This is a genomic window from Microbacterium sp. Se63.02b, assembly GCF_014171575.1.
Lineage (GTDB): Bacteria > Actinomycetota > Actinomycetes > Actinomycetales > Microbacteriaceae > Microbacterium.
Window position 1 is genome coordinate 3,956,544 of the sequence record NZ_CP050453.1, and the last position, 55,133, is coordinate 4,011,676.

Here is a 55,133-nt window from a genome sequence, read left to right on the forward strand (position 1 = left end):
GGCGGGCGAGAGGGCCAAGATGGAGAGGTGGCCGTCCCCTCTCCGACCTGAACCGCATGCCCGACCCGCAGCACGTGTACGCGGCCGACGGCACCCGCCTCGCGACATACACCTGGGGCGAACTCGACGCGCCCGTCGTGGTGATCGTGCACGGCTTCGCATCCAACGCGCGTGACAACTGGGTCCTGACCGGCTGGGTGCGCGAGCTGCTTCGCGCCGGGTACCGCGTGCTGGCGCTCGACCAGCGCGGGCACGGGATGAGCGAGAAGCCGCACGACCCGGCCGGCTACCGCATCCGGACGCTCGTGACCGATGTCGAGACCGTCATGGACACGTACCTCGTGGATGACGCGGTCTACGTCGGGTACTCACTCGGTGCGCGTGTGGGCTGGGAGGTCGTGCGTGAACTCCCGCACCGTATCGGACGCGCGGTGCTCGGCGGCGTGCCCGACGGCATCCCGCTCGCCCGGCTCGATCTCGACCAGGTGCGCGCCTACATCGCCGACGGCACCCCGGTCGCCGACCCGACGACGCAGAACTACATCGCCCTGACGGAGCGGGTGCCGGGGAACGACCTGCAGGCGTTGGTCGCCCTCGCGGAGGGCATGCGATCGTCGGGGATGATCGACCCCGATCCCGCGGATGCGCCGGTCCGACCGATCCTCTTCGCCACCGGTTCGAAGGATGCGATCATCGAGGGCTCGCGCGCGTTGGCGGACGCGGCCCCCGACGGTCGCTTCTTCGAGATCCCGAACCGGAATCACTTCAACGCTCCGGGCTCGCGGGACTTCAAGGAGGCCGCGGTGGCCTTCCTGTCCGAGGGGTAGCGGTCGCCTGGCGTCAGACGACGGCTTCGTCGCGCTTCGGCAGCACCCATCCCGCACGCGGGAAGTGGCAGGTGTAGCCGTTGGGGTACTTGATCAGGTAGTCCTGGTGCTCTTCCTCGGCCCGCCAGAACGGGCCGGCCGGCTCGATCGTGGTGACGGCCTTGCCCGGCCACAGACCCGAAGCGTCGACGTCGGCGATCGTGTCGCGGGCGACCGTCTCCTGCTCGGGGCTGAGCGGGAAGATCGCCGAGCGGTAGCTCGAGCCGATGTCGTTGCCCTGACGGTCCTTCGTCGACGGGTCGTGGATCTGGAAGAAGAACGCGAGGATGTCGCGGTACGTCGTCTTGGTCGGGTCGAACACGATCTCCACGGCCTCGGCGTGACCGGGGTGGTTGCGGTAGGTCGCGTGGTCGTTCGAGCCGCCGGTGTAGCCGACGCGGGTGTCGAGCACGCCGGGCTGGCGGCGGATCAGGTCTTCCATGCCCCAGAAACAGCCGCCGGCGAGAACGGCGGTCTCGGTCCCTGGTGTGCGGGTGATGGTTCCGGTGTCGGTCATGACTGCTCCTCGGAGGTGTCGGTGGTCGCGGCGTCTGGTGTCTGTGCGAAGAGGGGGCTGTAGCGACCGTACCCCTCCTGCTCGAGGTTCTCCGCCGGGACGAAGCGGAGCGCGGCGGAGTTCATGCAGTAGCGCAGTCCTCCCTCGGCGCGGGGGCCGTCGTCGAAGACGTGCCCGAGGTGGCTGTCGGCGACCGCGGAGCGCGCCTCGGTGCGCTTCATCCACAGCGAGCGGTCGGTCCGCGTGGTCACGGCATCCGCGTCGATCGGCTTGGTGAAGCTCGGCCACCCGGTGCCGCTGTCGAACTTGTCGGTCGACGAGAACAGCGGCTCGCCGGAGACGACGTCGACGTAGATGCCGTCGTCATGGTTGTTCCAGTAGGCGTTGCGGAACGGCGGTTCGGTCGCGTCCTGCTGCGTCACCTCGTACTGCAGCGCGGTGAGGCCGCTGACGGCCTCGGGGGTCTTGCCGTAGTCGTTCGACATGATCTGACTCCTTATCCGACGTCGCTGGCTGCGGCGTCACAGAAGGAGAACCGCGGACGGCGCTGTTTTGGTCCCTCAGGGCTGGGAGCGCGCTGTGAGTTTCTGCCGAGTCGATAGAGTTGCCTCCGCACCGCACACCGCCCGGGGGGAACCGCTCATGTCCGTAGGACTGCTCGCCGTCGTCGACGACATCCTGAGCGCCGCGATGAAGGCCTCGGCCAAGGCGGCGGGCGTCGTGATCGACGACGCCGCGGTCACTCCGCAGTACGTGCAGGGCATCACCCCGGCGCGCGAGCTGCCGGTGGTCGGCAAGATCGCGCTCGGCTCGCTCGCGAACAAGTTCCTCATCATCATCCCGGCGGCGCTGCTGCTGACCGCGTTCGCGCCGTGGGTGCTCCCTTATCTGCTGATCCTCGGCGGAGCGTACCTGTGCTTCGAGGGCGCCGAGAAGGTGCTGGAGTGGTTCGGTGTGCAGCACGGCCATGCCGATGAGGGCGCCCGCGACGAGAAGAAGCTGGTCCTGGGCGCGGTGCGGACCGACCTGATCCTGTCGACCGAGATCATGCTCATCTCGCTGGCGAGCCTCGAGAAGGGGCTCGATGTGTGGGCGACCCTCGCCATCCTCGCCGTGATCGCGCTCCTGATGACGGGCGTGGTCTACGGCGCCGTGGCGCTGCTGGTGAAGATCGACGACATCGGGCTGAAGATGGCGAAGAACCCGGTGCGACGGGTGCGCCATACCGGCACCAGGATCGTGCGCTCCATGCCCGCGGTGTTCCGCTTCATCAGTGTGCTCGGCACGGTCGCGATGCTCTGGGTCGGCGGCCACCTCGTGCTCGTGAACCTGGGCGAGGTCGGCTGGCACTTCCCGGTCGATGTGCTGCACGCGGTGGAGCACGCGCTCCACGGCCTCGGCCCCGTCGTCGTCTGGGTCGTCGACACGATCATCTCCGCGATCGCCGGTCTCATCCTGGGGCTGCTCATCGTCGGGATCGTGCTGGGTATCGCGAAGCTGTTCGGCAAGGAGCCGAACTTCCACGAGGGCGAGGAATCGCCCACCGACGTACACGTCTGAACCGGGCGCGCGCTCACGCCCAAGCCCACGCGCACACGCACACGCACACGCACGCGCTGACGCTCACGCGCAAGCTCACGCTCACGCCGCGATGTCGTAGCGCGCCCTGCCCCGAGCCTCGGTCTGCGGTCGGGGTCGACGTTCGGCGGCGGGATCAGCCACACCCGCGCGGCGAACCCGCATCCCTCGATCCTGATCTCCCAGTCGTTGTCGTGGATGCGGTGGTGACAGCTCTCGCAGAGCAGCACACCGTTGCCGAGGTCGGTCGGTCCGGCGTCGCGCTGCCACCAACGCAGATGATGTGCCCTGGTCATCTGCGGAGGCAGTCCGCACATCACGCACCCGCCGTCGCGCTCCACGAGCGCCAGCCGCTGGGCTCGGGTGAACAGGCGCTTCTCGCGGCCCCACTCGAGGATCTCGCCGCCACCGCCGAGGACAGCCGGGATGATGCCCCCGCCGGCCGCCATCCGACGACACGCGGAGATGCTGACCGGCTCATCGACACCGTCGACCGTCGCGAAGCCGGTGCCGGCGGTCAGGTCGTCGAGCCCGACGCGCACCACGACGGTCGCGCCGGACACCGGAAGCCCGCCGTTGTCGCATCCGCTCACGTGCGCGCAGATCTCGGCGAGCGCATCGGCCTGCAGCATCGCGACCGTGCGCCGGTCGGCATCCGGCGCCTCGGGATCGAGCACGTGCGATCGCGCCTGGAACGTCGCACTGACGTACGCCTGGATCGCGGCCTTCACGGGTGCGCCGGAGGCGACATCGGTCTGCAACGTCAGATGCAGCGATCCGTCGCGCTCGAACATCGTCAGAGACCGCCGGGACCGCGCCTCGTCTTCACGCGGGGCCACACCGTCGGGGTCGAGCCAGGCCTCTGCGTGCACGACAAGCTTGCGCACGTCGTCGAGCGACAGGCCCGCCGCCCTGTCGACCAGGAGGCGCTCGGCCTCCCGATCCGCTCGATGTCGACCTTCAGCCGCGCACGGTCGAGCAGGGTGACGATCAATGCCGCCGCTGCCGCGCTGAGCGCCCCCCTCGCCGATCGCGCGCTGCACCTCGGGATACCGTGGCGGCAGCGCCTCGCCGATGAGGTTCGCCCGCGGCGCCGTCGCCTCACCCACCTTCACCAGTCGGGCCGCATCACCCGTGGATCCGCCCGTCGTCGCGGCGATCATGGTGGCCGGGCTGCGGAAGCCCTGTTCCTTCGCCAGGCTCGCCGCCCCCAGCTCGGGCCGGGATTCCCGCGCGATGCTCGCTGCCAGCTCGGCGTGGATGCCGTCGAGCCGACGCTGCACCAGTCCCATCGCGCTGTGGGCCTCGAGCAGTTGCGCCCGGGAGAACTCGGCCGCGTTCCCGGCATCGGCCCATGCGCTCTCGAGGCGCTCCACAGCCTCGAGAAGCGGGGTCAGATGCGGGTTCGCCATGCTCCCAGTTTAGAACATATCTTCGATATTCTGGAGGGTGCGGAACCCGAGGTTCCGGCATCCTGCTAGCGTCGGCGATGCGCACCCGAAGCGCGGCAGCACGATGCGCACCCCGTGCAGCAGAAGAGAGACCACCCGCCGATGACAGACGTCCGAATCAGGGATGCCGAGACCGCCGACCTCGACACGATCACCGCGATCCACAACCACGCCGTGCTGCACACCACCGCGATCTGGAACGAGGATGCGGTCGACCTCGCCGACCGCATCGCCTGGCTCGCCGACCGCACCTCCCGCGGCTACCCGGTGATCGTCGCGACCGACGATTCGGGCGTGCTGGGCTACGCGTCATACGCGCAGTGGCGTCCGCACAGCGGCTACCGGCACGGTCGAGCACTCCGTGTACGTCCTCGACGGCCAGCAGGGCCGCGGCATCGGCACCGCGCTGATGGCCGCACTCGTCGAGCGCGCCCGCGCCGCCGGGATGCACGTCATGATCGCCGGCATCGAGAGCGGGAACGCCGCCTCGATCGCCCTCCACGAACGCCTGGGCTTCGTCGAGGTCGGGCGGATGCCGCAGGTCGGTGCCAAGTTCGGGCGCTGGCTCGACCTGAGCATGCTGCAGCTCGTGCTCGACGACCGCCCTTCGCCCGACCCCGCAGCCTGACCCGATGGACCTGGTGCAGTGGTTCGTCGAGGCCTTCACCTCGCAGTGGGTGCTTCCCGGCGGACAGACCCTCCTCGTCCGTGAGGTCGTCGGCAACGCCTTCGGTCTCGCGAGCGCTCTCGGGGGCATGCGGCGCAAGGTCTGGGCCTGGCCGGTCGGCATCGTCGGCAACGTCCTGCTGCTCACCGTCTTCCTGGGCTCCGCGCTGAGTCCCGATCCTCCCTGCCGCATCTGCTCGGGCAAGCCGGCCGGCAGGTCATGTTCATCGCCGTCGCGATCTACGGATGGGTGCGCTGGCGCAACGCGGAGGGCGGACGGGTCGTACCGAGGTGGGCGCCGACCCGGGCCCGCATCGGCCTCGTGGTGGTGATGATCGCCGGCACGATCGCTCTGACACCGCTCTTCCGGGCGCTCGGATCATGGGAGCCGGTGTGGGCCGACGCCTGGACCTTCGTCGGGTCGTTGCTCGCCACGTACGGCATGGCCAAGGGGTGGACCGAGTTCTGGCTCATCTGGATCGCCGTCGACGTGGTCGGGGTGCCCCTCCTGTTCAGCTCGGGCTACTACGCCACGGGCCTCATGTACGTCTTCTACGGCGGCTTCACCGCGACCGGGTTCTTCATCTGGTGGCGCGCGCAGCGGAGGGCCGCGCAGCCGATCGAGATCCTGCCGCCCGATCCGAGTCCCCGCCGACCCGACGAGGGAACCACGAGCTGACGGCGCCCGCGCAGGATGTGGGGCCCGGAATGTGTCCGTGCGTGTCGGGGAGGCTCGACCCCGCGATGCGACCTGTCGTTTCATGGACCCCATGACCCGTCAGATCCGTTTCAACGCCTTCGACATGAACTGCGTCGCCCACCAGTCGTCCGGCCTGTGGCGTCACCCCGACGACCGTTCCCGTCAGTACAACACGATCTCGTACTGGACCGACCTGGCGAAGCTGCTGGAGAGCGCGACCTTCGACGGCATCTTCATCGCCGACGTGCTCGGCACCTACGACGTGTACGGCGGCACGAACGAGGCCGCGATCCGCAACGGCGCCCAGGTGCCCGTGAACGACCCGATCCTGCTGGTGAGCGCGATGGCCGCCGTGACCGAGAACCTCGGCTTCGGCATCACCGCGGGCACCGCGTTCGAGCACCCCTACCCGTTCGCGCGCCGGTTGAGCACGCTCGACCACCTGACACAGGGCCGGATCGGCTGGAACGTCGTGACCGGATACCTGCCCAGCGCCGCGCGAAACATGGGTCAGGAGGACCAGCTCGCGCACGACGACCGCTACGACCACGCGGACGAGTACGTCGAGGTGCTCTACAAGCTCTGGGAGGGCTCGTGGGAGGACGACGCCGTGGTCGAGGACCGCGAACGCGGCATCTTCACCGACCCCGCCAAGGTGCACCCCATCGGGCATGAGGGCAAGCACTTCAGCGTTCCCGGCATCCACATCTCCGAGCCCTCACCGCAGCGCACCCCCGTCATCTACCAGGCCGGGGCGAGCCCGCGCGGCGTGAAGTTCGCGGCCGAGAACGCCGAGGCCATCTTCGTCGCGGCCCCGTCGAAGGAGGTGCTCGCCGGCACCGTGAAGCGCATCCGCGATGCCCTCGAGGCTGCGGGCCGTGACCGATACGACGCGCGCATCTACACCCTGCTCACCGTGATCACCGCCGCCACCAGCGAAGAGGCGACCGCCAAGCACGCCGAGTACCTCTCGTACGCGAGCCCGGAGGGGGCGCTCACCTTCATGTCGGGGTGGATGGGCGTGGACCTGTCGCAGTACGCCGAGGACGAGCCGGTGGGGAACGTCGAGTCGAACGCGATCCAGTCGGTGCTGCAGCACCTGAAGGAGGAGGCCGATCTCGGTCGCGAGTGGACCGTCGGCGACTTCGGCCGCCACAACGCGATCGGCGGCCTCGGCCCCACCATCGTCGGGTCCGGTGTCGAGATCGCCGACGAGCTGCAGTCGTGGGTCGACGAGACCGACATCGACGGTTTCAACCTCGCCTACGCGGTCACGCCCGGCACGTGGCAGGACATCATCGAGCACGTGATCCCGGTGCTGCGGGAACGGGGAGCGTACCCGGAGGAGTATGCACCGGGCACGCTCCGCAACAAGCTCCACGGTCGCGGCGACCGCGTGCAGGACTCGCACCGCGCCGCGAAGTACCGCGTCGGGGCCTTCGCTCGGGCGTGAGCGGCCGCTCTCGATCGCGCACCCGGTCGCCTCGGGCGTCGTTCCCCGCAGTCTGCGCGATCGGAAGGCCCCGCGAGGTCACACGAGGGCGCGAGGGGCCAGTGCGGAGAGCAGCGCGAGCTTCTCGTGACTGGGTGACCCCGGCGCCGCGGTGTACACGAGCAAGAAGTGCGACTGCTCGGGGTCGATGAGACTCTGACACGCCAGCTCGAGCGGCCCGACGCTCGGATGCACGAAGCGCTTCGCGTCACGGGGCGCAACCCGACCTCGTGACGGTCCCAGATCTCGCGGAACTCGGCGCTGTGCTCCTGCAGCGAATCGGCCATCCGGGCAGCCCGCGACGACGGACCCCGCCGCGCGATGACCTCGCGCAGACCCGACACCCACAGCCGTGACAGGAACTCGTGCTCGCCCGGGTCGTACAGGTCCCTGGTCGACGGGTCGCGGAACCAGCGATAGCCGAGGCTCCGCTCCATGCCGGTGAGGTGGGCCGTGTCACCCGTGAGCGCCACACCCAGGGGCGTCTGGCGCAGGGTCTCTCCGAGCTCGCTCACGATCTCGGCCGGAGTGTCCTGCAGCCGGTCGAGGATCCGCAGCATTCCCGGTCCGATGTGGTCGCTGCCCCCTCCCCGTGCGGGCGGCTGGTGTCCGGCGAGGCGGAACAGATGGTCGCGCTCGTCGATCGTGAGATGCAGTCCCTGGGCGATCGCGGCGAGCATCTGCTCCGAGGGCAGCGGCCCGTCTGCTCGTTCGAGTCGCGCGTAGTAGTCGGCCGACATGTGGCTGAGCGCGGCCACCTCTTCGCGACGGAGTCCTTCCGTGCGGCGTCGCGTGCCCGCGCCAACCCCACGTCCTCCGGTTGCAGATCGTCTCGTCGCAACCGCAGGAACCCTGCGAGCGCCGTCCTGTCGATGGCCACGTCCGGCCCTCCTCCCGACGTCCCGATCCTCGCATCCGGCCGCTGCGTGTATCCACTGCATGAGGAGTCCTGGTTGCGGCGACGCACAGCACGCACGCTGGGAGAGACCCGAAGGAGCACCTCATGAATCCGCGCATCCCCGACATCCGCATCCCCTCACTCGCCGGCCGCCGGGCGGTGGTGACGGGCGGGAGCGACGGCATCGGCCTGCACATCGCCACCCGTCTCGCCCGCGCCGGTGCCGAGATCGTGCTGCCGGTGCGCAATCCGCGAAAGGGGATGCCGCCGCCGCGACCATCAGGGCGGCCGCGCCGGATGCGCAGGTGCAGACGTCGTCACTCGACCTCTCGTCACTCGACTCCGTGGCGGCGTTCGGCGAGGCGATGCGGCGGGACGGCAGCCCGGTGCATCTGCTCATCAACAACGCGGGTGTGATGAACCCTCCGGCCCGGCAGACGACGGTCGACGGTTTCGAGGTGCAGTACGGCACGAACCATCTCGGGCACTTCGCCCTGGTCGCACACCTCCTGCCCCTGCTCCGCGCAGGGCAGGCGCGCGTGACGTCCCAGGTGAGCGTGGCCGCCGCCCGCGGATCGATCGACTGGCAGGACCCGAACGGGAGCAGTCCTATGACGGGATGCGGGCCTACCGGCAGTCGAAGATCGCGTTCGGCCTGTTCGGGCTCGAACTCGATCGACGCAGCCGGGAGCTCGAGTGGGGCCTCACGTCGAACCTGTCCCACCCCGGGGTCGCCCCCACGAGCCTGCTCGCCGCCCGCCCGGAGCTCGGACGCGCGGACGACACGGTCGAGGTGAGGGTGATCCGGTGGGCCTCGCAGCGCGGGCTGATCGTCGGCACGGCCGAGCGCCGCGCTGCCCGCCCTATGCGGCGGCCTCTCCCTCGGCGCTTCCCGGCCGCATGTACGGACCGCGCGGTCCGGGCCGCATGGGCGGGGCTCCGGCCGAGCAGAGTCTGTACCGCCCGCTCCGAAGTGCGGTCGATGCCGCGCGCAGCTGGGATCTCTCGGAGCAGATGAGCGGCGTCACGTACCCGCGGTGAGCGGCCGCTTTCAGTCGTCGCTGCGGCTGAAGATCCCGCGGAGGATGAGGAAGACCACCACGGCCACCACCGCGACGATCGCGAGCTTGAAGATGAAGGCGAGCACCGAGAACAGCGCGCTCACGATCCACCACGCGATCACGACGGCGAGGATGACGCCGAGGATGGTCCAGATGTTCTTGGTCATGCCTCCAGCCTACGGAGTCGCAGCGGTGGGGATCTCCTCCGGGGACCAGTAGACCGGCAGCCCGAGTTCCTGCGCGATCTCGACGTCCTTGTCCGCACCCGAGGATTCTCCGGGGAGGCGCAGGACGGCGTCGCAGTGCTGCAGCAGTCGGCGCGCCGTCTCGTACATCACGTCGCCGTCTCCGGCTTCGGTGGCATCGAGGGTCCGCAGCACCGGCAGCGCGACCCATTCGCCGATCATCGGCACGTGGCCCCGGCGGAAGATCGGACCGGATGCCTCTTCGAGGCGGGCCAGGTTCTGCGCGATGAGGTCGGGATCGCCGTCGGTTCCGGAGCGGTAGGGGCCGGCGATCAGGATCAGGAGTGGTTTTGTCATGAGGGACACTGTAATCTGAATCATGCATAAACGTGCAACTTCGTGAGGAAACATATGCTTGCCGCTCAGCGCAAAGATCACCTGCTCGCCCTGCTCGCCCGAGACGGCCGCGTGGTGGCGAAGACCGTCGCCGACGAGCTGGGCGTCTCGGAGGATGCGATCCGCCGCGACCTCCGCGACCTCGCGGAGGAGGGGAAGCTCCTGCGGGTCTACGGAGGCGCTCTGCCGGCCCCCGCCGTCGAACGACCCGTGAGCGAACGTCGGGATGTCGCCACCGAGAGCAAGGAGCGCGTCGCCCGCCGAGCGGTCGAGCACATCCGCCCCGGTGCCACCATCGTGCTCGACGCCGGGACGACGACTCTCGCGATGGCGCGATCCCTGCCGTCCGGCCAGGGCCTCACCGTCATCACGGCCAGTCCTGCCGTGGCGCTCGCGGTCGCGGAGCACTCCGACGCCAGGGTGATCATGATCGGTGGAGAGCTCTCCCGCCATTCGATGGTCGCGGGGGTGCGCTCGCCATGGAGGCGCTCCAGCACCTCGCGGCGGATGTGTTCTTCCTCGGCGTGACCGGCGTCGACCCGGAGCACGGCCTGACCACCGGCGAGATCGACGACGCCGTGGCGAAGCGGGCGATCGCGTCGCGCTGCACCGAGACGGTGGTGCTCGCCAGCGAGGAGAAGATCGGTGTCGCCCCGCGGTACCCGGTCCTGCCGCTCGACGCGGTATCCGCGATCGTCACCGATCCGCTCGACGCGAATCCTCTCGCCGCCGAACTCGAGGCGCGCTACGACTTCCCTCGGCCGTGACCCGAGCCGACCTTCTCCCCATCTTTCCGGGGAGGGTCGGTCCTGTCGATCCGCCAGAGGACGAACGCGACGACGCCGAGCAGGATGACGAAGAGCACCTCGCTGGAGATCTCGAACACGGTCGCGGAACCCGCGACTCCTGCGACGGAATTCACATCATCCTCCGGCTTGCCTCATCATTCGCGTCGCGATCCGCCACGGGCTCGTTATCGATCCGTTACATATGTAGCAGCGGCCGAAGCGTGGGGACAAGGGCGGGGAGAGTGCGCATATCGATATGCCGAGGTGAACGCAGCGAGAGCACCGCGACCGTCACCTCGCACGCAGGAGCTGACCGTCGGGGTCGGCGGTGACGAGCAGTGCGTGCAGGTGTCCGGCCGCCGCGAGGAGTGCGACGCTGCGCCGAGTCAGGGCCGCGAGCCGCTCCGCGAGGATGCGTTGCACCTCGCCGGTCTGGGCGTGCGCGCGCACCTCGACGAGGATGCGGGAGATCGCAGGGATCGTGTAGCCCCCGGCCCGAAGCGCCGCGACGATCCGCGCCTCGGTGATCGCCGCAGAGCCATACGACCGCACGGACGACGCGCTGCGAAGCGGATGCACCACCCCTCACGCTCCCAATGCCGCAGGGCCGACGGCCGCACGCCGAGCGCCTGAGCGAGCTCGCCGATCGTCATCGCATCGCCCTCATCGAACGCGTCGTCGGCTTCGTCCACGGCGACATCGAGTCCGCGCAGAGCCTCCGTGACGCGAGAGCGCTCGGCCGCGATCTCGGCGTGCAGCACGTCGATCCGCTCCGCCGCCCTGTCGACCGGCGCCACGACCAGCTCCGGCATCAGGCGCCGCGCCGGCACGGGGCCGATCGCCGTCGCCATCGCGCGGTACGCCCGCAACGCCGACTCGTGTCGATGCTCATAGCGGCGATAGCCGTTCGAAGCACGCTCGGCGGGCGGGAGGACGCCGAGCCGTTCCAGGTCACGCACCTGCTGCGTCGAGTAGCCCGCGACGGCACCGAGAGTCGCCGTGGTGAACTCCACTTGAGGGTTTCGCATCGTCATCCCCACTCTCGCCGCGTGCAAGTCCACATAAGCACTTCACCCTCACTCTTGAGGCATGGAAATGCAGGAGATCATCGAAACGGTCCGTGGCTTCGACGGCGCCCTCGTCGTCAGCCCACAGGAAGGCGACGCGTTCCCCGCGCTGTCCTGGGGCGACGCCTACTTCTACCACGCCCCCGACGGACAGATGCCCGAGCGCACCCAGCCGTACGGGACCATCATCACGAAGGACTACCCCGACGACACGTCGTCCGCGCTCGACACCCCCGGACGGTTCCGGGTCAACATCCACGTCGGACGCGCGCAGGCCGACGCCCTCTGCCCGACCGAACCGGAGCCGACCGCGGTCGACGCGTTCCGCCGGCATCCGCTGTACGGCACGTCGGGATGGGTGTGCGTGATCGACCCGGCGGAACGGACGGGCGCTGTCGTGCTCTCCTGCTCCGTGACGCCCACGCTGCCGCACGGGCGCGCACCCAGCGCCGCGAGGACCGCGCATGACCACGGCGCAGGGCATGAGCGAGATCGACCGGCGGACCGTCGCCGCGTGGGCCGCCGACTGCGCCGAACGGGTCCTGCCCCTGTTCGAGAGCGAGGCGCCGGACGACGGTCGTGCCCGCGACGCCATCGCCAGGGCTCGGGCGTTCGCACGAGGTGAGCTCTCCGCCGCCGGCGAGATCCGCCGACGTTTCGTCGCTGGCCGCGCGGCGCGCAGCGCGACCTCCCGCGCAGGTGCCGCCGCCGCGCGCTCCGCAGCCCAGGCCGCCGGCGTCGCGCACATGGGAGCTCACGCCCTCGGTGCGGCCGCCTACGCCGCTGTGGCGGTCGAACTCGCGCACCCCCCCAGGACGCGAGCGCCCGCAGGAACGAGGGGGCGTGGCAGCTCGAAGCGCTCCCGCCGGACGCCGCAGCCGCGCTGAGGCGCCTGCCGCTCGTGGGGGAGGATGCCGCGGGCCCCCTCGGTCCCGGGCTTCTGGCGTCGGGCACGCTCGGGGCGGTGATCCGCGAGATCCAGGCGCATCTCGGCACCTGACCCGTGACCAGCGCTTCAGCCTCGGTTCAGCGTTCACCGGCCACACTGGAGGTATGCGGATCCTGGTGGTGGACGACGAGGTGCGCCTCGCCGAGGGGTGCGCCGTGGGCTCGAGGCCGAGGGCTTCGCCGTCGATGTCGCCCACAACGGCGTCGACGGGCTGTGGCGAGCGCGGGAGACACGGTACGACGCCATCGTGCTCGACCTGATGATGCCGGGCATGAGCGGGTGGAAGGTGTGCGAGGCGCTGCGCGCGGAGGAGAACTGGACGCCCGTGCTGATGCTCACCGCGAAGGACGGCGAGTGGGACCAGGTCGAGGCGCTCGAGACCGGGGCAGACGACTACGTCACCAAGCCGTTCTCGTTCGCCATCCTCGTCGCACGGCTGCGAGCACTCGTCCGACGCGGGGCGGTCGCACGCCCGGCGATCCTCGAGGCCGGCGATCTGCGACTCGATCCGGCCGCGCACCGCGTGTGGCGCGGCGACACTCCGGTGTCGTTGACGGCGCGGGAGTTCTCGGTGCTCGAGCACCTCATGCGCCACCGCGGTCAGGTGCTGTCGAAGCGGGCCCTGATCGAGGGCGTCTGGGACGACGACTTCGACGGCGACCCGAACATCGTCGAGGTCTACGTCGGCCATCTCCGCCGCAAGCTCGACAAGCCGTTCGGGCGCGAGGCGATCGAGACCATCCGCGGGGCGGGCTACCGACTGGCGGCCGACGGTGGCTAGCCGGGGCTGGCGCTCGGTACGTGCCCGGACCACCCTCGGGGCGACGGCCGTCGTCGCGGTGGCACTGCTCGTCGGCGCCCTCTCGTTCTACGGCGTGCTCAGCGCGAGCATGCACAGCAGCACCGAACGCGCCGCCGAACAGCGGCTCGAAGAGCTCGCGGAGCGTGCGGGAGGCCCCGGCGGAAAGGGCATCGACGCGCTCGACGACGAGATCATCCAGATCATCGGGCCCGACGGCGCCGTGCGCGCGGCGAGCGAGGACGCGCGGGACGCCCTCGGCTCGACGCCCCTCCCCTCGACGACGATCCGCAGACGATGACCGTCGACGGCGACCGCGTGCTCGTCGTCTCGGAAGACATCGAGGGAGACCGGACCCTCGTGCTCGCCGTGTCGATGGACGACGATGCGGAGACCCTCGCCACGGTCGCCACCCTGCTGGCCGTCGCCGTGCCCGTCCTGCTGCTGCTCGTGGCCGTGACCACCTGGCTGGTGGTCGGCCGTGCCCTCCGCCCGGTCGAGCGCATCCGCGAGGAGGTCGACGGCATCACGGCGGACCGCCTGCATCAGCGCGTCCCGGTGCCCGACACGGCGGACGAGATCGCCGCGCTCGCCACCACCATGAACGGCATGCTCGACCGACTCGATGCGGCGGCCACCGCGCAGCGCCGTTTCGTGTCGGATGCCTCGCACGAGCTGCGGTCTCCGCTCGCGACCATCCGTCAGCATGCAGAGCTCGCCCACGCGCACCCCGAGGTCACGAGCATCGCCGAGCTCGCGGAGGTCGTCTCGGAAGAAGGCCTCCGCCTGCAGGGGATCGTCGAGTCGCTGCTGCTGCTCGCCCGCCTCGACGAGGGCGCCGGCACGAACGCCGAGGCGGTGGACCTCGACGACATCGCGCTGGGCGAGGTGCGCCGGATGCGGGCTGCCGGACTCGACGTGGACGGCTCGGGGATCCATGCCGCGAGGGTGCACGGCGACCCGCGCCTGCTCGGCCAGCTGGTGCGCAACCTGGCCGACAACGCCGTGCGGCACAGCCGGGGTCGCGTCGCGATCGGCGTGACCCCCGCGGGTGACCACGTGTTCCTCACGGTCGAGGACGACGGCGCCGGTGTCCCCTCCGCGGAGCGCGACCGCATCTTCGAACGCTTCGTGCGCCTCGACGAGGCACGCAGCCGCGACGCCGGAGGCAGCGGTCTCGGCCTCGCGATCGCACAGGGCATCGCGACCTCCGCCGGCGGGCACCTCACTGTCGACGACTCCCGATGGGGCGGCGCCCGGTTCGTCCTCACCCTGCCCCTCACCGCCTGAAGGGGCGGATCCTCGGATCCTGAAGAGGTCTTCAGGACGTTTCAGGGAGGCTTCAGCGCCCGCGGGAGACCATCGTGACATGGACGACAAGACACCCACTCCCGACCAGACGCCCGAGCCCGCTCCCGAGAGCACCCCGGATGCGCAGACCGTCCCCGTGACCTCGGCTCCGGAGGCCGCGTCGCCCGCGACAGGGTCAGGGCAGCACCCGGCATCCCCACGGCCGCGCCCGACGCCACGGACGCCGCGGCCCCCGCAGACGGCCCGGCCACAGCGAAGCCCGGGCGCACGCGTGCCCTGCTCATCGGCGGTGGCATCGCCGCAGCCGTGATCCTCGCGGGGGCGGCGTCGCCGTCGGCGCGGCGATCGGAGACGAGTTCGGCGGCGACGACGACCGTCCGTCGATGTCCGACGGACCCCGCCACGATGACGACCGACACGACGACCGCCCCGGCGGCGACCGTCGGGATGACGACCGCCCCGGCGACCCCGGCTCCTCGGACGGCCGCGGACCCGTCACCGGGATCGGCACCGCGTCCGCCGACGACCTGATCGAGATTGCCGATGCCGCACGTGGCGCCGCCGACGGGGAGGTGACCTCGATCGATGCGAAGCGCGACGGCACGTGGGAGGTGGAGCTCACGAACGCCTCGGGCGACGAGGCCGAGGTCAGGGTCGAGGAGGACCTCTCCGCATCCGTCATCTCCACCGACAAGGGCGACGGCGACGACACCGGGCCCGTGCTCACCCTCGACGACGAGACGATCCGTGCTCTCGTCGCGGCTGCTCTCGCCGAAGCGGACGGGATGATCACCGACCTCGATGTCGACGCCGATGACGTGAGCCCCTACGACGCCTCGGTCCTCACCTCGGACAACCGCTCCATCGACATCGATTTCGACGCCGAGTTCGCGGTCGTCGGAACCGACATCGACGACTGAGTCGCGTTAGCATTCAGAGATGACCTCCCCCGATCGGATCGACGACATCTCCATCGGCGGGGAGGTGATCCGGCTCGGGCAGTTCCTCAAGTTCGCCGGTCTCCTCGACTCGGGCGGAGACGCCAAAGAGGTCATCATCGACGGCTATGTGACGGTCAACGGCGAGGTCGATCGCCGTCGCGGACGCCAGCTCCGCGACGGCGACCTCGTCTCTTTCGAAGGCCGCACCGTCCGCGTCCGGCCCTGACCGCGCTGGCCGCGGCGGGAGGCCCGGCCGGTCGCCGACGACGGTGACGGTCAGCCGCGGTTCCAGTGCCGGAGTTTCTCGGGATTGCTGACCACCCACGCCCGCGTCAGCCGTGCGCCGCGCGTCTCGGCGGTCACTGCGGCGAACACCACGCCACTGCGGGAGAGGACGAATCCCGGAGCGCCGTTGATCGACACCGCCCTGGCCGAGCAGTCTGCCGACGCCACCTCCGCCGAGGCCACCTCCGCCAGAGCGGACGCCGCGGCGCGATCCCCTTCGACGGGACGCGTCACCGCATCGACGACCCGACCGCTGTCGACGATGACGACCGCGTCAGGACGGAGCAGCGCACGGATCCCTTCCGTGTCCGCCGCCGCCATCCGCTGGGCGAGCTGTTCCATCGTGACCGGGTCTGCGACGTCACGACGATCCGGCGTCCGCCCCCGACGGCGCTCCGCGGTCATACGTCGACCGCGGTGACGTGGCCGAGCTTCTGAGGGCTCATCACCCAGAGGAGCTGCAGGATGCCGTCGGCCGACGTCGTCACGGTGACGATCGTGGTGACGACGCCGTTCTCGATGAGTGTCGCCGCCGGCTGCCCGTTGACGTGCACCCAACCGATCGACTTGCCGATCCAGAAGTGGTGCGCGAACGCTGCGACGAACTTCGCCACCCTTCCCCGCCCGATCACCGGGATGCGTGCCGCGAGCTTCACGCCGTTGCCGTCCGTGTAGCTGACGACGTCTTCGGCGAAGAGCTTCTCCAGCGCCTGCGCGTCTCCCTTCTGCGCCGCGGTGAGGAAAGCCTCCAACAGGCGCCGCTGGTCCGATGCGGCGACCGTCGACTGCCGCGCGGACGCCAGGTGTCCGCGCGCGCGGCTCACGAGCTGTCTGGCGCTCACCACACTCGTCGAGATGACCTCCGCGATCCGGGGATAGGGATAGTCGAAGGCCTCGCGCAGGATGTAGGCGGCACGCTCGGTGGGCGTCAGCTTCTCGAGGGTCAGCAGGATCGCGAACTGCAGGGCCTCCGCGCGCTCGGCGCCGAGCGCAGGGTCGTCATCCGTGTTCACCGGCTCGGGAAGCCACGGTCCGATGTAGGTCTCGCGGCGCGAGTGCGCGGACTGCAGCACGTTGATCGAGAGTCGCGTCGCGATCGTCGCCAGGAACGCCGCCGGCTCGGCCACCCGCCCACGGTCGGTGTTCTGCCACCGGATCCAGGTGTCCTGCACGATGTCTTCCGCATCGGCGACCGTGCCGAGCATGCGGTAGGCGATGCCGAACAGGCGTCGTCGCTGCTGCGCGAACACCTCCACCGCGTCGTCGAGGTCGCCGCGCTGCGGGCTGCGGTGGTCTTCCGTCGAGTCCACGGGCCGGACCTCCCTCTCCTCCGCGGGCATCGGCGCGGAGCCGGCGCTCACCACCGGGTATCCCCTTCGGATTCGTCGCATCCCGTCCGCCCATTCTGGCCCCTGCCTGCGTGCAGAGCGCCGTCGACAGCACTGACCGCCCAGCCGCCGGTTCTGTGACACGCGCTCCCGTCACAAGCGGGTCGCCCACCCGGTCTCTTGGGTATCCGTGGGATTCCGCGGGGAATCGGACATCGGAGGAAGACATGAGAATCACGGTCATCGGAGGCACGGGCCTCATCGGGGCACGCGTGGTGCGGCGGCTGGGCGACGCGGGACATGAGGTCGTCGCCGCGGCGCGTGCGACGGGCGTCAACTCGTATACACCGGCGAAGGCCTCGAGCAGGCTCTGACCGGAACAGACGTCCTCGTCGACGTCTCCAACTCCTCGTACACCGACGAGGAGGGCGCGCGCGACTTCTTCACCACCTCGACGCTGAACCTGCTCAGCTACGGCGAAGCCGCCGGAGTCGGGCATCACGTCGCCCTCTCCGTGGTCGGCACCGACCGGCTCGCCCGTGCGGAGGGCGGATACTTCATCGCCAAGCACGAGCAGGAGCGGCTGATCTCGGCGTCCGGCCGCCCGTACTCCCTCGTGCACGCGACCCAGTTCTTCGAGTTCGTCCGCAGCATCACCGATCACGCGATGCGAGGTCGGGTCGCCCACATCGCGGACGTGCTCGTGCAGCCGATGGCGGCCGACGACGTGGCGGACGCCGTCGTGCGCACAGCCCTCGCCGACCCGCTCCACGGGATGATCGAATTCGGCGGCCCGGAGGTGTTCAGCCTCGCCGCGGTGGCCGCGATGGACCTCCGCTCACGCCAGGACGAACGAGAAGTGGTGCCCGACCCCTGGGGACATACTTCGGCGCCAGGCTCGGCCGCCGCGATCTGCTGCCGGAGGCGACCGCCACGATCGCCCCGACGCGCTATCACGACTGGCGCGTGCGAGTCACGGTGAACGCCTGACCTGTCACACCCGGGGCTCGACCCCGGTCATACCTGCAGGCACCACAGGGTGCCGCTCAAACGAAAGGCGTGGACATGGCAAAGATCGTCGTCATCGGAGGTACCGGCCTCATCGGCTCGAAGGTCGTCGCGAAGCTCAGGGAGCACGGCCACGACGCCGTCGCCGCGTCGCCCAACACGGGAGTGAACTCTCTGACCGGCGAAGGGCTCGCCGATGCCCTGGTCGGCGCGGACACCGTCGTGGACGTCTCCAACTCCCCCTCGTTCGCGGCGGACGACGTGCTCGAGTTCTTCACCACGTCGACCCGCAACCTGCTGGCGGCCGAAGCCGTGGCCGGGGTGACCCACCATGTCGCCCTCACGATCGTCGGCACGAACCGGCCGCAGAGCATCCCCTACTTCGCGGCGAAAGTCGCCCAGGAACAGCTCATCCGCGACTCCGGCATCCCGTACTCCCTCGTGCACGCGACGCAGTTCTTCGAGTTCGTGGGGAGCATCGCCGACATCTCGACCGAGGGTGACACCGTCAGCCTGCCCGGCGCCCTCATCCAGCCGATCGCCGCAGAGGATGTGGCGACGGCCGTGGCGCGCACGGCCGCCGGCACCCCCTCAGGGGACTTCGAGATCGCGGGACCCGAGGCGTTCGGCATGGATGAGTTCGCCCGCCGCGCTCTCTCGTTCCGCCACGACCCCCGCACGGTCGTCCGCGACGACAGTGCACCGTACTACGGCGCGCAGATCGCGGAGCGCACCCTCATCCCGATCGAGGGCGCGCGCATCTTCGAGACGACCCTCGAGGAGTGGCTGCCGCTGAACCCGCCGCGCGTGACGGGTGCCGAGCGAGGGGCGTGGCGGCTGTGCAGCCCGCTCCTCGGTCGGTCCGCCGTGTCACTCGCCGCGGAACCGCGCCGCCAAGGCCGGGTCGACCTCCACGTCGCCGAAGGAGGCTGTCCAGGCACCGTCCACGGCGATGGACTCGCCGCTGAGGTACGGGGCCTGGTCCGAGAGCAGGAAGGCGGTCACCGCGGCCACCTCTTCGGCACGGGCGATGCGCCCCATGGGCGGGCCCTCGGCGAGGCCGCGTTCCTCGGCTTCGGGATCGGGCGATGCGGCGATCTTCGCCTCGAGGTGCGGGGTGCGCACCCCTCCCGGTGCCACTGTGTTGGCGCGGATGCCGAGCCGGCCGTAGCTCACCGCCACGCTGCGGGTCAGGGCGTCGATGCCGCCCTTGGTGAACTCGTACGCGCCGTGGTGCGGGTGGCTGGCGCGGCCGTGGATCGAGCCGACGTTGACGATCGCCCCGGGGAGACCCTGGTCGATGAACGCCGAGACGGCCGTCGAGCACCCCCAGATGTAGCCGAAGCCGTTGATGCCGATGATCTCGCGTACGACGTCTTCATCCAGTTCATGCAGCGGCGTGTGCTTCGTGATGCCGGCGTTGTTGACCCACCCTGCCAGCGGTGCCCTGGCGAGGGCCGCCTCCGCCGCCCTCTGGTGGGCGCTGCGCTCCGACGCGTCACCGAGCACGACTTCGGCGACGATGCCCTCCTCGAGCGTCCCGGACCCTGGCGAACGTTCGAGCCCAACGACGATCCATCCGTCGGCCGTCAGGCGCTCGGCGATCGCCCGACCGATGCCCTTGCCGCTGCCCGTCACCACGACGCTGCGTGCGGATTCGATCATGAGAGGCCCCTTTCGAAGGCGAAGACGGACGGGTCGAGCGTGAAGCCGAGTCCCGGGGCATCGGTCGGGCGCACCTGACCCTCGAACGAGGGGCCGCCGACGATGAAGGACGGCGCGGGGTCGTAGGGGTTGCGTCCGCGTGCGAACGTCTCGACGCCGATGCCCAGGTGCGCGCGTGACCTCGGGATACGTGGCCCGAGACGGGCACCTGGCGTGCCGACGCCCAGGCGATCATCTCGAGCGCGGGGGTGATGCCGCCGATGGCCACGACGTCGAGGCGGAGGGCATCGACACCGCCTTCCTCGACGAGGGCGTGGAGCACGGCGGGATCGGTCACCTCGTCTCCGACCGAGACGGCGAGACCGGACTCGCGGCGGATGCGGGCGCAGCCGGCGGCGTCCTCGGGGAGCAGCGGATCCTCGAGCCAGGTGAGACGCGGGTCGCCCCACTGCGCGATCTCCGCGAGCGCGGTGTCGGCGTCGGGCCAGCCGAAGCCGACATCGACGATGAGTCCCGTCTGCGCGGGCAGCTCGCTGTTCAGGAGCGCGAGCAGGTCGCGCATGTATCCGGGGTCGGCGACGCGCGAGATCTTCACGTTCGCCCATCCGTCCGCCTGGGCGAGCACCTCGTCGGCGACCTGGCGGGGAGTGCGGTCGGGAGAGGGGTACGCCGCGACGAGGATCGAGTCGCGGGGGCGTCTCCGGTGCCGAGGAGCCGCCACAGCGGCATGCCGGCACGACGAGCAGCGACGTCCCACAGCGCGATGTCGACGAGTCCGATCGCTCGGCGGACCAGCCCGACGCGGCCGACGATCGCACTGCCCCGCAGCATCCGGTTCCAGGTCGACGTGGGGTCGTCGGCGTCGGCTCCCCGTGCGTGCGCCGCGACGAGACGCTCGACGATCTCGGCCATCGGCGCCTCGCGCGAGAGGCAGTACGAGACACCCGTGACGCCATCGTCGTCTGTCACCTGGACCGCGCTGTACTCCCGTCGCGTGACGGTCATGGCGCCGAGCTGGAGGGGCGCCGGCAGTGGGAGCTGTGCCGTGGCGGTGTCGATGCGAGCGACCGTGGTCATGTGTCCCCTTGAAGGTGATTTGCTATAGCAAACACGAGCATAGCCGCAGAACCGTTGTCCGTGCGGGTTCGAATTCCTCGGAAGCGCCGACGATCGCGGCTGCTCAGACCGCGACCGCACTGATCGACGCGTGCGGTCGAAGGCCCTCGTCCACCCTGGCGTCACTGTCGACGACGGCGAATCCTGCCCGTTCGAGCAGTGCCGACATTCCCGCCCGCGACCAGTGGTGCGCCGTCGTCACTGCGTGGGGAAACGCCTCGCCGTCCGCTCCGTCGAAGAAGCCGACCAGCAGCCCTCCGCCCTCACGGATCGCGCACCGCGCGGCGGTGAGGAGGCTCGGCAACTCGTCCGGACTCGCGTGGATCAGCGAGTACCAGGCGAGGACACCCCGACGGAGCCGGGTCGGACACCGGGGTCGAGCAGCGACGCCACGCGGTAGGAGACATGCGGGAATCGTGCCGACGCGGTCGCGACGAACGCGGGCACCAGGTCGATGCCCTCCGCCTCCCGCCCGCGATCGGCGAGGTATGCGGTCCACTGTCCGGGACCGCATCCCGCATCGAGGATGGGTCCGTCGATCCCGTCCGCCCATCCCGCGATGCGCTCCCGGTCTCTCGCGTCGAGCTGACCGACGTCGCCGAAGAGCGCGGTGTACTCGTCCGCGCGAGCGGTGTATCCATCGCGCACGCGGCGGTCTGTTCGCGTGCCTGCCGACATGGCTCACCCCTCCCGGTGTCGTCCGAGCATCTCTCGTCGACCGTACCGACCCTCGCGGACATCGGCCGCTCGTGCGCTCCCCGACGCCGCTGTAACACCTGTTACAGTTCTTGGTGTGACAGATTCTGAGGGGTGGCTCGTCCTCCTGGTCCAGGTGCCTGCGACGCCGTCGCGGCATCGCGTGGCCGTCTGGCGGGAGCTGCGCCAGTTCGGCGCCGTCCCCGCAGGTCAGGGCACCTGGGTCGCACCGGATGTCCCCGCGTGCGCCGCCGGGGTGGAACGTGCCAGGGCGCTCGCGCAGCGTGGAGACGGCGACATCCTGGTGCTGCGCACCCAGACCGACGGGGGTGACACCGCGGCGCTTCGCGAGCTGTTCGACGCCGCGCGCGCCGACGACTGGTCGGAGTTCGTCGCCGACTGCGCGAAGTACCGCGCGGAGATCGCCCGCGAGATCGAGAAGAAGAAGTTCACGCTCGCGGAGCTCGAGGAGGAGGAGCAGAGTCTCGACCGTCTGCAGCGCTGGCATCGCACCCTGCGCAGCCGAGACGTGTTCGAGTCCCCGGCGTCGAAGGAGGCCGACCGCGAGCTGGCCGCGTGCGGAGCGGACCTCGGCCGGTTCGCCGAACTCGTGTATCAGGCCGTGCACGCATGAGCAGGCCGGCGTCCGAGCCGCGAACGGGCGCGATCGCCCCGCTCTACGCCGCGGGGTTCGTCACCGCTTTCGGCGCCCACAGCATCGCGGCGGGCATCGGCGCGAGCAGCGACGACATCGGCCTCGACCTGCTCCGGCTCGGCGCCCTGCTGGCGATCTACGACCTCGCCGAAGTGTTCCTCAAGCCCGTGTTCGGCTCCATCGCCGACAGGATCGGCGCCAAGCCCGTGATCGTCGTCGGGCTCCTCGCGTTCGGACTCGTGTCGCTCGTCGGGCTGTGGTCGTCGAGCACGGTCGCCCTGGCGATCGCTCGACTCGGCCAGGGTGCGGCGGCATCCGCCTTCTCCCCGCGTCCTCGGCGACGGTCGCACGTCTGGCCGGCGCCGGCTCGAAGGGCAGGTACTTCGGCCGGTACGGTTCCTGGAAGGGTCTCGGCTACACCCTGGGCCCGCTCATCGGCGCCGGGCTGATCTTCCTCGGCGGCTTCGCGCTCCTCTTCGCCTGCCTGAGCGCGGTCGCCATCGCCACCGCCGTCTGGGTGGCCATCGCCCTCCCCGGGTCGAGCCGCTGCCCCGCCCCCGCTACACGATCGCCGACCTCGCACGGCAGACGACCGAACGGGGATTCCTCGTTCCCACGCTCGTCCTTGCGGCATCCACCGGCGCGCTGGGCGCTGCCATCGGCTTCCTCCCCGCACTCGCGAGCAGCCAGGACGCTCCGCTGTTCGCGAGCATCGCGATCGCCTCCGCGCTGGCGCTCACCTCGGCGCTCACCCAACCGTTCGCCGGAAGACTCCGCGACAGCGGCCGCCTGAGCGACAGGGCGGGGATGACGCTCGGCGTGGAGATCATCGCGGCCGGCATCCTCCTCGCGGCGTTCTGGCCGTCGCTGCCCATGCTCTACGGGGCGGCGGCTCTGCTCGGGGTCGGAATCGGTCTCGCGACGCCCTTCGCGTTCGCGCACCTGGCCGACACGACGCCGCCGGAGCGCATGGGCCGCACCATGGGCACCGCCGAACTCGGACGGGAGCTCGGCGACGCCGGGGGACCGCTGCTCGTGGGCGGCGTCGCCGTCGCGGCGACACTTCCGATCGGCCTCGGCGCACTTGCGGTCGTCGTCGCCGTCACGGGAGCGGCGACCAGGGCGCTGCCCGGCGTCGTTGCCGTACGAGAGCCTCCTGACGCGCGCCGGGACTGACGAACGCCCGGGAGGTGCGGCGCCAGCGACCCGTGGAACACCGACAGAGCGCGGACTCGTGGATTTCGCCGCCCTTGGTCACAAGCGCCCTTCTGCACGGTGGCAGACCGCGTCCGTCTGGCATTGTTCAGAACAGAAGCACCATCGGACCTTCGGGCGGGGGCGGTCTGCGTTCCCGAAGCCCGACGCGAGGGAGGGCAACAGCGTAGGGAAGGTCAGAGTCTCCGACTCCGCCCTCACCTACGCTGTTCCACCCGTGGCAGCGCCGGCTCTACTGGGTGAGGCCGTACTCGAACGAATCGACGTCTTGGATGTACCCCGTCGAGGCCGCGTTCTTTGCCGCCGTGACGATCACCTTGAGAGTGTGGGGACCGTTGCTGAGACCTGTCTTCTCGAAGAGCACCCGCTGCTTCGTATCGGTTGCCGCGTACGTATCGATGCCGGCCTGAGCGAGAACGCCGTCGATGTAGACATCGGCCTTGCCGTGGTTGACGTTCTTGCTACCCGTCCACCGGACCGCCGTGCCCGTGAAGGCGAGCTCCGCATACGCGTTGGCATTCGAGGTGTAGTGAAGCGTGCCGTTCAGGTGTCCGGATGCGACGGGGTTGGATATCCAGGCTCCGCCGTATGTCAGACCGGAGTATGCGTCATCCACCTTCTTCCACGAGACCTTCGGCACCCCGTACTCGAACGAATCGACGTCCTGCCCGAACCCGATCGCGGCCGGGTTCTTCGTATTCGTCACCACGATCTTGATCGTGTGCTGAGCATTCGACAGCGCAGTGTTCTCATAGAGCACCTGCTGATTGGCCCCTCCGCCGTAGGTGTCCACTCCCGGCGCCACGAGGACCCCATCGATGTACACGTCCGCCTTGCCGTGGTCGGGGTTCTTGGCTCCCTTCCACCGGATGCCGCTTCCCGTGAAGGTGAACTCCGCCGAGTCGTTGTGGTTGTAGGTGTAGTGCACGGTGCTGTTGAGGTACCCCGAGGCGTTCGTGGATGCGGTCCAGGCCGGGTTGTACGTGATCGCGGGGCTGTTGTCGTCAACCGACGTCCAGACCAGCGGGGGATTGCCGATCTCGAAACTGTCCACGTCTTGGTAGAGCCCGATGGACGAGTTGTGCTTCGCGCCGGTGACGACGATCTTGATGGTGTGCTGCGCGTTGGTCAGCCCTGTCTTTCCATAGAGAACTTGCTGCTGCACTCCGTGACCGAAAGTGTCGACGGCGGGGGTGTCCAGAACGCCGTCGATGTAGACGTCGACCTTTCCGTGGTCGGGGTTCTTCGTACCAAGCCATTTGATGCCCGTGCCCTTGAACGCGTACTCGACATAGCTCCCGACCGTGTTCGAGTAGTGCACCGTGTTGTTGTACGACCCGCTCGAGTTCGTCGACGCGGACCACCCGGACGAATAGGTGATGCCCGGGGCACCGTCATCCACCTTGGACCAGGAGGGAGCATGCGCCACCGGCGGCGCCAGGGGTCGGGGTGCAGCGGTCGGGACCGTGTCGGTGTAGCGGTAGTTGAACCGTGAGTTCGGTGCCGCATCGCCGTTCGTGTAGAACTCCGATACGTCGCCCTGGGTCTGCATGTTGTCGTGCCACTTGAACTGGATGTCCACGGGCGTGCTGGTGTTCGTCAGGCCCAGCGCTGCTCGCGGGATGGCAATCTCCATCTTGTTGCCCGAGATCTTGTACTGGATGTTGCTCGCAACGGTGTTCCAGTTCCATCCGCCCGTTGACTTTTGCAACGTCGTGGTCGTGGCGGTCACGCCGGTGCGGTTGAGCACGTAGTTGTACCCGGCCCAGTTCGGATCTGTGCTGTTGGTTCTCAGGAACAGGCGCATCCAGTTGGGGTCGGTCGCGCTGCTGATGTTCCCTACGGTCTCGACGTAGAAGTAGACGTTGGTGCTATCTTTCGCGACCTTCGACATCTTGATCTCGTTGCGTCCGGTCGCGTTGGAGTAGGCGGGTCGGTTTCCCCCGGCCGGCATGCTCCGCTGCGCCTTGTCGGCGGTATCGTCACGGAACTCGGGCGACACCGTCGACCACGACGTGAAGTCCCCATCGATGGCGATGGTCTGCGGCGCGCTGATCGTCTCGGGCTTTCGGACGCCCTTGAATTCGCGGATGAAGTCGACGAGTTGGTAGTAGTAGTTGTCGGCGTAGCCGCCCTTCATCGGCTCGATGTCTCGGCTGAACTCGGGCGTGAAGACGTCGGTGAATCCTCCCGCGGTAGGGCTCTGGGGTAGACCGACCAGACGGCCGGCGGTCCATTCGTTCCACCCCGTGATGAACACGAAGTCCGGATCCAGCTGCAGAGCGCGGTCCGCCTGTTCTTTGAAGTTCCGCCCTTCATTCGTCGGATACGACGGGTCGATCGGATTCGTGCTCAACGGCTGCTGCCCGTTGCGGAAGCTCCGCCCTCGCGCGATGAAATTCCCCGAGGCGTCGATCCTGCTCATCTCGATGTAGTTAGGGTCGGAGGAGACCGAGCTGGAGTTCTGAGCGACGCTCACCGCCATCATCTCGTTCGCGTTGGTGTCGGTGTAGTACGTGGGCTGGGGGTAGTTCGACATCCAACCCCACTCGTTCGCGTTCCACGCCCCGCCGTAGCCTGCGTTGCCCTTGCGGTAGGTGAAGAAGCTCTGGATGGCCGGGTCGGTGATCGACGTGGGGTCCGCCATGATGAGCGGCTTGCCCTGCCACGTGAACCAGAGATCGCTGTAGAGGTTCTGTGAGTACAGGTCGGCATAGAGGGCCGACACGGCATCCTTGCTCCGCTGCCCTTCCCATGGCACGAGGAACATCACTTCGGGGGTGTCCCCTCCGGTCGCCCGGACATCGGTGAACACCTGCATCAGCTTGAGGAACGTGCTCTTGTAGTAGCCGGTGTTCTCCGGCGAGCCGACGTTGAAGTTCGACAGATCGAAGATGAGCGTGTCGACGCCGGCGTCAGAGAGCATCTGCGCATGCTTCTTGAGCACGTACTCGTCTTCGTTGTGGTAGTAGCCCCACATCGGTTCTGCGAAGTTGTGCGACCCGGGTCCCCACGGCGGCTGGCTCGAGGTGTTCAGGTTGTTGAGATTCGACGTGAGGATCTTGTTCACGTCGGCGACCGTCGAGGTGCCAGGGACGAGAGAAGAGGCGTAGTAGAGGAAGTAGAACATGCCGACGAACTTGTCCGGCCGGGCATCGCTCACGTCTTCGTACGTCGCGACCTTTCGGTCCAGCGCATCGGTGGCGACCCACGTGTCGCTCTTCACATCCCACGTGGGAGCGGCACTCGCCGTGCTGGTTTCGGCTGTGGGACTGAGCACTGACACCAAGGTCAGAACGAGCCCTACAACGAGGAGTTTGGCGACCGCAAATCTGGTCGTGCGTGATTTGACCATGGACTTCCTTGTCGGTGGCGATGGGTGTTAAACGTTTAACAGCGATATGTGTTCGATCATAGAAGGCGTCGCCCGTGTCGTCAACAGTCACATATCAGTGACGAGCGCGCTCCACCGCGGTCGGCGTCAGGACGACGTCATCGCGAACAGCCCTTCGCGGTACGTGAAGACCGCCCCGGGCCTGCCGGCGACTGTGTCGGGGTGCCCCGGCGGGTTCAGCGTCGGGGCTCGGAACCAGACTGACGCGAAGACAGCCGGGTCCTCCCGGAGCGTCTCGATCACATCGGTGAGATAGTCCTCACGAGCGTTCACCTGATCGAGTGCGAGCAACTCCAGCAACTCCCGGACAACGCCCTCGGCGGGCGCCGTCCGGCGAGCGACCGAGTCACGTATGAGTGCTGCCAGATTGCTCTCCCGACAATGCAGGCCGAGTGCCCGCGTCGACCGATGGAAGGCGTCCAGTTCGCGAAGGAAAGGCGCGAAATCCTCACCGATCCGCAGATCGGGTGGCAGGGTCTGCGCGATATCCAGAGCCTTCTGCAGGAAGGATGCGGTCGCCGACCATCTCAGTCCCAGGTCTTCCAGAAGCCACGGGTGCGGATCCACATCGGCCGTGACCATGAACGTGCTTGCCCGGGTCGAGAGCCAGGCTGGGGTCTCTGCGACGGAGCCGCGCAGGATGGCCTTATCCAACGAGTGTCTGGCACCACGGCGGCCGGTCTCCCGCGCGAACCACGACACGTCCCACGGATACATCTCCATCGCGGCGCTGACATTCCGCCAGATGTCTTCGACTGTCGTCCGGGTCGATGGATCGGCATAGCGCGCTGAGAGTGCAGCGAGAACCTCATCATCGGTGAGGTCCTCGCCCGCGAGTGCGAGCGCGGCGGCTTCGAGATTCGGGTCGTAAGGCGCAAGATCCAGCCCGTAGTATTCCTTGACCGAAGAGACCCCTGGCACGGCCATCATGGTTCGCACCTGGTGGTACGTCGCGAGTGGGGACTGCAGACGGGTGAGGGTCTCGGTCTCCTCCGTGGCCGCGCCGAAGTACCCCTCGATGGCCACCCGCATTCCCCGCTCGGACGCAGCCCGAGCGAGATTGCTCGTGTTGCGATCTCCGGCGTGAGCGACCATGCACTCCGCGATGTTGTTGTGCAGGGCGAGGCCGAGAATCTCCGGGCGTTCGAACTCGCCGATACACCCGAGGATCTGTCCCGCCGAGAGCTCCCAGGGCGACCACCACACCCGCCCGCCCGTCATGCTCGCCCACTCCCCGGCGAGCGATTCGACGAACGCCGGCAGCCGGCGGTGGAGGGGCACTCCACCGCACCGCGGACACTCGCCGAACTCCGAGCAGAGCCACGCGTCCTGGTCGTACGTGTAGAGCCAGAGGTCGTCGACGGGATATTCGTCATGCAACCGCCGCAGGAGATGACGGTAGTACCGATGCACCTCGGGGTCGGAGACGCAGTTCGGAGGCGCATCCCCGAACTCATTGTGCCTGTTGAACGGCGCCCCGAAATGGAAGACCGTGCGCAGCCCGACCCGCCTCGCCAGCGCGAGGCGCTCGGCCAGTTCGGCCCGGCGCTCCGCCCGGCGGTCAGGCCTGCTGTTGAGCTCGAGTCTCTGTCTCATCCCGTCCCATTCGGTGGCGGGCTCCACGACATCCTCGAGGTTGAGTGCTTCGTCGCCGGGTCGCGATCCCCACGCGATGTTGAGCTGAAGGGTCGTGAACCCCAGGCGCTTCAGACGCTCCAACGCCTCCTCCGACCACGCGGTGCCGTGCGGGAATGTCGGGTGGTTGAGGATCGCGACGGTATCGATGAGGGGGCGTGGAGAATCGGGAGAGTACATGTCACCTCGAGCTAACGCTGCGTCGAACAGCTGGTGGGCGGGGGAATGAGGTTGAGGTTCCGTCGGTGATGTCACTCCAGTCCCGTTCCGACCACTCCCTTGGTGAACCACTTCTGGAACACGAGGAAGACGATCAGCACCGGGACGACGCTGATGACGGCGCCTGCGAAAGTGATGGGTGGGGGGATGTAGGCGAAGTCGTTCTGGGCGAGCCGGGCGAGCGCGACGCTGAGCACCCGGGTCTCCGCAGCGGGCGCCGCGATGAGGGGCCAGATGTACAGGTTCCACGCGGTGAGGAAGGTCACCACAGAGTAGGCGGCCACTATCGGCCTCGTCAGTGGCAACGCGATGAGTCGGAAGGTCGTGATCCAAGACGCTCCATCCAATCGCGCGGCTTCGAACAGACCTGTCGGCAATCCCGCGAAGAACTGACGGAACAGCAGAATCGCCACCGAGCTGGCCGCCGCGATCGGGATGATGAGGCCGGCGAACGAGCCGACCAGTCCCACCTGGAAGGTGACGACGTACATCGGGATGATCATGAGGTTCGTCGGGACGAAGATCGGGATGACGAAGAGGGCGAGCAGACGTGTCGCTCCTGGGAACGGGATGACCGCCAGCGCGAAGCCCGCCGGCAGCGATACCGCGAGCTGTACCACGATCACCCCCGCGACGAAGATGAGACTGTTGAGGATCGACCGAGGTTCGACCACCTGCAGGGCGCTCAGGAGGTTCTGCCACTGCGGCTCGGCAGGGAAGAGCGCGGGAGGAAATTGGGTGATCTCTGAGGCCGTCATGAGGGATCCGCCGAAGAGGTACACCAGGGGCAGGACCATGACGAGCCCGACGACGAAAATGGCGATGTAGCGGAGGAGAATTCGAGTCTTCATCGTGCCGTCCTTCCCGCGCCGGCCCGCCAGGCAACGAGTGCCAAGAACGCGATGACCGCGATCTGGAGGAGCGAAGCGGCGCTGGAATAGCCGACCTCGCGCTGGACGAAGGCCGCTTTGTACGCGAACAGACCGAGTGAGGTCGTCGAGTCCAGCGGACCGCCGTTGGTCGTCACGAGTGCGAAGTCGAGCGATCCGGCGGTGAAACCGACGACCTGGAGCATGGCCACGACGACCGTCGTTGACGCCACGTTCGGCCAGGTGATCTGCCACATGGTCCGCCAGCGCCCGGCGCCGTCGAGCGCGGCCGCAGCATAGATGTCCTCGGGGACGCGCTGCAGGGCGGCGAGGTAGAAGATGATCGCGAGGGGGAGCGACGTCCAGATCATCATCACGACGATTGCCGGAAGCGCGAACGAGGTCGTGTTCAACAGGCTCGGGATCTCGACGCCGAGCAGTGTTCCGAGCGCCGCCAGGGGCCCCCGGTCGCCGTCATAGATGAAGCGCCACAAGACTGCCGACACCGACACCGACACAACTATCGGGGCGAAGTACATCAATCGCAGCAACCCGATGCCCGGAAGCCGGACGTTCACGAGCACCGCCAGCATGAACCCGAGGGCGACCGTGGGCGCCACACCCATCAGCGCGAAGAGCGCGGTGATCCCGAGGGAACGATAGACCTGGCCGTCGGAGAAGAGTCTCTTGAAGTTCTCCAGACCGACCCACGCCGGGGTGTTGAAGAAGCTCCAATCGAAGAACCCCAATCCGATCACGATTCCTACGGGCACGATGACGAAGACGATGAAGAGCACAAGCGCGGGGGCCAGCATCACGCTGGCGCTGCGCACATCGGATTTCTGATAGCGACGTCTCATTCGGGCGCTTCCATATTGGGGGCTGGCGCGAAGCACGCTCGCGCCAGCCCGGTTGAGGCGGATCTACTTCACCGCAGCGTTGAGTTCTTCCTGGGCCTGGCGGTAGGAATCCGCCACGGTTGCGTGCTCGATGAGGACGCGCTGCTGAGCCGCGACGAGGGCGGGGTCCAGATCTGCCGAGACATCGACCGGCACCGGAGGCCCTCCCAGATAGGCGTCAGAGACCGCGACTTCGGTCACCGGGGTGAGGCTGGCCGGCACCGGGTTGGGGTCGTCGCGCCAGGCGCCGTCGGTGACACCGTTTTCGGTTACTGGAATCACGCCGAACTCGGAGGCGACCTGCATTCCCCCGTCCGTGCTGAAGAACCACGACAGATAGTCCCATGCCGCTTCCGCGTTGGGCGAGTCGGCCATGATCGACAGACCGTACGAGCCCCCGCCGATCGCGTTCTCGCCGTTCAGTTTCGGGACCAGCGCGACGTCCCAGTCGTACTCGGCGAGCGAGTCTCGGTACCCGACGATCGCCGGGCGGGTGTTGAGCATCATCGCGGCCTGGCCGGCTCCGAAGTAGTCGGTCTGGGCGCCTTCAGCCTGGTACGGCGTGCCCCAGCCCTCCTGCCATGGCTGCAAGATGGTCTTCCACCCTTCGATTCCGGCCGCATCCGCGAAGACGAACTCACCCGCCTCGTCATCGAAGACCTCGGTTCCCGACGCGTGGAGCACCGGGTTGTAAACGGCATGCCAGTTCTGCGGCTGATAGCCCCAGTACTGCCCGGCTCCCGCAGCGCTGATCTGCTCGCCGACGCGGTACATGTCGTCCCAGGTCCAGGTGTCCGAGGGCAGCTCGGTCACGCCGGCTCGTTCGAACAGCGTCTTGTTGTAGTAGAGGAGCATGGTGTCGGCGCTCACTGGCAGACCGCCCACGGCGCCCGAAGACGGGTCCGACACGTAGGGACTCAGCCAGGCGGGGATGAACTGGTCTTCGGAGAGCCCGCCCTTGCCCTCGGCCAGCCAAGGCTGCAGGTCTTTGATCAATCCGTCGCTCTGGAGTTGAGCGTTCGCGAAGTTGATGATGATGTCGGGGGCGTCGCCGCTCAACTGCATCGTCAGCAGCTGCTGTGTGTAGTCGTCGCCGCCCAACTCGACGATCGAGACGGGCACCTCCGGATCGGTGGCGTTGTATGCCTCCGCGTATGCGTTGAACGCCGTCAGCAGTGCCGGATGAGCACCGATCTCGATTTCGTCGCCGGCGGCGCCGCCGCCGTTCGCTCCCGCGCAGGCGGTCGCGGAGAGAGCGAGACCGACGATGGCGCTGATCCCGATCGACCGCATCCAATAGTTTTTCGAACCGACCACGTTGTCGTCTCCTTCACTGTGTGAAACGTTTAACACAAGTAGTACTCAAGTCACGCACCGCTGTCAACCTGCCATTTCGGCCCTCGATCTCGACGCGCTGTCGCAGTGACGTCGGGATCAAGCCGTACTGTCGCGGACGATGAGTTCGGGGGTGAGCACGACGTTTCGGTGCTCGTGTGGGCGCTCGGCCTCGTCCCTCAAGAGAGAGAGGGCCTCGCGGGCGATCTCATCGATCGGCTGCCGCACCGTCGTCAGCGGCACAGATGCTGAAGCCGCGAACTCGATGTCGTCGTACCCCGTCAGCGCCACGTCGTCCGGAACACGCAAGCCTGCGCTCGACAGCCCCGCCAAGACACCGAGAGCAGTGAGGTCGTTGACGGCGATGATGCCCTCGACGTCCGGGCCGTCAGCCAGGAGTTCTTCAACTGCAGCCCGTCCATCGTGCGACGTCTGATCGCGCGTGTCGACGCGTCGAACCAGCGTGCCCCCACCCTCCAGGACGGCCCTCTGAACGCCCCGCCACTTCGCATTCACCTGGCCGATCGGGCCGCCGATGAATGCCAGGCGCCGCCGACCAGACTCGATCAGGTGCTTGGCGACCAAGTACCCACCCTCCTCATCGTCCAGCACCACCGAGCAGAATGCCGGCGTCCAGTTGCCGAACAGCACGATGGGCATGCCGCGGTCGCGAAGCCGGGCCATACTGACGCTCGGGCCACCCACGGGCGCCACGAGCAAGCCGTTCACCCGATGCTCTTCGAGAAGCGCCAAGTAGCGGTCTTCACGATGCGGCAGTTGGTCGCTGCTCGCCAGCAGGATGCTCTGCCCCGTCTCCTCGGCGCTCTTTTCGCACGCATGGGCGAGATTCGCGAAGAACGGATTCGCGACGTTCAGCACGATCATGCCAATTGTGGTGCCGGTGCCGGTGCGAAGCTGTCGGGCGAGCTGGTTTCGCACGAAGCCCAGATCATTCATCGCGCGCACGACGCTGGCCGTCGTCTGCGGTGTCACGCGCCCCGGCTGGTTGAGCACATGCGACACCGTTGCGATCGAGACACCCGCCCGATCGGCCACGTCTTTCATCGAGACCCGCTTGATCACGAAATACCCCCTTCAGCCACGCGACGGGGATCGCGTACTTGACGGCTACCTAAACACATAACTACGATCATGCCAGTTGATATAAACGTTTAACAGAACCGGGACTACATCGGATGACCGCTCGCTCTGAAGGTTCACCCGTCCGCGTCGGCTTCGTCGGCACCGGCGTAATGGGCCAGATGGCGCATTTGGCCAACTACGCCCGCCTCGGGACAGCCGTCGAGCTAGTCGCCGTCGCCGAACCGCGCCGCGAGCTGGGCGCGGCCGTGGCGCGCAGATACGGATTCGCCCGTGCGTACACCTCCGCAGACGAGATGCTCGAGCACGAAGATCTCGACGCTCTGGTAGCGCCTCAGCCATTCACCCGTCACCTGCAGATCCTCGGCCCGCTCTACGCTGCCGGCCTGCCGATCTTCTCAGAGAAGCCCCTCGCTTCATCGACCGCCCTCGGCGTGGAACTGCTGAGGCTGCTGGACGCCTCCCCGACCCCCTTCCACATGGTCGGATATCACAAGCGCAGCGACCCAGCGACCCAGCGCGCCAGAGCGCTCATCGCCGGGCTCCTCTCGAGCGGAGAATGGGGTGCCCTCCGTTACGCACGGCTGACGATCCCCGGCGGAAACTGGGCGGTCGACGCAGTGGACGACGTGATCTTCTCGGATGAAGAGGTGCCCCTCCTCGGCCCGGACGGGGAGGTCGACTCGGCCTTCGAGACATTCGTCAACTTTTACTCCCACCAGACGAACCTCCTTCGACACCTTCTGGGCGAGTCCTACGCGGTCAAGTACGCCGATCCGTCCGGGCGCCTTATGGTCGCGGAAACCGCATCGGGTGTGCCCGTCGCCCTCGAAATGGAACCGTGGCGACGTGAGCAGGGCTGGGAGGAATACGTCATCATCGGATTCGACCGGGGCTACATCAGGGTGGACTACCCCGCACCTCTCGCAGCCCGCAAGGCCGGAAAGCTGACCCTCTACAGCGAGCAGGGCGACGAGGGCGAACTCCGTGAACTGGAGCTACCGCCTGTCCACGCCATGCTTTCGCAGGCCCGCGGATTCGTGGAGGCGGTACGGACGCGCACGGAGCCGGTGTCAGAAGCACACGACGCCCTGGAAGACCTCAGGATCGCTGACGAGTACCTCGCCGCGGTCCGCGGAGCCCGATCGTGACTCTTCGGTGGCGCAAGGAGTTCATCGCAGCCGAATCCTTCGAGTCCGCGGCCTTCGTCGACGTCGACGGGGATGGCGTCCTCGACATCGTGTCGGGCTCGTTCTGGTACCGCGGTCCCGATTTCATCGAGCGCACCCTGTTCGCCCCGGACGCGCGCCACGGCGAGTATCACGATGACTTCGGCTCCGTCGCGATCGACCTGACCGGTGACGGCCGTCCCGATATCGTGACAGGCGGCTGGTGGGGCAACGAGCTGCGGTGGCGCGAGAACACCGCCGCGGCGGGCGAGGATCGACTGTGGCCGGAGCATCTGATCGCCCGCCCCGGTGCCATCGAGCAGCCGAGTGCGTGGGATGTCGACGGGGATGGCGTGCCGGAGCTTGTGCCGAACACCCCTGGTGATCCCCTTGTCGTCTATAAGCGCGACGGTCAGCGCTGGAGCGCAGGAGTCGTCTCTGGGTTGGCGCAGGGCCACGGTCTGGGATTTGGGGACATCAGCGGGAACGGACGCGGAGATCTCGTCGTCAACTACGGGTGGTTCGAGAACGCCGGTCCCGACGCGGAGTGGCTTCTCCACCGCGACTTCGATCTGGGCAAGGACGCGAGTGTCCCCATCCTCGTCACCGACGTCGACGGCGACGGCCTCAACGACCTGATCGTCGGGCACGGGCACGGGTATGGGCTGGACTGGTGGCAGCAACGACTGCATCCCGATGGGCGACGAGAGTGGATCCGCCACGTCATCGATCCCGCAGTCTCGCAGTGTCACACCCTCCGGTGGGCCGACATCGACGGCGACGGTGTCGACGAACTCGTGACGGGAAAGCGCTGGAGGGCGCACCCGACCGGAGATCCGGGCAACGAGGACGATCTCGGAATCTGGTACTACAAGTGGGCGGACGGCGCCTTCGTCAAGCACACCGTCGACGCCGGTCCCCCAGGATTCGGGTCGGGTGTGGGGATCGACTTCGATCTTGCCGACCTCGACGGCAACGGCTACCTCGACCTGGTCGCACCAGGCAAGGACGGCCTCTGGCTGTTCCGAAATCTCGGCCCCGCGCCGTTGTGATGCGAAACGGACTCGACCGCGCCCCGATCCGCGCGCTCGTCTCTACCACCGTGTCTCAACTGCAGGTCGGGCGGGTGATCGACGGTGGTCCGCTGATGACTCGGACGCCTTCCCTCGGCTGGAAGATCACCAGCGATACACCGAACTGGCACCAGACCGGGGCCGAGATCGAACTCTCACTGGCGGGTCTCGTCCGGCGGTATGAGATCGACGGTCCGACGTCCGTCGCGGTCCACTGGCCCTTCGATCCTCTCCCCGAGATGGCCGAGTTCTCCGTTCGCGTCAGGGTCTCCGGACCTGACGGACAGTGGTCATCCTGGAGCGCTCCGGTCTCCCAGCGGTGTGGCGTCATGAGCCGGTGCGAGTGGCGCGCGCCCTTCCTCGGGCACCCGAAGCCGACGGCGCGGGCGATGCCGTTCACCCTTCGAGGTCTCGTGCGGATCGAACCGGGACTCCGCAGTGCGACCGCCTTCGCCACGGCCCTCGGCGCCTACTCCATCGAGCTCAACGGTCGCGAAATCGACGACGCCGTGCTGAAGCCCGGCTGGACGCCGTTCCGTGAACGGGTCGACTATCACACCGCCGACATCGGGCCGATGATTTCGATCGGGACCAACGTCCTCCTCGCAACGGTTGCGGGAGGATGGTTCACGGAGAACCTCGGCGACCCTCAAGCACCGCGACCGTACGGCGAGCAGCCCGCAGTTTCTCTTCAAATCCACTTGCAATACGCCGACCGCATCGAGGTGATCGTCGCCGACGAGACGTGGCGCGTCGCGCCGCAGACTCCGATCGTGTCCTCGAGCATCTACAACGGTGAGCGGTGGGACGACCGCCTGCATCGCCGCGAGTGGAACGAGGCGGACTTCGACGACGCCGCATGGCCGCGGGCACGAAGCGTGGAATGGAAGCCCGAACCGGGTCCGGCCCAATCACCCCGCATCCGCAGGTACGAGACGATGCCCGTCTCTCGTGTACTCCGATCTGTCTCCGGGAAGACCATCCTCGACTTCGGGCAGAACCTCGTTGGCTGGGTAGTCGTCCAGAAGCCGGCGGTGCGCGGCGCGCGCGTGTCGCTCCGGCACGCCGAGGTGCTCGAGCAGGGCGAGCTGAGCACTCGCCCCTTGCGAAAAGCACAGGCGACCGACGAAATCGTTCTCGACGGTCGCGGAGGGACATGGGAACCGAAGTTCACCTTTCACGGCTTCCGCTATGTGGAGGTCGAGGGTTGGCCAGGAGAACTCGATCCCGCCGACATCGCCGCGCAGGTCGTCCATACCGCTATGGAACGCACGGGGCATTTCGAATCGTCAAGCCCTGAACTCAACCGCCTTCACGAGAACATCGTGTGGTCGATGCGGGGCAACTTCCTCGGCGTCCCTTCGGACTGCCCCCAGCGGGACGAGCGACTCGGGTGGACCGGCGACATCCAGGTGTTCAGTCCCGTCGCCACCTTCCTCTTCGACTGCGAACAGTTCCTGAGATCCTGGCTCACCGACCTGGCGACCGAGCAGCGTCAGCAATCAGGAAGCGTTCCGCTCGTCGTGCCGAACGTGCTCCTCGACGCGAGATGGCTGCATCCGACGGCGGGATGGGGGGATGCGGCCACGGTGGTTCCTGCGGAGCTCTATGCGCGCTTCGGGGATGTGGGAGTTCTTCAGAGCCAGTTCGACAGCATGACCGACTGGGTCGACGTCGTGCGATCACGGCTCACGCCGTCGAGCATCTGGGAAGACAAGGAGCAGCTCGGGGATTGGCTCGACCCGCACGCCCCTCCGGATCGGCCGGAGCTCTCCACGACCGAGCACGCGTTGGTCGCGACCGCCTACGCCTTCCGATCGGCTCGGCTTCTCGCCGACGCCGCCACGGCCTTAGGAATGCGCGAGGCTTCTGCGCGCGCGTCCGAACTCGCGACCACCGTGCGCGGCGCATGGGCCGAACGGTTCGTCCGAGCCGATGGGAGCCTGACCTCAGAGTCTCAAACCGCGTACGCCCTGGCGATCGAGTTCCGTCTCCTCGAATCCCACGAGGAGCGATCGGTGCTCGGCGACCACCTGCGGCGCCTCGTCGAGAAGGACGACCACCGGATCGGAACCGGATTCTTGGGCACTCCCGTCGTTCTCCGAGCGCTCAGCGCGACGGGACACCTCGAGACCGCAGAGCAGCTGCTCTTTCAAACCGAACCGCCATCGTGGCTCTACGCGGTCAGGATGGGCGCGACCACCATCTGGGAAAGGTGGGACAGCCTCCTCCCCGATGGGTCGGTCAATCCCGGAGAGATGACCTCGTTCAATCACTATGCCTTGGGAGCCGTCGCCGACTGGATGCACGGTGACCTGGCAGGCATTCGACCTCTAACGCCCGGGTACAAGAAGATCGGCGTCACCCCGTTGCCCATCGAGAGCCTCAGCTGGTGCCGGGCCTCCGTCGAGACTCCTTACGGCACAGTCGCCACCGGGTGGGAGCGAGATGGTCTCTCCCTCGATTATTGGGCGACCGTGCCGCCCAATACGACCGCGATCATCACGCTCCCCGGGGCCGAGGGATTCGAGGTCGGATCCGGAGATCACCGGTGGCAGATCTCGCCCTGATCTCGACAAGTCTCCTCCCGGTCCGTTTGCGGGGAGACCGTCGTTCACACGGAACCTACACTCAGTTGAAATCGCCACCCGGGGCCATGTCGGCGAAGCGGGAGTAGTGGCCCTGGAATGCGACGGTGATCGTGGCGGTGGGGCCGTTGCGGTGCTTGGCGACGATCAGGTCGGCCTCGCCGGGACGCACGTCCTTGTCGTAGACCGAGTCACGGTGCAGGAGGATGACCATGTCGGCGTCCTGCTCGATCGAGCCGGACTCTCGCAGGTCGCTGATCGCGGGCTTCTTGTCCTGGCGCTGCTCGGGACCACGGTTCAGTTGCGACAGGGCGATGACCGGCACCTGGAGTTCTTTGGCGATGAGCTTGAGGCTTCGCGAGAACTCCGAGACCTCCTGCTGTCGCGACTCGACGCGCTTGCCCGAGGTCATCAGCTGCAGGTAGTCGATGATGACCATGCGCAGGCCTTCACGCTGCTTGAGGCGACGGCACTTCGCGCGGATCTCGACGAGCGTCATGTTCGGGCTGTCGTCGATGTAGAGCGGGGCATCGTTGATGCGGCCCCGGGTCGCGGCGACGGTCGTCCAGTCGCGAGGGTCGAGGTTGCCCTTTCGCATGTTCTGCAGCGGGATCTGGCCCTCGGCGCTGAGCAGTCGCATCGCGATCTCGCTCTTGCCCATCTCGAGCGAGAAGAACACGGAGGGGAGGTCGTGCCCGATGGATGCCGCGCGCGCGAAGTCGAGAGCGAGGGTCGACTTTCCCATTGCCGGGCGGGCGGCGACGACGATCATCTGGCCGCCGTGCAACCCGTTGGTGAGTTCGTCGAGCTCGCGGAAGCCCGTTGGCACACCGGTCATCGATCCGTCACGGCCGCTGGCCGCCTCGATCTCTTCGAGCGCCGCGTCGACCGCGACCTGCAGCGGCACGTAGTCTTCCGCCGTCTCCGAGCCCGTGACCGAGTAGATCTCGGCCTGGGCGTTGTTGACGATGTCGGTCGCGTCTCCCTCACCCGCGTAGCCGAGCTGGACGATACGCGTGCCGGCGTCGACGAGGCGTCGCAGGATCGCCCGCTCCGACACGATGCCCGCGTAGTAGCCGGCGTTGGCCGCCGTCGGGACGATCGAGGTGAGTGTGTGCAGGTAGTCGGCGCCGCCCGCCCGCCCGAGTTCGCCGGTCTTGATGAGCTCGTCGGTGACGGCGACGACGTCGGTCGGCTCACCGTGCGAGTACAGGGAGAGGATCGCCTCGAAGATGAGCTCGTGCTTCGGGACGTAGAAGTCGGCGCCCTTGAGCGTCTCGATCACATCGGCGACCGCATCCTTCGACAGGAGCATTCCGCCGAGCGCGCTCTGCTCCGCGAGAAGGTCGTGCGGAGGCGTGCGCTCGGGCGGACGCTGCCCTCCCAGGCGCTCCTGTGAGATGTCGGCGATCGACACAATCTTCCCTTCGATGCGACGTTTCCGATGCGTTGTCCTGATGAGACGCGTCGGCGGCGGGGCCGCATGGTGCTCGGCCGTCGCGCCACCCTGAACAGCGAAACAGGTGCCTCCGACATTCGGTCGCTCGCCCACGCTACGAGCGAGTCTTTCCCCATGCAACACGGCCTGTGGATAACCATGTGGAAAGCGTGCGGACAAAGTCGGAGTGTCTGTGCACAACGGGTGTGGATAACCCCGTGGAGGGCACCGACTTCAAGATTTTTTATGCCCCGCGACCAGGTTTTTCCTCTTTCCCCAACCTGTGGATGAGAATCAGTTTAAATCGCGCGTTGAAGGTTGCCCGTCTCGAACGGGGATGTGTAGAACCTGGGGAAAGTCAAGCCGAGATTTCTCCGGGCGCGTCACATCCCGACATCCCCGGAAACTCGCCTCCCACCCCCTAGACAGGACGGCTTCTCGCGAGTATCGTCACCCGCAATCGACGCACCTGTGTCGACGTACGTTGCCTTCGGAGGGGGAGGTCGACGTGGACGTTCGGGCCACCCGACGCGGCGTTCCTGCCGCCGTCCTCTGGGGTGGGATCGGCGTGCTCGCCTGGGCGACCTTGACCGTCCTTCTCGGCGGCGGATCCGCGCACGCGGACGACCAGGACGACGGTCCGCTCGACGGACTCACCTCGCTCGTGAGCGAGACGGTGTCGGCCGTTACGGCCCCCGTCACCCCGGTCGTCACTCAGGTGGTCGCACCCGTCGTCACGCAAGTCGTCGCCCCCGTGCAGCGCACCGTTCCCCGGTGGTCGCCGCGGTGACGCAGCCCGTCGCCGCGGCACCGGTGGTCGGGCCCGTCGTGGCCCCCGTCGTACACACCGTCTCGGAGACGACGGCAGCGGTCGTCGCCCCCGTGACCGAAGCCATCACGAAGGCCCCGGTCGCACAGATCGCCGACCCGATCCTCGACACCGTCGCCGGGGTCCCCCTGGTGGGCGACCTGGTCTCCGACCTCGGGATCACCTCTGCCGTCGGCGACCTCGTCGGCGTGATCGACGACACGACCGCGCTCCTCGGTGACGTGACGACCGAGACGGTCCCGCCGGTGCTCGAAGCACTGGTTCCGACGGCTCCCGGCGACGGCGATCACGGCGGAGCGACGGTGCCCGCCGCACCTCTGCCGGATGCCGCGACCATCGCACCCGCGACGACCACGAGCGCCGGAGCGACAGGGGCGATCGATGCCTCTCCCGGCGCACCGGGCCCACGAGAAGCCGCACCGCCGCCCGCCACCGCGATCCTCGGCGACGATGCCGCGGCTCGAGCCGCCGACGACACCATCCGTGTGCCTTCCGGACCCTCGAGCGGAAACCCGCCAGGAGTCCCTGCTCCCGCATCTTCCTCCGCCGGTTCCGGCGGAGGAACCGGTGCTGCCCACGCGCGCCTCAGCGACGTGGACGCTTCTCCGCTCCGTGCTGGTGAGCGGACCACCGGCGCGGCCGACGACGTGCTTCCTTCGTCGCCGGTCGCCGACACCGACGTCTCTCCCGACTGACGGATCGTCACGTCGTTCCCCGTGGGAACGACAGATGCTGTGCTGCGCGCGCACTCTCATCGCGCGCACCCATCAGACGCTCATCAAGTCAGGAGAAAGATCATGCGCACGTACCTCAAGCGAGCCCTGTGGGGCACGCTCATCGCCGGGGCATCACGCTCCTCGGCGCGACGGCCGCGAACGCGGCCGAGACCACCGGAGACGACGGACTGCTCTCCGGCACGCAAGCGGAGACAGCGATCACTGCACCGATCTCGGTCGTGGGCAACGCGATCTCGGTGCTCGGCGACGCGGTGACCCCCGCACCGGCCCCGGCTCCCGCCCCCCCGCGCCTGCACCTGCACCTGCACCTGCACCGGCTCCCGCCCCGGCTCCCGCGACCAGCGGGGAGTCGGGCACGGGATCCGGCACCCAGGCCGTGGTCACCGTGAACCTCCCGTCACTGTGACGAACAACGCCGTGAGCGTCACCGACACGTCCTCGACCAGCGCCCCGGCCGCGACTCCCCAGAGCCCGGCTCCCCAGACTGCGGCACCGGCCGGGGCGCCTCTCGTGACCACGAACGGTGCCGACGGGTGCTCTCGGGAACGCAGGCGCTCCTCGCGGTCAACGCCCCGATCACCGTCACGGGCAACGCCGTGTCGCTGCTCGGCGACACCGACAGCACCGCACCCACCGCTCAGGGCGCCGCAGCACCGGCATCCTCTGGTTCCGGCGGTGCCACGACGTCGGGAGACGACGGCATCGCCAGCGGCACCCAGGCGGTCGCGCCCATCACGGCACCGGTGACGGTGTCGGGCAACGCGATCTCGCTGCTCGGCGACGCGAGCTCTGCCACGTCCGGCGGCTCTGCTGCGTCCGGACCGTCCGCTCCCCGTCAGGGCCGAGCACGAGCGGTGACGACAGCACCCTCGGCGGCACCCAGGTCACCGCACCCGTCACCGCCCCCATCGGCGTGACAGGCAACGCGATCTCCGTGCTCGACGACGCCACCGTCACCCACACCCCCGGAAGCGGCACCACCGCCCCCGCCGGCCCCACCACCGGAGGGAACACCACGAGCGGTGACGACAGCACCCTCGGCGGCACCCAGGTCACCGCACCCGTCACCGCCCCCATCGGCGTGACAGGCAACGCGATCTCCGTGCTCGACGACGCCACCGTCACCCGCACCCCGGAAGCGGCACCACCACCCCCGCCGGCCCCACCACCGGAGGGAACACCACGAGCGGTGACGACAGCACCCTCGGCGGCACCCAGGTGGGCCTTCCGATCTCCCTTCCGATCACGGTCGGCGGTAACGCCATCTCCGTGGTCGGCGAGGCGACCGTGACCGACCCGGGAACGGACCCCGGAACCGACCCGGGAACGGATCCCGGAACCGACCCGGGGACGGACCCTGGAACCGACCCGGGCACCGACCCCGGAACGGACCCTGGATCCGGCCCCGGTACCGACCCAGGAACGACTCCCGCCACCTCGACCGGGTCGGTCAGCGCTTCGGGCGCAGCCGCCGCCGGGCCGGCGACGGGGCTCGCGATGACCGGCGGTGCGTCGTCGGGAGGCCTCGTGGCCTTCGCCGCTCTGCTGCTCCTCCTCGGGGTGCAACGCTGCTGCGTCGTCGATTGACGGCGTAGCGCCGACCCCGGCGGTGCGGTCGTCCTCGGGGAGGAGACCTCGTACCGCCGGTGCGCCGCTGCGTCCAACCCCACGTCGACGGAGGCGGAGCCCCAGCTCACCCCGTCACACGACGCCGGCGCTGAAGCACGGATGCCCCGTGGCCCCACCACGGGGCATCCGTCGCGCCCCGGAGCGCGGCGGAGCGATCAGTCGCCGAGGCTCGATGGACGACGGCTCAACAGGGGACGGAGTGCGCGGCAGCGAGGCTCGGTGTGCGGACGAACGCGCACAACCGACGCGAGACCGCGTCGGCCTCGTCCTCTGCTGACGCAGGACCTCGAGGGCGACCGTGCCCGACGCGACGGACTCCCCGGGTCGTCGAAGGACATGGGAAGCGCGGCGCACTGCGAGTGTCCGCACAGCAGGTGTGCGAGCTCATGGGCGACGACGTGCAGCCGATACCACCGTGGATCGGACCCCCGAAGCGCGATCCTCGCCCGGTCGCCGTCGACGAGCACGAACCGGGGGACGGTCTTCCACTCGTCGTCGTCCAGCACGTCGACCTCGATGTCGACACCGAGCAGCACGGACACCCGCGCCGTGATGCTCTGCACACTCGCGCCGCGTTCGACCTCCAGCTCTTCGAAGAGCTGGGTCACTCCGTATCGACCGTTCATGATTCCCTCCGCCCGCGCGCCCGCGCCGTGATCGGCCGAGCGCTGCTCCCACTGAAGAGACGAGAGGACATGCCCCGTCATTACGTCGATCTGCCCATGACTTTCGGCCAGACTTCGCGCCGAACGTCGCTATCCCTTCGTTCAGACCGAGAGCCGCCGGGTGAGGCGTTCGCACCATCGATCCGCACGTAACATGTTATGTGCGACTGCGGCTGCAGTCTGGAGAAGGGGGTCCACCGTGGTCTGGGGAAAGCGGGGGAAGGCCCACCGGCGTCATCCCCTCGAAGCGAGCGGCGCCTTGCGCGGACCGATACCCGAACTGCATGAACTCGCGACCCATGCGCGCGCCCTCGGAGCCGCGGCCGAACGGTTCGCCGGAGCCGCGAGCGCCTACGCCTCGGGCAGCGTCCCGATAGCCCTGCCGCCCCTGCTCGCGATGCTGAGCGAACCTGCCGAGCTGCTCGACGAGGTGAGCGACCTCGACTCCGCGATCTCGGTGCTCGAGCGTCAGGCGCCGGTCGCCGCCGTCGACGAGCGCGGCCGTCAGTGGACGAGCGCCCTCGCCCCCGCTCGATCCTCTGGTGCGCGGAGCAGTCCAGGCTCGGCGACGTCGACTACCTCCAGCGGCTGGAGCGGAGCAGGGATCGGCAGCACCGGCTCACACGACCGCAGGCTGCGGAAGCTCCGTGCAGTCGCGGTCACGGCTGCGGGGATCGCCGCGTGTACTGGCCCGGTCGAGCACCCCATCTCTCACCGGCGTGTCCGCACCACCTCACCGAGGCCGAGCAGCGAGAGCTTCTCGACCTGTACGCGATGACCGTTGCCACGCACGCGTGCACGGGATGCGGCGCGCTTCCGGGCGAGGAATGCTCACTCGACGGACGCGGCGTGAAGAAGGTCGGCGGACGATGGCCGGCGAGCAGAGCGTTCCGGAATCGCGCGGTCCATGTGGTGCGGTTCGAGGAGCCGCAGCGGTGAGACACCGGGTCACGTGGGGCCCGGAATGCGAGAACGCCCCCTGTCCCGAAGGACAGGGGGCGTTCGGACGTGCCTTACTTGGCGGCGACGACCTGCAGCGTGATGACTGCGGTGACGTCGTCGTGCAGACGCACGGTCGCCTCGTGGTCACCGGTCACCTTGATGGGCGACGGGATGTGCACCTTGCGCTTGTCGATCGAACCCAGGCCGGCGGCTGCGACAGCATCCGCGACGTGGTCGGTCTTGACGGAGCCGAAGAGACGACCCTCCTTGCCGGCCTTGACCGTGAGGCGCACCTTCGTGCCCTCGAGAGCGTCCTTCAGTGCGACAGCGTCGTCACGATCGTGGATCGCGCGTGCCTGACGCGCGGCCTGGATCGATGCGACCTGCTTTTCGCCACCGCGGGTCCACGCCGTAGCGAAGCCCTGGGGGATGAGGTAGTTGCGGGCGTACCCGTTCTTGACCTCGACCACGTCACCGGCGCTACCGAGCCCGGCGACCTCGTTCGTAAGAATCAGCTTTGCCATCTCGATACCCCTTACCGGCCGGCGCCAGCGTAGGGCAGGAGCGCCATCTCGCGTGCGTTCTTGATCGCCGTGGCGATCAGACGCTGCTCCTGCACCGAGACACCGGTGATACGACGGGCGCGGATCTTGCCGCGCTCCGAGACGAACTTGCGAAGGGTGGCGACATCCTTGTAATCGATGACACCGACCCGGATGGACTTCGCGGGAGCGGCGTTCTTCGCGCCCTTCCGCGGCTTGCGGCGGTCGCCGCTCGACTTTCCAGCCATTGTTTTTCCTTAGTGATGAGCGGATGCCGACCGTGAGGGTCGGATCCAGAAGTTGTTCAGAACGGGGTGTCGTCGCCGAAGCTGCCCGGAGTGCTCCAGGCATCGGCGCTGGTCGAAGAACCGGGCGTGGACCACGGCTCTTCCGACACCTGCTGCTGCGCGGGACGAGACTGTCCTCCGCCGCCACCGCCGTTCGAGGCAGCGCGGGTGACCTGCGCGGTCGCGTAGCGCAGCGAGGGGCCGATCTCGTCGACCTCCAGCTCGATCGCGGTGCGCTGGTTGCCCTCGCGGTCCTGGTAGGAGCGCTGACGCAGACGGCCCTGCGCGATGACGCGCATGCCCTTCGTCAGCGAACCCGCCACGTGCTCGGCGAACTCGCGCCACACGGATGCACGGAGGAACAGCGCTTCGCCGTCCTTCCACTCATTCGCGGCGCGGTCGAAGTTCCGAGGCGTCGATGCGATGGTGAAGTTCGCCACCGGCAGCCCGTTCTGCGTGTACCGCAGTTCGGGGTCGGCCGTGAGGTTTCCCACCACGGTGATGACGGTTTCGCCTGCCATGGGACTTAGGCCTTCGCAGCCTTGGCCGCCTTGCGGGCAGCCTTCTCTTCGGAGCGCTTGGCCTCGGAGGCGATCATCGCCTGTGCCTCTTCGGCGCGGAGGACCTTGGTGCGCATGATCTGCTCGTTCAGCTTCAGCTGACGGTCGAGCTCCTGCGTGGCCTCGCTGGTCGCCGTGAAGTTGACGACGGCGTAGATGCCCTCGTTCTTCTTCTGGATCTCGTAAGCCAGACGGCGCTTGCCCCAGATGTCGACGTTCTCGATAGAGCCACCATCGTTGGTGATGACCTTGAGGAACTTGTCGAGCGTAGGTGCGACCTGGCGCTCGTCGATCTCGGGGGTCAGAATGACCATGAGTTCGTACTGGTGCGTCACTTACCCACCTCCTTCGGACTAGAACGGCTCTCGGGGCTTTCCCGGGAGCAGGAGGGTGTGTGCACGTGCCCACCCCAGGAATCCCGAATGGACGCCGGAAGGCAGACAACCTCGACAGTCTAGCGGAGATTCGCCCGCACCGCCTGCCTGCGCTCCATGCCGACTCGGGTCTCCCCTCATCCGCTATCCCAGGACGAGCGCTCCGTTGAGAATCACGATCGTGACCGCCAATGCTCCCAGCGTGATGACGACCCCCGCGAGAGGGATCCATCCCGAAGCACGGATGCGCGACCTCAGCAGCAGGTAGGCGGCAGCACAGATCAGAAGGACGGCGAGATCGACGGCCCAGAACCCTCGGGTCGCACGATCCACAGCAGGATAATTGCAGCGATTCACGCAACCGGCGACGGTGAAGGTCATGCTGTAGACAAACAGCGCTCCCACCACAGCAAGGAGGACCTGCGCGGCCATGAGCCCGTCACCAATCGAGATCCTCGCCTTGGCATCGTCGGGGGGTCTCTTCACGCTAGCCTCCCTAGTTCGAATCCGTGAGCAGGAACTGTATCCAGCCCGCCACTCCGCCTGCGAACTGTCCGTAGCTGTTGTGAATGGCGTAGCTAGAGTCATTCGGATTGCTCTGACAGAAGAAGTCTCCCGCAAGGCAATACTCGCGCACCTTATAGACCCACCCCTCTGCGGTTGTGGCTCCATAGGGCCAACCCCAGTACCTGTAGCTCGCGAGGCTGCTTTTCGGAAATGTGAGGCTTTGACTCAACAACCCGTTGTTCGGTTGATTGACGAAGTTCGTCAGCATCCCCGTCCGATACTGCGGATCACCGAATAGGGCGACCGCTCGGATGTTGTTCTTTGCTGACGTCGTCAGCGCAGGAACGGTGGCCCCGGTCAGCAGGTGACTGACTACCATCGCACCCTGTGAGTGACCGATCAGAACGATCGGGGCATACGGGCACGTCTGGTTGACGTAATTGACCTCGGCGGAGAGACGGCTGACCCCGAGGTTGACGCTGTCCTCGAGATGTGGAGGTGGTGCTGCGGGGTAGTTGAGCGATTCGAAGTAGAAGGGCATGCCCGACACTCCTAAGCTCGTTCGCACCCCAGCGACGTTGCCCATCCCCCCGCTGGTCCATACGCGGTCCCCATGCGCAAGACCACTACCGGTCGGCGAATCGGTTCCTCGGACGAAGATCACGACGGCGAAGTCACAGATGCCAGAGGCGACCGAAGCACTCGCGGGAGAAGCCGCAGAGGTGGCGGAGCCCAAGGTGGCTACGACTGCCAGCACAGCGAGCCATCCCTGCGACTTCCCGACGCCCCGCCTCGGTCGCCTTCTCTTCCTGTGCAAAGGACGTTGTTCGATCTTGCCAAATCTCACCTTTGAGTAGCGCATACGTAACATCTCACTTATAGATTGCCACCGGTTCGACCGTCAGCACCTCCTGCCGTCGTCCCGGTCGGCAGCGATTCAGAAGCACGATCGTGCCGTCCGCGCCGCCAGGTAGCTCAGATACACGCCACCGAGCACTAGGGTCGCGACGCCGACGGGAAGAGCATGCTTCGGCACGAGGTTCTGCCCGATGAGGTCGGCAGCCGAGCGCAGCACGGCGCTGGTCAGCACGGTCGCCAGCCGATGTGTCGGCCCGTTCTTGATGATGAGGCGCGGTCGGTCCCGGCGCACCTGACACCCGCTTCCGCCGCAGAGTTTTGGCATGCTGGAGAGCGTGCCCGATGACCGTCATCGGGCACACGACCAGAGGGGGGACGCCATGCGCGTCAAGAAATGGGGGGTCGGCGTCATGATCGCCGCCGCCGTACTGCTCACCGGGTGCTCGGCGGGAACGTCCGAGAAGCCGGCGGAATCGAAGCCCAGCGGCGGTGCGTCGCAGGAGGCGGAGGCGCCGACGTCGGACTGCCCCGAGCTGAAAGAGGGCGACACGGTCGACGGCTCCGCGCTGAGCACCTGCATCGCTGAGGCCATGTCGGACACGGCGGGGTACGCCGCTAAGACCACCGTCATGGGCATCGAGTCGACGGCGAAGTTCAACCCGGCGGAGAAGGCCATCGAATCGATCTCACCCGTCGGATCGCTGATCGCCCTCGGCGACGACGTCTGGGTCAAGTCCGCCACGAGCGAGTGGCAGGTGGCCGACCCGTCGTCGAGCGATCCGGTCGTCGCTGCTCTCAGCGCGACGGCGGCCGACGTCACGTCGCTCGACCCCGCCGCTGCGGCCGCGGGCATCTCGGGCGACTTCACCGTGACGGGCACGGGCGAGCGCCTGGGCGAGAAGGTGTACCTCCTCTCCGGAACGGTCGAGCAGCAGGGCACCCCTGTCGACGTCGTCTTCGAGGTCACGGAGGACTACGTGAGCCTCGCGTCGACCAGCAGCGCCTCGGTCGAGGGGCAGTCGGTCGAGGTCGCGATGGAGATCACCGAGTGGGACGTGAAGCAGGACATCGTCGCACCGCTCTGATGCGGAGCTGACGCGGCGGGTCGGGTCTGATGCCTCGGCCCGCTGTGCGTGCTCCGCTCGTCTTCCTACGCCGAGTGCGCGTCGAGGAAATCGAGGGTCTCGCGCGCGGACGGAGCGGAGGCCGACGCACCATGGTGTTGCACGCACAGCGCGGCGGCGGCGGGCGAACCCCAGGGCGGCGGCCAAGTCCTCGCCATCGGAGAGCCGCGCCACGAGCGCACCGCAGAACGTGTCTCCCGCAGCGGTCGTGTCGACGGCTTCGACCGGATGGGCCGGGACCATCGTGGAATCACCGCCGGACACGAGGAGTGCTCCCTTCGCGCCGAGCGTGACGATCACGGTAGGCACCCGCCCGGCGAGGGCCAGCGCCGCCTCGCGCACGTCGTGTCGATCGCCGCCCGCCACCTCGAGGCACTCGTGCTCGTTCACCACGAGGATGTCGACGGCATCGAGCACCTCGCCGGGGAGCGACATGCTCGGGGCCGCGTTGAGCACCGTCACGGCGTCGCGGGTCCTCGCCCGGCGGAAAGCCGAGAACACCACGTCGACCGGGATCTCGAGCTGCGCCAGGACGATGTCGCCCGCCCCGATCTCACCCAGCGCGGCATCGGCCTCGCGCGTGAGCGCCTCGGCGTCCTGATTCGCCCCGGGCACGACGACGATCGCGTTCTCGCCGCCGTCGGACACCATGACGAACGCGGTTCCGGTCACGCTGTCCGACATCGCCAGGTGCGTGCGCACCCCTTCCGCCGCGAACGTCGACCGCAGGCGCGCCCCTGCCTCGTCATCGCCGACGGCGCCGATGAACGTCGTCCCGGCTCCCGCGCGGGCTGCGGCGACGGCCTGATTCAACCCCTTGCCACCCGCACCGACGCCCTCCATCGCGCCGAGCACCGTCTCACCGCCGCCGGGATGCCGGTGAACAGACACCGCGGTGTCTTCGTTCGCACTGCCGATCACGATCACGCCCATGTCTGCTCCTCCGCGGGGAACGATACGCGCGTCACCGATCGATCGCCTCATCGACGGTGAGACCGGCGAACCGTGGGATCGCGAGACCGGTGAGACGGATCCCGCTCGGCTCGAGGCCCTCCGGGATCCAGTCCTCCCCGAACAGCACCGCCGCCGCCGCCCCCGCGAGAGCCGGCAGCGTCGCGGCGTTGCGCGGCTGTGCGAGGACGCCCAGCAGCAGGTCGTCCGCGTCCTGGGCCATGGCGATGTGCGCGAGCAGGAACCCGAACGTCTCCGGCGCCGCGACCGGGTAGCTGTACACCCAGTCGCCGACCTGCGTGCTCAGACGTCGAGCACGATCCATGGGCCCTTTCGCTCCGGCGGCGACCTGCAGCGAAGTCTCCGCCATCCGGCGGCTCCACGTGCTCTGCGGCAGCTCCTCCACGGCGAGACGGACCGCATCGGCGGCGCCGGCGCCCTCGATCAGCGCGCCGAAGAGGACGGCGCTGGCCCGTGCGCACCACACCCCGTCGAGGGAGTGCGTCACCTCGGCATCCGCCCCTGCCTCGTCGGTCGCACCCGTGGCGACCGCGGCGAGCGCCCGCACCGTCGCGATGTCGTCGAAGTAGTGCGCGTTGTCGTGTCCGGACTGGGGAGGCCTGAGCCCACGGCGCAGGTTCTGCAGGGCGAGCTTGGTGCCGATGCGGGCGCGCAGTCCCCGTCGGGGTCGGCCTCGAGCTCGGCCAGCTCGAGCCACTCGGTCACCCCGAACCCTCGCACATGCTGCCGTGCCGAGAACGCGAACCATTCGATGTTCTCGCCCGCTCCCGGGTGCAGGACGCTCGGCGGTGCGGCGTGCGTGAAGGGCCGCGGGATCGTCGTGGTGCGGTCGTCGTCGCCGAGCTTCGCGAGGATGCGCACCCGGTTCACCCGCTTGGGAGGAAGGGCGTACACGCGGAAGTCGGCGTTCGTCGACGAGGCCGACTCTCCGGCGACGATCCCGCGGGTGAACAGATCGATCAGAGGGGTGGTCATGCGCGCGCCTCCTCGACGATGCGGGTCAGGGTGTCGGCGGCGTCCAGCGGATGGATCCCGGCCATGGATCGGATGCACGAGCCGGCGACGGGCCGCAGCCCCGCCACCCACTCCTCCGGCAGGTCGCCGATACCCGAGATCGCACCCCCGATGCATCCGGCGATCGCGGCGGTCGTGTCGGCATCGCGGCCCATGTTGACGGCGAACAGGATGCTGTCGGCCGCTCGTCCCTCGGCGTGCAGCACCGAGGCCATCGCGAGTCCGACCGCCTCGGGCGCGAGGTCCGCCCAGAAGTAGTCGGCCACGGCCAGACGGTCGTGGAGAGCGCGGGCGAGCGCGTCGTCGTCGAGGCCGGAGTGCACCAGGTCGCGGGCGTCGCGGAGGTTCCGTGCGGTCCAGCTGTCGGCGGGGATGGCCGCGAGACCCGCGTCGTAACAGGCCGCGGCGTCAGCTCCCGTCAGGGCGCAGGTCACGGCGACCGCGACGACCACTCCTGCCCAGATGCCCTCGGTCGTGTGGCTCACCGCGCCGTCGGCCTCGGCCAGTCGACGCGCGAGTTCCACGTCGCCGTCGGCCACGATCCCGAGCGGGCTCACCCGCATCGCCAGGCCGTCGCTCCACCCGTGCATCGTGTCGCCGCTCAGCGGCGGGCGGATGCCGTGGCGCAGGTTGTCGATCGCGGCCATCTCGCTGAAGCCGCCCCCTTGAAATCGTCCGCCTGCGGGAGCACGTCTTCGATCCAGGTCTGGGCGAAGTCGTCTGCCGTCGCCCCGACGCCGACGCGGAGCACGGTCTTGGCGGTCAGGAGCGCGTACTCGGTGTCGTCGCTGCCGGCGGGCTCGGGGTCGAGGTACCCGGTCACACGCCCGTGCGCCGCTTGGATCTCTGCGGCGGAGAAGCCTTCGACGGGCCGGCCGATCGCGTCGCCGATCGCGAGTCCGGCGAGCGAGCCGCGGGCGCGCTCCTGCAGGGTCGGCGTGGGAGAGGTCATGGAGATCCTTTTCTCTGAGGGGTCAGCGGGTCGGGAACAGGGCGACGGTGCGGCGGGCAAGAGCATCGATCTCGACGCCGTCGAGCCCGGGAAGGCTGGTCGCGATGCGGTTCTGGAGCGGCTCGATGAAACGCGCGGGCAGGGCGTCGATGCCGGCGAGTCCGCCGAGGACCGAGCCGACCGTCGCCCCGGCGGAGTCGGTGTCCCACCCCGCGATCACCGCGAGCGGCACTCCCCGCGCGAAGTCCCCGCCGCTGCGGGCGAGCGCGAAGGCGATGAGGGCCGCGTTGTTGACGGTGTGCACCCAGTGCAGGTGTCCGTAGGCGGCGTGCAGTGCGTCGAGCGCCGCGGAGTCGTCGAGGCCTCCGCGGCCGAGCTCGGCACCGTGCGCGATCGCCGCGGCGAGGTCGCTGCCGTCGGGGACGACGGTGGTTGCGAGGTCGAGCACCTCGTCGACGGATCGGGCGACCAGCGATGCGGAGGTCAGTGCCGCGGCCCACATCGCGCCCCACAGGCCGTTGCGGGTATGGCTGAGGCGCGCATCGGTCCACGCCATCCTGGCCGCTTCGGAGAGATCGCCGGGGTTGACCCACCCGTACACGTCGGTGCGGATCAGGGCGCCGATCCATTCCCGGAAGGGATTGCGCACACGGCCGGCCTCGTCCGGCCGATACCCGTCGAGGAGGTTGCGGTACGCGATGCGCTCGGCCGTGAAGGTGCGCCCGGCCGGAAGGTCGCCGAGCCACGCCTGAGCGGTGTCACCGGTCGAGAACCCGCGCCCGCTGGTCTCGAGCACCCGCAGGTTCAGCAGGGGATAGTTGAGGTCGTCGTCCTCGGGCATCCCGTCGATGTTCTCCTGCAGGGAGTTGACCGCGGAGCGTCGGTTCCACGGCCAGCGCCGCGCGACGTCGTCGGGCAGCCCCGGGCGGTGAAGTAGTCGTCGAGGGGCCAGCGACCGGTCGCCCGGAGGATCTCCTCGATCCCTTCGCGCGGGATCTTCTCGACCGGCTTGCCCCAGAGGCACCCGGCCGCTCGGCCGGCCCACGCCCCCGTGCACCCGGCCGAGCAGGACCTCTTCGGCGGGGGCGGGGATCGGTGCGGGGATGCCCTCGAGCTCCGTCCGCAGCTCCGCCCACGAGGTCGCCTCCGCCTCGGGCACCGGAACCGCGTCGAGTTCGACCAGCAACTTCCGCGCGAGCGCTCGCAGTTCGTCTGAGGCCGCCTGTGCCGTCGCGCCTCCGCGCACCGGGTCGAGTCCCCCGCCCGCGGTGCGCCAGCGTTCGGCGATCCCCTCCACGTCCTTGCCTTCGACGCGGGACTGCACCAGCTCGTGCGGGAGCAGGTCTTCCGGCTGTGCCCAGGTCAGGCGCATCACGCCCCCTGGAGGGCCGAGACGCGGCGGATGTCGGCTTCGGCTCTGGCGGCATCCTTCTGCATGATCTCGGTCGCGACGTCCGTCAGCAGGGTCGCGTACTCCTCGAAGTCGACGCGGCTCGCCGTGGCGATGGTGTCGAGCATGTCCGCGGGGATCACGGCGCCGCCACCGATGCCCGCTGCCAGGCTTCCCGCCATCGAGGCGATCGAGTCTGAATCGCGGCCGTAGTTCACGGCGCCGAGCACGGTCGGCAGGAAGGCGCCGTCATGGGCGACGAGGAACCCGAGCGCCACGGGGAGCTCCTCGATCGCCTTGGTCCGCGACGGCACCCTGGCGTCCATGAGCGGTTCGCGGTACGCATCCCCCACCGTGTCGAACGGGCGGATGGCGTCACGGAGCGCGACGCCGATCGCATCGACGTCGGCGCCGGACGGCAACCCGCGGGCGGCGTCGACGACGGCCCGGATCGCCGCTGCCGTGCCGTCGTGCGCGACGCGCAATGCGGCATCGATCACCGAGTCGACGGTCGCGTCGAGGGCGACGGATGCCGCGACGGCGGCCGCGAAGACGCCCGCGGCTTCGCGGCCGTAGCTCGACTGATGGGCGCCGGCGACGTCGATCGCCTCGGCGTACGCGGCCTCGGGGTTGCCCGCGTTGACGATGCCGACCGGCGCCATGTACATCGCGGCGCCGCAGTTGACCACGTTGCCCACGCCGGCTTCCCGCGGGTCGACGTGGCCGTACTGCAACCGCGTCACCAGCCACTTCTCCGCGAGGAAGATGCGCTGCAGCAGGATCGACTCCCGCTCCAGCTCCGGGATCCAGCGGACCTCGGTCTGCAGCAGCGGCACCAGCAACTCGGCCACCGCGAACGCGTCGATGTGGTCGCGTCGTTGGGCGTACACCCGGATCAGGGCCTGCGTCATCAGGGTGTCGTCCGTGATGTGGCCGTCGCCCTTGTGGTACGGGCTCACCGGGCGGGCGGTCTGCCAGTCCAGGTGGTACGGCGGCACGATCCCGGTGATGCGTCCGCCGTATCGTTCCTTGATCTTCTCCGGACTGAACCCCTCGGCCGCCCCGCCCAGGGCGTCGCCGATGGCCGACCCCGCGAGTACGGCCGCCGTGCGTTCCCGAATCCAGCTCATGCCATTCCTCTCTTAGAGGTGGGGCGGATGCGTGCATCCGCCCCACCGTCGTCAACCGTTGACCTGTGCCCAGCCGTCGTCGAGCTCCGATGTCAGGGACTTGTCGTCGATCTCGCCGCCCAGGAACTTCTGGAACGCGGGAGTCGCGACGGTGTCCTTCCATCGGACGAACCCGTTCGCCTGCAGGAAGGCGGGGCCGTCGAGGCCCTCGGCCGACTTCACGATCTCGGGCCAGCCGTTCTGGTCGGCCGTCTGCTCGGCGAGCGCCTCGCGTGCCGAGACCGTCGTCGGGATGAGGCCGTCGGCGATGTTCATCTTCACGAGGTTGTCGGTCTGCATGAAGTAGTCGATGAACTTCGCGGCCTGCTCCTGGTGCGGCGAGTCGATGTTGATCGACAGCGTCTGCGGGTTCGCGGCCTGCACCGCGCCCTCAGAGCCCGCGAGCGGCGGGAGCACGACCCAGTCGAGGTCGGCCGGCGCGTCGGTGGCGATGTTCGCCACCTGGTACGAGCCCTGCACGGTCATGGCGGCCTTGCCCGCATAGAAGGTGGCCAGCACGTCGGAGCCCGACTGCGTGACGCCGATCGGGTCGACCGATCCGTCTTCGATCATCGACCGCACCCGGTTCGGCACCTCGAGGTCGGCGTCCTTCACGTCGACCTTCATGTCTTCGCCCTCGCCGGTGAAGTACTCAGACCCGAAGCCCATGCCCAGGCTCATGAAGGCGGCCGTCGGGCTCTTGAGACCCCACGTGATGCCGTGCACGTCGCCCGATGTGGTGGCCTTCGCGATCTCGTCGAGTTCGTCCCACGTCATGGAGTCGCCGGTCGGGATCTCGACGCCCGCCGCCTCGAGCAGCGTCTTGTTCGCGAACTCGACGTACGTCTGCAGCTCGGTCGGGGCGCCGATGATCTGGTCGTCGACCGTCACCGAGGAGAGCACGCCGGGGTCGATGTCGTCGATCGTCTTCTGGCTGAGCAGCTCGCCCAGGTCGGCGACGTAGCCGTCACGGGCGAAGGGCACGATGCCCAGCACCTCGTAGTGGATGATGTCGGGGGCGACCTCGCCGGCGAACTGCGTCGTCAGCTTGTCGTCCAGGCTGTCGGTCGGCGCCTGCACGATGTCGACCTCGATGTCGGGGTTGTCCTCGTTCCAGGCGTCGACGATCTCCTTGGTCGCCTGGATCGCGGCCGGCTGGTCGGAGAAGGACTGGAAGGTGATCGATACCGGTTCGCCGTCGCCGGCGTCGTCGGTCGTGTCGCCGCCTG

The 55,133-nt window shown here is 68.4% G+C and carries 60 protein-coding genes and 8 pseudogenes (1 of these 68 only partly in view); 31 read left to right on the forward strand and 37 right to left on the reverse strand.

The genetic code is table 11. The features are described from left to right. Positions 1-56 precede the first annotated feature (56 nt). Complete coding sequence (locus G4G29_RS19775; protein WP_183151304.1) at positions 57-827, forward strand: alpha/beta hydrolase; 771 nt, start codon at positions 57-59, stop codon at positions 825-827. Positions 828-840: 13 nt separating this feature from the next. Here the strand turns inward: G4G29_RS19775 and msrA are convergent, their stop codons facing one another. After that, positions 841-1,383 carry a peptide-methionine (S)-S-oxide reductase MsrA gene (msrA, locus tag G4G29_RS19780; protein WP_183151305.1) on the reverse strand — a complete coding sequence of 181 codons (543 nt, stop codon included), beginning with the start codon at positions 1,381-1,383 and terminating at the stop codon, positions 841-843. Further along, the gene (msrB, locus tag G4G29_RS19785) at positions 1,380-1,868 is read right to left on the reverse strand and encodes a peptide-methionine (R)-S-oxide reductase MsrB (protein WP_183151306.1); all 489 of its coding nucleotides are present in this window, start codon (positions 1,866-1,868) and stop codon (positions 1,380-1,382) included. Before msrB ends, msrA begins: the two co-directional genes overlap by 4 nt. A 157-nt stretch (positions 1,869-2,025) precedes the next feature. Here msrB and G4G29_RS19790 point away from each other — a divergent pair, with 157 nt between their 5' ends. Continuing rightward, the gene (locus G4G29_RS19790) at positions 2,026-2,943 is read left to right on the forward strand and encodes a DUF808 domain-containing protein (RefSeq protein WP_183151307.1); all 918 of its coding nucleotides are present in this window, start codon (positions 2,026-2,028) and stop codon (positions 2,941-2,943) included. Between the two features lie 269 nt (positions 2,944-3,212). Here the strand turns inward: G4G29_RS19790 and G4G29_RS24355 are convergent. Then, positions 3,213-4,373: pseudogene (locus G4G29_RS24355) on the reverse strand (DUF222 domain-containing protein); the annotation flags it as partial. A gap of 400 nt (positions 4,374-4,773) precedes the next feature. Here G4G29_RS24355 and G4G29_RS24360 point away from each other — a divergent pair. From G4G29_RS24360 to G4G29_RS19810, 3 genes and pseudogenes are all read left to right on the forward strand, one after another. Beyond that, the gene (locus G4G29_RS24360; RefSeq protein WP_345941127.1) at positions 4,774-5,040 is read left to right on the forward strand and encodes an N-acetyltransferase family protein; all 267 of its coding nucleotides are present in this window, start codon (positions 4,774-4,776) and stop codon (positions 5,038-5,040) included. Positions 5,041-5,044: 4 nt separating this feature from the next. Further along, positions 5,045-5,757, forward strand: a pseudogene (pnuC, locus tag G4G29_RS19805) (nicotinamide riboside transporter PnuC). A gap of 91 nt (positions 5,758-5,848) precedes the next feature. Further along, complete coding sequence (locus G4G29_RS19810) at positions 5,849-7,231, forward strand: LLM class flavin-dependent oxidoreductase (protein ID WP_183151308.1); 1,383 nt, start codon at positions 5,849-5,851, stop codon at positions 7,229-7,231. A 78-nt stretch (positions 7,232-7,309) separates the two neighbouring features. Here the strand turns inward: G4G29_RS19810 and G4G29_RS19815 are convergent. Beyond that, a pseudogene (locus G4G29_RS19815) lies at positions 7,310-8,150 on the reverse strand (helix-turn-helix transcriptional regulator). Positions 8,151-8,273: 123 nt separating this feature from the next. On the opposite strand from G4G29_RS19815, the pseudogene G4G29_RS19820 reads away from it, so the two are divergent. After that, positions 8,274-9,209 (forward strand): annotated as a pseudogene (locus G4G29_RS19820) (SDR family oxidoreductase). A 10-nt stretch (positions 9,210-9,219) separates the two neighbouring features. Here the strand turns inward: G4G29_RS19820 and G4G29_RS19825 are convergent. Together G4G29_RS19825 and G4G29_RS19830 are read right to left on the reverse strand one after the other, a co-directional pair. After that, positions 9,220-9,396, reverse strand: a complete 177-nt coding sequence (locus G4G29_RS19825) for a hypothetical protein (protein WP_029264313.1) — start codon at positions 9,394-9,396, stop codon at positions 9,220-9,222. Positions 9,397-9,405: 9 nt separating this feature from the next. Beyond that, positions 9,406-9,771: a DUF4406 domain-containing protein gene (locus G4G29_RS19830; protein ID WP_183151309.1), complete on the reverse strand. Its 366-nt coding sequence runs from the start codon at positions 9,769-9,771 to the stop codon at positions 9,406-9,408. Between the two features lie 54 nt (positions 9,772-9,825). Here G4G29_RS19830 and G4G29_RS19835 point away from each other — a divergent pair, with 54 nt between their 5' ends. Then, the gene (locus G4G29_RS19835; RefSeq protein ID WP_258566957.1) at positions 9,826-10,338 is read left to right on the forward strand and encodes a DeoR/GlpR family DNA-binding transcription regulator; all 513 of its coding nucleotides are present in this window, start codon (positions 9,826-9,828) and stop codon (positions 10,336-10,338) included. Beyond that, complete coding sequence (locus tag G4G29_RS23725) at positions 10,290-10,577, forward strand: hypothetical protein (protein WP_258566958.1); 288 nt, start codon at positions 10,290-10,292, stop codon at positions 10,575-10,577. The genes G4G29_RS19835 and G4G29_RS23725 overlap by 49 nt, the downstream gene beginning before the upstream one ends. Here the strand turns inward: G4G29_RS23725 and G4G29_RS19840 are convergent. Next, positions 10,556-10,732: a hypothetical protein gene (locus G4G29_RS19840; RefSeq protein ID WP_183151310.1), complete on the reverse strand. Its 177-nt coding sequence runs from the start codon at positions 10,730-10,732 to the stop codon at positions 10,556-10,558. The two genes, G4G29_RS23725 and G4G29_RS19840, sit on opposite strands and share 22 nt — an antisense overlap. A 252-nt stretch (positions 10,733-10,984) precedes the next feature. Further along, a complete protein-coding gene (locus G4G29_RS19845; protein WP_244632229.1) occupies positions 10,985-11,626 on the reverse strand; it encodes a MerR family DNA-binding transcriptional regulator in 642 nt (213 codons plus the stop codon). A 67-nt stretch (positions 11,627-11,693) separates the two neighbouring features. On the opposite strand from G4G29_RS19845, the gene G4G29_RS19850 reads away from it, so the two are divergent. From G4G29_RS19850 to G4G29_RS19875, 7 genes and pseudogenes are all read left to right on the forward strand, one after another. Next, the gene (locus tag G4G29_RS19850) at positions 11,694-12,290 is read left to right on the forward strand and encodes a DUF6194 family protein (RefSeq protein WP_244632230.1); all 597 of its coding nucleotides are present in this window, start codon (positions 11,694-11,696) and stop codon (positions 12,288-12,290) included. Then, positions 12,208-12,552 carry a putative immunity protein gene (locus G4G29_RS19855; RefSeq protein ID WP_345941192.1) on the forward strand — a complete coding sequence of 115 codons (345 nt, stop codon included), beginning with the start codon at positions 12,208-12,210 and terminating at the stop codon, positions 12,550-12,552. The genes G4G29_RS19850 and G4G29_RS19855 overlap by 83 nt, the downstream gene beginning before the upstream one ends. Positions 12,553-12,718: 166 nt before the next feature. After that, positions 12,719-13,395 (forward strand): annotated as a pseudogene (locus G4G29_RS19860) (response regulator transcription factor). Then, positions 13,388-13,714, forward strand: coding sequence for a hypothetical protein (locus G4G29_RS23115; RefSeq protein ID WP_244632231.1), 327 nt, complete (start codon positions 13,388-13,390; stop codon positions 13,712-13,714). The pseudogene G4G29_RS19860 and the gene G4G29_RS23115 overlap by 8 nt, the downstream one beginning before the upstream one ends. Further along, positions 13,711-14,703 (forward strand): HAMP domain-containing sensor histidine kinase, encoded by a 993-nt coding sequence (locus G4G29_RS19865; RefSeq protein ID WP_244632232.1) that lies wholly within the window; start codon positions 13,711-13,713, stop codon positions 14,701-14,703. Before G4G29_RS23115 ends, G4G29_RS19865 begins: the two co-directional genes overlap by 4 nt. A gap of 404 nt (positions 14,704-15,107) precedes the next feature. Continuing rightward, complete coding sequence (locus G4G29_RS19870; protein WP_244632233.1) at positions 15,108-15,644, forward strand: hypothetical protein; 537 nt, start codon at positions 15,108-15,110, stop codon at positions 15,642-15,644. 19 nt (positions 15,645-15,663) lie between these two features. Next, the gene (locus G4G29_RS19875) at positions 15,664-15,891 is read left to right on the forward strand and encodes an RNA-binding S4 domain-containing protein (RefSeq protein WP_183151312.1); all 228 of its coding nucleotides are present in this window, start codon (positions 15,664-15,666) and stop codon (positions 15,889-15,891) included. Positions 15,892-15,941: 50 nt separating this feature from the next. On the opposite strand, the gene G4G29_RS19880 is transcribed toward G4G29_RS19875, so the two are convergent. Together G4G29_RS19880 and G4G29_RS19885 are read right to left on the reverse strand one after the other, a co-directional pair. Further along, on the reverse strand, positions 15,942-16,292 hold the full coding sequence (locus tag G4G29_RS19880; protein WP_210274212.1) for a hypothetical protein: 351 nt from the start codon (positions 16,290-16,292) through the stop codon (positions 15,942-15,944). Positions 16,293-16,351: 59 nt separating this feature from the next. Then, a complete protein-coding gene (locus tag G4G29_RS19885; protein WP_244632234.1) occupies positions 16,352-17,260 on the reverse strand; it encodes an RNA polymerase sigma-70 factor in 909 nt (302 codons plus the stop codon). Positions 17,261-17,505: 245 nt separating this feature from the next. Between G4G29_RS19885 and G4G29_RS23120 the strand changes: the two genes are divergently transcribed. From G4G29_RS23120 to G4G29_RS24365, 3 genes and pseudogenes are all read left to right on the forward strand, one after another. Next, on the forward strand, positions 17,506-17,652 hold the full coding sequence (locus G4G29_RS23120; RefSeq protein ID WP_244632235.1) for an NAD-dependent epimerase/dehydratase family protein: 147 nt from the start codon (positions 17,506-17,508) through the stop codon (positions 17,650-17,652). A gap of 140 nt (positions 17,653-17,792) precedes the next feature. After that, positions 17,793-18,260, forward strand: coding sequence for a hypothetical protein (locus tag G4G29_RS23125; protein WP_244632236.1), 468 nt, complete (start codon positions 17,793-17,795; stop codon positions 18,258-18,260). A gap of 83 nt (positions 18,261-18,343) precedes the next feature. Continuing rightward, a pseudogene (locus G4G29_RS24365) lies at positions 18,344-18,802 on the forward strand (NmrA family NAD(P)-binding protein); the annotation flags it as partial. A gap of 354 nt (positions 18,803-19,156) precedes the next feature. On the opposite strand, the gene G4G29_RS19900 reads toward G4G29_RS24365, so the two are convergent. The 5 genes from G4G29_RS19900 to G4G29_RS23145 form a co-directional block, all read right to left on the reverse strand. Further along, positions 19,157-19,903, reverse strand: coding sequence for an SDR family oxidoreductase (locus tag G4G29_RS19900; RefSeq protein ID WP_244632629.1), 747 nt, complete (start codon positions 19,901-19,903; stop codon positions 19,157-19,159). Then, positions 19,785-20,546 carry an enolase C-terminal domain-like protein gene (locus G4G29_RS23130; RefSeq protein WP_244632237.1) on the reverse strand — a complete coding sequence of 254 codons (762 nt, stop codon included), beginning with the start codon at positions 20,544-20,546 and terminating at the stop codon, positions 19,785-19,787. Before G4G29_RS23130 ends, G4G29_RS19900 begins: the two co-directional genes overlap by 119 nt. Then, the gene (locus G4G29_RS23135) at positions 20,543-21,028 is read right to left on the reverse strand and encodes a hypothetical protein (RefSeq protein ID WP_244632238.1); all 486 of its coding nucleotides are present in this window, start codon (positions 21,026-21,028) and stop codon (positions 20,543-20,545) included. The genes G4G29_RS23130 and G4G29_RS23135 overlap by 4 nt, the downstream gene beginning before the upstream one ends. A gap of 103 nt (positions 21,029-21,131) precedes the next feature. Further along, a complete protein-coding gene (locus G4G29_RS23140) occupies positions 21,132-21,371 on the reverse strand; it encodes a hypothetical protein (RefSeq protein WP_244632239.1) in 240 nt (79 codons plus the stop codon). Positions 21,372-21,391: 20 nt separating this feature from the next. Then, positions 21,392-21,745, reverse strand: a complete 354-nt coding sequence (locus tag G4G29_RS23145; RefSeq protein WP_244632240.1) for a class I SAM-dependent methyltransferase — start codon at positions 21,743-21,745, stop codon at positions 21,392-21,394. A 115-nt stretch (positions 21,746-21,860) separates the two neighbouring features. Here G4G29_RS23145 and G4G29_RS19915 point away from each other — a divergent pair, with 115 nt between their 5' ends. Beyond that, complete coding sequence (locus G4G29_RS19915; RefSeq protein WP_183151315.1) at positions 21,861-22,397, forward strand: Chromate resistance protein ChrB; 537 nt, start codon at positions 21,861-21,863, stop codon at positions 22,395-22,397. After that, positions 22,394-23,594, forward strand: a pseudogene (locus G4G29_RS19920) (MFS transporter). Before G4G29_RS19915 ends, G4G29_RS19920 begins: the two are co-directional and overlap by 4 nt. Before the next feature lie 271 nt (positions 23,595-23,865). On the opposite strand, the gene G4G29_RS19925 reads toward G4G29_RS19920, so the two are convergent. From G4G29_RS19925 to G4G29_RS19950, 6 genes are all read right to left on the reverse strand, one after another. Then, positions 23,866-26,859 (reverse strand): hypothetical protein, encoded by a 2,994-nt coding sequence (locus G4G29_RS19925; RefSeq protein WP_210274213.1) that lies wholly within the window; start codon positions 26,857-26,859, stop codon positions 23,866-23,868. A 255-nt stretch (positions 26,860-27,114) separates the two neighbouring features. Further along, entirely contained in the window at positions 27,115-28,917 is a 1,803-nt protein-coding gene (locus tag G4G29_RS19930; protein WP_183151317.1) for a hypothetical protein, read from the reverse strand. After that, the gene (locus tag G4G29_RS19935; RefSeq protein ID WP_183151318.1) at positions 28,914-29,732 is read right to left on the reverse strand and encodes a carbohydrate ABC transporter permease; all 819 of its coding nucleotides are present in this window, start codon (positions 29,730-29,732) and stop codon (positions 28,914-28,916) included. Before G4G29_RS19935 ends, G4G29_RS19930 begins: the two co-directional genes overlap by 4 nt. Next, the gene (locus tag G4G29_RS19940) at positions 29,729-30,583 is read right to left on the reverse strand and encodes a sugar ABC transporter permease (protein ID WP_183151319.1); all 855 of its coding nucleotides are present in this window, start codon (positions 30,581-30,583) and stop codon (positions 29,729-29,731) included. The genes G4G29_RS19935 and G4G29_RS19940 overlap by 4 nt, the downstream gene beginning before the upstream one ends. A 90-nt stretch (positions 30,584-30,673) precedes the next feature. Further along, positions 30,674-31,966, reverse strand: coding sequence for an extracellular solute-binding protein (locus tag G4G29_RS19945; protein WP_183151320.1), 1,293 nt, complete (start codon positions 31,964-31,966; stop codon positions 30,674-30,676). Positions 31,967-32,083: 117 nt separating this feature from the next. After that, on the reverse strand, positions 32,084-33,067 hold the full coding sequence (locus tag G4G29_RS19950; protein WP_183151321.1) for a LacI family DNA-binding transcriptional regulator: 984 nt from the start codon (positions 33,065-33,067) through the stop codon (positions 32,084-32,086). 113 nt (positions 33,068-33,180) lie between these two features. On the opposite strand from G4G29_RS19950, the gene G4G29_RS19955 reads away from it, so the two are divergent. The 3 genes from G4G29_RS19955 (at position 33,181) to G4G29_RS19965 (ending at position 37,897) form a co-directional block, all read left to right on the forward strand. Further along, complete coding sequence (locus G4G29_RS19955; RefSeq protein WP_183151322.1) at positions 33,181-34,236, forward strand: Gfo/Idh/MocA family oxidoreductase; 1,056 nt, start codon at positions 33,181-33,183, stop codon at positions 34,234-34,236. Next, positions 34,233-35,306: a VCBS repeat-containing protein gene (locus tag G4G29_RS19960; protein ID WP_202045415.1), complete on the forward strand. Its 1,074-nt coding sequence runs from the start codon at positions 34,233-34,235 to the stop codon at positions 35,304-35,306. Before G4G29_RS19955 ends, G4G29_RS19960 begins: the two co-directional genes overlap by 4 nt. Positions 35,307-35,401: 95 nt before the next feature. Continuing rightward, positions 35,402-37,897, forward strand: a complete 2,496-nt coding sequence (locus tag G4G29_RS19965) for an alpha-L-rhamnosidase (protein ID WP_183151323.1) — start codon at positions 35,402-35,404, stop codon at positions 37,895-37,897. A 61-nt stretch (positions 37,898-37,958) separates the two neighbouring features. On the opposite strand, the gene dnaB is transcribed toward G4G29_RS19965, so the two are convergent. Further along, positions 37,959-39,332, reverse strand: coding sequence for a replicative DNA helicase (gene dnaB, locus G4G29_RS19970; RefSeq protein ID WP_183151324.1), 1,374 nt, complete (start codon positions 39,330-39,332; stop codon positions 37,959-37,961). Positions 39,333-39,861: 529 nt separating this feature from the next. Here dnaB and G4G29_RS23150 point away from each other — a divergent pair. From G4G29_RS23150 to G4G29_RS20835, 6 genes are all read left to right on the forward strand, one after another. Next, entirely contained in the window at positions 39,862-40,143 is a 282-nt protein-coding gene (locus tag G4G29_RS23150; RefSeq protein ID WP_244632241.1) for a hypothetical protein, read from the forward strand. After that, on the forward strand, positions 40,128-40,877 hold the full coding sequence (locus G4G29_RS19975) for a hypothetical protein (protein WP_244632242.1): 750 nt from the start codon (positions 40,128-40,130) through the stop codon (positions 40,875-40,877). The genes G4G29_RS23150 and G4G29_RS19975 overlap by 16 nt, the downstream gene beginning before the upstream one ends. 128 nt (positions 40,878-41,005) lie before the next feature. Beyond that, on the forward strand, positions 41,006-41,308 hold the full coding sequence (locus G4G29_RS19980; RefSeq protein ID WP_183151325.1) for a chaplin family protein: 303 nt from the start codon (positions 41,006-41,008) through the stop codon (positions 41,306-41,308). Positions 41,309-41,452: 144 nt separating this feature from the next. After that, positions 41,453-41,836, forward strand: coding sequence for a hypothetical protein (locus G4G29_RS19985; RefSeq protein ID WP_183152931.1), 384 nt, complete (start codon positions 41,453-41,455; stop codon positions 41,834-41,836). 17 nt (positions 41,837-41,853) lie between these two features. Then, the gene (locus tag G4G29_RS20830; protein ID WP_210274214.1) at positions 41,854-42,210 is read left to right on the forward strand and encodes a hypothetical protein; all 357 of its coding nucleotides are present in this window, start codon (positions 41,854-41,856) and stop codon (positions 42,208-42,210) included. Beyond that, positions 42,207-42,506 carry a hypothetical protein gene (locus tag G4G29_RS20835; protein WP_202045419.1) on the forward strand — a complete coding sequence of 100 codons (300 nt, stop codon included), beginning with the start codon at positions 42,207-42,209 and terminating at the stop codon, positions 42,504-42,506. The genes G4G29_RS20830 and G4G29_RS20835 overlap by 4 nt, the downstream gene beginning before the upstream one ends. 197 nt (positions 42,507-42,703) lie before the next feature. Here the strand turns inward: G4G29_RS20835 and G4G29_RS19995 are convergent, their stop codons facing one another. Further along, the gene (locus G4G29_RS19995) at positions 42,704-43,174 is read right to left on the reverse strand and encodes a hypothetical protein (protein WP_183151326.1); all 471 of its coding nucleotides are present in this window, start codon (positions 43,172-43,174) and stop codon (positions 42,704-42,706) included. 238 nt (positions 43,175-43,412) lie between these two features. On the opposite strand from G4G29_RS19995, the gene G4G29_RS20000 reads away from it, so the two are divergent. After that, positions 43,413-43,991 (forward strand): hypothetical protein, encoded by a 579-nt coding sequence (locus tag G4G29_RS20000; protein WP_183151327.1) that lies wholly within the window; start codon positions 43,413-43,415, stop codon positions 43,989-43,991. Between the two features lie 235 nt (positions 43,992-44,226). Here the strand turns inward: G4G29_RS20000 and rplI are convergent, their stop codons facing one another. The 7 genes from rplI to G4G29_RS20035 all read right to left on the reverse strand — a co-directional run bounded on the left by rplI (position 44,227) and on the right by G4G29_RS20035 (position 47,608). Continuing rightward, on the reverse strand, positions 44,227-44,679 hold the full coding sequence (gene rplI / locus G4G29_RS20005) for a 50S ribosomal protein L9 (protein WP_183151328.1): 453 nt from the start codon (positions 44,677-44,679) through the stop codon (positions 44,227-44,229). 11 nt (positions 44,680-44,690) lie between these two features. After that, on the reverse strand, positions 44,691-44,945 hold the full coding sequence (gene rpsR, locus G4G29_RS20010; RefSeq protein WP_017203799.1) for a 30S ribosomal protein S18: 255 nt from the start codon (positions 44,943-44,945) through the stop codon (positions 44,691-44,693). Positions 44,946-45,001: 56 nt separating this feature from the next. Further along, the gene (locus G4G29_RS20015) at positions 45,002-45,505 is read right to left on the reverse strand and encodes a single-stranded DNA-binding protein (RefSeq protein ID WP_183151329.1); all 504 of its coding nucleotides are present in this window, start codon (positions 45,503-45,505) and stop codon (positions 45,002-45,004) included. A gap of 5 nt (positions 45,506-45,510) precedes the next feature. Further along, the gene (gene rpsF, locus G4G29_RS20020; protein ID WP_183151330.1) at positions 45,511-45,879 is read right to left on the reverse strand and encodes a 30S ribosomal protein S6; all 369 of its coding nucleotides are present in this window, start codon (positions 45,877-45,879) and stop codon (positions 45,511-45,513) included. A 183-nt stretch (positions 45,880-46,062) separates the two neighbouring features. Then, a complete protein-coding gene (locus G4G29_RS20025) occupies positions 46,063-46,404 on the reverse strand; it encodes a hypothetical protein (protein WP_183151331.1) in 342 nt (113 codons plus the stop codon). 10 nt (positions 46,405-46,414) lie between these two features. Then, positions 46,415-47,296: a cutinase family protein gene (locus tag G4G29_RS20030; RefSeq protein ID WP_309491608.1), complete on the reverse strand. Its 882-nt coding sequence runs from the start codon at positions 47,294-47,296 to the stop codon at positions 46,415-46,417. A 66-nt stretch (positions 47,297-47,362) separates the two neighbouring features. Next, positions 47,363-47,608 (reverse strand): iron chelate uptake ABC transporter family permease subunit, encoded by a 246-nt coding sequence (locus G4G29_RS20035; protein WP_183151333.1) that lies wholly within the window; start codon positions 47,606-47,608, stop codon positions 47,363-47,365. A gap of 55 nt (positions 47,609-47,663) precedes the next feature. Here G4G29_RS20035 and G4G29_RS20040 point away from each other — a divergent pair, with 55 nt between their 5' ends. After that, positions 47,664-48,368 carry a hypothetical protein gene (locus G4G29_RS20040; RefSeq protein ID WP_244632244.1) on the forward strand — a complete coding sequence of 235 codons (705 nt, stop codon included), beginning with the start codon at positions 47,664-47,666 and terminating at the stop codon, positions 48,366-48,368. 222 nt (positions 48,369-48,590) lie between these two features. Here G4G29_RS20040 and G4G29_RS20045 read toward each other — a convergent pair. The 7 genes and pseudogenes from G4G29_RS20045 to G4G29_RS20075 all read right to left on the reverse strand — a co-directional run. After that, positions 48,591-49,391 (reverse strand): annotated as a pseudogene (locus G4G29_RS20045) (ribokinase); the annotation flags it as partial. Next, positions 49,372-50,127 carry an ADP-ribosylglycohydrolase family protein gene (locus tag G4G29_RS20050; RefSeq protein WP_244632245.1) on the reverse strand — a complete coding sequence of 252 codons (756 nt, stop codon included), beginning with the start codon at positions 50,125-50,127 and terminating at the stop codon, positions 49,372-49,374. The pseudogene G4G29_RS20045 and the gene G4G29_RS20050, both read right to left, overlap by 20 nt. 223 nt (positions 50,128-50,350) lie before the next feature. Further along, positions 50,351-51,040, reverse strand: coding sequence for an ADP-ribosylglycohydrolase family protein (locus G4G29_RS20055; RefSeq protein ID WP_183151336.1), 690 nt, complete (start codon positions 51,038-51,040; stop codon positions 50,351-50,353). Continuing rightward, positions 50,995-51,345: an ADP-ribosylglycohydrolase family protein gene (locus tag G4G29_RS20060; protein ID WP_183151337.1), complete on the reverse strand. Its 351-nt coding sequence runs from the start codon at positions 51,343-51,345 to the stop codon at positions 50,995-50,997. Before G4G29_RS20060 ends, G4G29_RS20055 begins: the two co-directional genes overlap by 46 nt. Positions 51,346-51,367: 22 nt before the next feature. Next, positions 51,368-52,717 (reverse strand): ADP-ribosylglycohydrolase family protein, encoded by a 1,350-nt coding sequence (locus G4G29_RS20065; protein ID WP_202045431.1) that lies wholly within the window; start codon positions 52,715-52,717, stop codon positions 51,368-51,370. After that, a complete protein-coding gene (locus tag G4G29_RS20070) occupies positions 52,717-53,865 on the reverse strand; it encodes an ADP-ribosylglycohydrolase family protein (protein WP_183151338.1) in 1,149 nt (382 codons plus the stop codon). The genes G4G29_RS20065 and G4G29_RS20070 overlap by 1 nt, the downstream gene beginning before the upstream one ends. 51 nt (positions 53,866-53,916) lie before the next feature. Continuing rightward, on the reverse strand, positions 53,917-55,133 hold the 3' portion of the coding sequence (locus G4G29_RS20075; protein ID WP_183151339.1) for a sugar ABC transporter substrate-binding protein. It continues 76 nt past the right edge of the window; 1,217 of the gene's 1,293 nt are visible here — the last part of the coding sequence; its start codon lies beyond the right edge, outside the window — the gene reads right to left on this strand; it ends in the stop codon at positions 53,917-53,919.

What these genes read in the sequence shown, in the direction of transcription:
- G4G29_RS19870 (WP_244632233.1), top strand. Translation starts at nt 15,108, where the DNA reads ATGTCCGACGGACCCCGCCACGATGACGACCGACACGACGACCGCCCC.
- G4G29_RS19880 (WP_210274212.1), bottom strand. Translation starts at nt 16,292, where the DNA reads ATGGAACAGCTCGCCCAGCGGATGGCGGCGGCGGACACGGAAGGGATC.
- G4G29_RS20055 (WP_183151336.1), bottom strand. Translation starts at nt 51,040, where the DNA reads ATGGCCGCGATCGACAACCTGCGCCACGGCATCCGCCCGCCGCTGAGC.
- G4G29_RS20060 (WP_183151337.1), bottom strand. Translation starts at nt 51,345, where the DNA reads ATGACCTCTCCCACGCCGACCCTGCAGGAGCGCGCCCGCGGCTCGCTC.
- G4G29_RS19865 (WP_244632232.1), top strand. Translation starts at nt 13,711, where the DNA reads ATGACCGTCGACGGCGACCGCGTGCTCGTCGTCTCGGAAGACATCGAG.
- G4G29_RS20065 (WP_202045431.1), bottom strand. Translation starts at nt 52,717, where the DNA reads ATGCGCCTGACCTGGGCACAGCCGGAAGACCTGCTCCCGCACGAGCTG.
- G4G29_RS19995 (WP_183151326.1), bottom strand. Translation starts at nt 43,174, where the DNA reads ATGAACGGTCGATACGGAGTGACCCAGCTCTTCGAAGAGCTGGAGGTC.
- G4G29_RS19775 (WP_183151304.1), top strand. Translation starts at nt 57, where the DNA reads ATGCCCGACCCGCAGCACGTGTACGCGGCCGACGGCACCCGCCTCGCG.
- G4G29_RS19965 (WP_183151323.1), top strand. Translation starts at nt 35,402, where the DNA reads ATGACTCGGACGCCTTCCCTCGGCTGGAAGATCACCAGCGATACACCG.
- G4G29_RS19835 (WP_258566957.1), top strand. Translation starts at nt 9,826, where the DNA reads ATGCTTGCCGCTCAGCGCAAAGATCACCTGCTCGCCCTGCTCGCCCGA.
- G4G29_RS20030 (WP_309491608.1), bottom strand. Translation starts at nt 47,296, where the DNA reads ATGTTACGTATGCGCTACTCAAAGGTGAGATTTGGCAAGATCGAACAA.
- G4G29_RS19850 (WP_244632230.1), top strand. Translation starts at nt 11,694, where the DNA reads ATGCAGGAGATCATCGAAACGGTCCGTGGCTTCGACGGCGCCCTCGTC.
- G4G29_RS23725 (WP_258566958.1), top strand. Translation starts at nt 10,290, where the DNA reads ATGGAGGCGCTCCAGCACCTCGCGGCGGATGTGTTCTTCCTCGGCGTG.
- G4G29_RS19810 (WP_183151308.1), top strand. Translation starts at nt 5,849, where the DNA reads ATGACCCGTCAGATCCGTTTCAACGCCTTCGACATGAACTGCGTCGCC.
- G4G29_RS19955 (WP_183151322.1), top strand. Translation starts at nt 33,181, where the DNA reads ATGACCGCTCGCTCTGAAGGTTCACCCGTCCGCGTCGGCTTCGTCGGC.
- G4G29_RS19935 (WP_183151318.1), bottom strand. Translation starts at nt 29,732, where the DNA reads ATGAAGACTCGAATTCTCCTCCGCTACATCGCCATTTTCGTCGTCGGG.
- G4G29_RS23145 (WP_244632240.1), bottom strand. Translation starts at nt 21,745, where the DNA reads ATGTCGGCAGGCACGCGAACAGACCGCCGCGTGCGCGATGGATACACC.
- G4G29_RS20070 (WP_183151338.1), bottom strand. Translation starts at nt 53,865, where the DNA reads ATGAGCTGGATTCGGGAACGCACGGCGGCCGTACTCGCGGGGTCGGCC.
- G4G29_RS20035 (WP_183151333.1), bottom strand. Translation starts at nt 47,608, where the DNA reads ATGCCAAAACTCTGCGGCGGAAGCGGGTGTCAGGTGCGCCGGGACCGA.
- G4G29_RS19845 (WP_244632229.1), bottom strand. Translation starts at nt 11,626, where the DNA reads ATGCGAAACCCTCAAGTGGAGTTCACCACGGCGACTCTCGGTGCCGTC.
- G4G29_RS19825 (WP_029264313.1), bottom strand. Translation starts at nt 9,396, where the DNA reads ATGACCAAGAACATCTGGACCATCCTCGGCGTCATCCTCGCCGTCGTG.
- G4G29_RS23135 (WP_244632238.1), bottom strand. Translation starts at nt 21,028, where the DNA reads ATGACCACGGTCGCTCGCATCGACACCGCCACGGCACAGCTCCCACTG.
- G4G29_RS20050 (WP_244632245.1), bottom strand. Translation starts at nt 50,127, where the DNA reads ATGGTTCGCGTTCTCGGCACGGCAGCATGTGCGAGGGTTCGGGGTGAC.
- G4G29_RS20040 (WP_244632244.1), top strand. Translation starts at nt 47,664, where the DNA reads ATGCGCGTCAAGAAATGGGGGGTCGGCGTCATGATCGCCGCCGCCGTA.
- msrB (WP_183151306.1), bottom strand. Translation starts at nt 1,868, where the DNA reads ATGTCGAACGACTACGGCAAGACCCCCGAGGCCGTCAGCGGCCTCACC.
- msrA (WP_183151305.1), bottom strand. Translation starts at nt 1,383, where the DNA reads ATGACCGACACCGGAACCATCACCCGCACACCAGGGACCGAGACCGCC.
- rplI (WP_183151328.1), bottom strand. Translation starts at nt 44,679, where the DNA reads ATGGCAAAGCTGATTCTTACGAACGAGGTCGCCGGGCTCGGTAGCGCC.
- G4G29_RS19875 (WP_183151312.1), top strand. Translation starts at nt 15,664, where the DNA reads ATGACCTCCCCCGATCGGATCGACGACATCTCCATCGGCGGGGAGGTG.
- G4G29_RS19830 (WP_183151309.1), bottom strand. Translation starts at nt 9,771, where the DNA reads ATGACAAAACCACTCCTGATCCTGATCGCCGGCCCCTACCGCTCCGGA.
- G4G29_RS19790 (WP_183151307.1), top strand. Translation starts at nt 2,026, where the DNA reads ATGTCCGTAGGACTGCTCGCCGTCGTCGACGACATCCTGAGCGCCGCG.
- rpsR (WP_017203799.1), bottom strand. Translation starts at nt 44,945, where the DNA reads ATGGCTGGAAAGTCGAGCGGCGACCGCCGCAAGCCGCGGAAGGGCGCG.
- G4G29_RS20015 (WP_183151329.1), bottom strand. Translation starts at nt 45,505, where the DNA reads ATGGCAGGCGAAACCGTCATCACCGTGGTGGGAAACCTCACGGCCGAC.
- G4G29_RS23120 (WP_244632235.1), top strand. Translation starts at nt 17,506, where the DNA reads ATGAGAATCACGGTCATCGGAGGCACGGGCCTCATCGGGGCACGCGTG.